General features: G+C 61.2%; 33 protein-coding genes (1 of these 33 running past the window's edge). 9 read left to right on the top strand and 24 right to left on the bottom strand.

Annotated features, from left to right (window positions below; translation table 11 throughout):
- The 4 genes from CKW16_RS23565 to CKW16_RS23550 all read right to left on the bottom strand — a co-directional run.
- Positions 1-11,191, bottom strand: the 5' portion of a protein-coding gene (locus tag CKW16_RS23565; protein ID WP_095131065.1) for a non-ribosomal peptide synthetase. It extends 572 nt beyond the left edge of the window; only the first 11,191 of its 11,763 coding nucleotides appear in the window; its start codon is at positions 11,189-11,191; its stop codon lies beyond the left edge, outside the window.
- On the bottom strand, positions 11,191-22,173 hold the full coding sequence (locus tag CKW16_RS23560) for a non-ribosomal peptide synthetase (protein ID WP_095131063.1): 10,983 nt from the start codon (positions 22,171-22,173) through the stop codon (positions 11,191-11,193). The genes CKW16_RS23565 and CKW16_RS23560 overlap by 1 nt, the downstream gene beginning before the upstream one ends.
- A 243-nt stretch (positions 22,174-22,416) precedes the next feature.
- On the bottom strand, positions 22,417-23,151 hold the full coding sequence (locus tag CKW16_RS23555) for a thioesterase II family protein (protein WP_095131061.1): 735 nt from the start codon (positions 23,149-23,151) through the stop codon (positions 22,417-22,419).
- 169 nt (positions 23,152-23,320) lie between these two features.
- Positions 23,321-24,493: an MFS transporter gene (locus tag CKW16_RS23550; protein WP_095131059.1), complete on the bottom strand. Its 1,173-nt coding sequence runs from the start codon at positions 24,491-24,493 to the stop codon at positions 23,321-23,323.
- Positions 24,494-24,771: 278 nt separating this feature from the next.
- Here CKW16_RS23550 and CKW16_RS23545 point away from each other — a divergent pair, with 278 nt between their 5' ends.
- Together CKW16_RS23545 and CKW16_RS23540 are read left to right on the top strand one after the other, a co-directional pair.
- On the top strand, positions 24,772-26,598 hold the full coding sequence (locus tag CKW16_RS23545; protein WP_095131057.1) for a glycoside hydrolase family 15 protein: 1,827 nt from the start codon (positions 24,772-24,774) through the stop codon (positions 26,596-26,598).
- A gap of 168 nt (positions 26,599-26,766) precedes the next feature.
- The gene (locus tag CKW16_RS23540) at positions 26,767-27,156 is read left to right on the top strand and encodes a hypothetical protein (RefSeq protein ID WP_046048412.1); all 390 of its coding nucleotides are present in this window, start codon (positions 26,767-26,769) and stop codon (positions 27,154-27,156) included.
- 149 nt (positions 27,157-27,305) lie between these two features.
- Here CKW16_RS23540 and CKW16_RS23535 read toward each other — a convergent pair whose 3' ends face one another.
- The gene (locus tag CKW16_RS23535) at positions 27,306-28,289 is read right to left on the bottom strand and encodes a GlxA family transcriptional regulator (protein WP_095131055.1); all 984 of its coding nucleotides are present in this window, start codon (positions 28,287-28,289) and stop codon (positions 27,306-27,308) included.
- 90 nt (positions 28,290-28,379) lie between these two features.
- Here CKW16_RS23535 and inhA point away from each other — a divergent pair, with 90 nt between their 5' ends.
- On the top strand, positions 28,380-29,075 hold the full coding sequence (gene inhA / locus CKW16_RS23530) for an isonitrile hydratase (RefSeq protein ID WP_095131052.1): 696 nt from the start codon (positions 28,380-28,382) through the stop codon (positions 29,073-29,075).
- 659 nt (positions 29,076-29,734) lie between these two features.
- On the opposite strand, the gene CKW16_RS23525 is transcribed toward inhA, so the two are convergent.
- Positions 29,735-30,223 (bottom strand): SRPBCC family protein, encoded by a 489-nt coding sequence (locus tag CKW16_RS23525; RefSeq protein WP_095131049.1) that lies wholly within the window; start codon positions 30,221-30,223, stop codon positions 29,735-29,737.
- Positions 30,224-30,420: 197 nt separating this feature from the next.
- On the opposite strand from CKW16_RS23525, the gene CKW16_RS23520 reads away from it, so the two are divergent.
- Both CKW16_RS23520 and CKW16_RS23515 read left to right on the top strand, forming a co-directional pair.
- On the top strand, positions 30,421-31,350 hold the full coding sequence (locus CKW16_RS23520; RefSeq protein WP_095131047.1) for an ADP-ribosylglycohydrolase family protein: 930 nt from the start codon (positions 30,421-30,423) through the stop codon (positions 31,348-31,350).
- A gap of 86 nt (positions 31,351-31,436) precedes the next feature.
- Positions 31,437-31,838 (top strand): lysozyme inhibitor LprI family protein, encoded by a 402-nt coding sequence (locus CKW16_RS23515; RefSeq protein ID WP_095131045.1) that lies wholly within the window; start codon positions 31,437-31,439, stop codon positions 31,836-31,838.
- A 150-nt stretch (positions 31,839-31,988) separates the two neighbouring features.
- On the opposite strand, the gene peaD is transcribed toward CKW16_RS23515, so the two are convergent.
- The 4 genes from peaD to peaA all read right to left on the bottom strand — a co-directional run bounded on the left by peaD (position 31,989) and on the right by peaA (position 36,563).
- The gene (gene peaD, locus CKW16_RS23510; protein WP_095131043.1) at positions 31,989-33,107 is read right to left on the bottom strand and encodes a quinohemoprotein amine dehydrogenase subunit beta; all 1,119 of its coding nucleotides are present in this window, start codon (positions 33,105-33,107) and stop codon (positions 31,989-31,991) included.
- A gap of 24 nt (positions 33,108-33,131) precedes the next feature.
- Positions 33,132-33,455: a quinohemoprotein amine dehydrogenase subunit gamma gene (qhpC, locus tag CKW16_RS23505; RefSeq protein ID WP_008027961.1), complete on the bottom strand. Its 324-nt coding sequence runs from the start codon at positions 33,453-33,455 to the stop codon at positions 33,132-33,134.
- 1 nt (position 33,456) lies between these two features.
- Positions 33,457-34,887: a quinohemoprotein amine dehydrogenase maturation protein gene (peaB, locus tag CKW16_RS23500; protein ID WP_046048405.1), complete on the bottom strand. Its 1,431-nt coding sequence runs from the start codon at positions 34,885-34,887 to the stop codon at positions 33,457-33,459.
- A 95-nt stretch (positions 34,888-34,982) separates the two neighbouring features.
- A complete protein-coding gene (gene peaA, locus CKW16_RS23495) occupies positions 34,983-36,563 on the bottom strand; it encodes a quinohemoprotein amine dehydrogenase subunit alpha (RefSeq protein WP_095131041.1) in 1,581 nt (526 codons plus the stop codon).
- Positions 36,564-36,906: 343 nt separating this feature from the next.
- On the opposite strand from peaA, the gene CKW16_RS23490 reads away from it, so the two are divergent.
- Entirely contained in the window at positions 36,907-37,263 is a 357-nt protein-coding gene (locus CKW16_RS23490) for a hypothetical protein (RefSeq protein ID WP_095131039.1), read from the top strand.
- Positions 37,264-37,313: 50 nt separating this feature from the next.
- Here CKW16_RS23490 and CKW16_RS23485 read toward each other — a convergent pair whose 3' ends face one another.
- Positions 37,314-37,568: a DUF1652 domain-containing protein gene (locus CKW16_RS23485; protein ID WP_095131037.1), complete on the bottom strand. Its 255-nt coding sequence runs from the start codon at positions 37,566-37,568 to the stop codon at positions 37,314-37,316.
- A gap of 274 nt (positions 37,569-37,842) precedes the next feature.
- Between CKW16_RS23485 and CKW16_RS23480 the strand changes: the two genes are divergently transcribed.
- The gene (locus CKW16_RS23480; RefSeq protein WP_046048401.1) at positions 37,843-39,333 is read left to right on the top strand and encodes an aldehyde dehydrogenase; all 1,491 of its coding nucleotides are present in this window, start codon (positions 37,843-37,845) and stop codon (positions 39,331-39,333) included.
- Between the two features lie 141 nt (positions 39,334-39,474).
- Here CKW16_RS23480 and CKW16_RS23475 read toward each other — a convergent pair whose 3' ends face one another.
- From CKW16_RS23475 to CKW16_RS23420, 12 genes are all read right to left on the bottom strand, one after another.
- Complete coding sequence (locus CKW16_RS23475; protein ID WP_095131035.1) at positions 39,475-40,764, bottom strand: FAD-dependent monooxygenase; 1,290 nt, start codon at positions 40,762-40,764, stop codon at positions 39,475-39,477.
- Complete coding sequence (locus CKW16_RS23470; protein WP_095131033.1) at positions 40,761-41,438, bottom strand: S8 family serine peptidase; 678 nt, start codon at positions 41,436-41,438, stop codon at positions 40,761-40,763. Before CKW16_RS23470 ends, CKW16_RS23475 begins: the two co-directional genes overlap by 4 nt.
- Positions 41,428-43,146, bottom strand: a complete 1,719-nt coding sequence (locus CKW16_RS23465) for an ABC transporter ATP-binding protein (RefSeq protein ID WP_095131031.1) — start codon at positions 43,144-43,146, stop codon at positions 41,428-41,430. The genes CKW16_RS23470 and CKW16_RS23465 overlap by 11 nt, the downstream gene beginning before the upstream one ends.
- Positions 43,146-45,050, bottom strand: coding sequence for a sigma-54-dependent Fis family transcriptional regulator (locus tag CKW16_RS23460; RefSeq protein WP_095131029.1), 1,905 nt, complete (start codon positions 45,048-45,050; stop codon positions 43,146-43,148). Before CKW16_RS23460 ends, CKW16_RS23465 begins: the two co-directional genes overlap by 1 nt.
- 248 nt (positions 45,051-45,298) lie before the next feature.
- Positions 45,299-46,324 (bottom strand): histone deacetylase family protein, encoded by a 1,026-nt coding sequence (locus CKW16_RS23455; RefSeq protein WP_095131027.1) that lies wholly within the window; start codon positions 46,322-46,324, stop codon positions 45,299-45,301.
- Between the two features lie 152 nt (positions 46,325-46,476).
- Complete coding sequence (locus tag CKW16_RS23450; protein WP_095131025.1) at positions 46,477-47,706, bottom strand: Zn-dependent hydrolase; 1,230 nt, start codon at positions 47,704-47,706, stop codon at positions 46,477-46,479.
- Positions 47,707-47,745: 39 nt separating this feature from the next.
- The gene (locus CKW16_RS23445) at positions 47,746-48,357 is read right to left on the bottom strand and encodes an RraA family protein (RefSeq protein ID WP_095131023.1); all 612 of its coding nucleotides are present in this window, start codon (positions 48,355-48,357) and stop codon (positions 47,746-47,748) included.
- On the bottom strand, positions 48,350-48,742 hold the full coding sequence (locus tag CKW16_RS23440) for a RidA family protein (protein WP_095131021.1): 393 nt from the start codon (positions 48,740-48,742) through the stop codon (positions 48,350-48,352). The genes CKW16_RS23445 and CKW16_RS23440 overlap by 8 nt, the downstream gene beginning before the upstream one ends.
- An 18-nt stretch (positions 48,743-48,760) precedes the next feature.
- Positions 48,761-50,140: an MFS transporter gene (locus tag CKW16_RS23435; protein ID WP_095131019.1), complete on the bottom strand. Its 1,380-nt coding sequence runs from the start codon at positions 50,138-50,140 to the stop codon at positions 48,761-48,763.
- Between the two features lie 127 nt (positions 50,141-50,267).
- Positions 50,268-51,209 carry a glyoxylate/hydroxypyruvate reductase A gene (locus CKW16_RS23430; RefSeq protein WP_095131017.1) on the bottom strand — a complete coding sequence of 314 codons (942 nt, stop codon included), beginning with the start codon at positions 51,207-51,209 and terminating at the stop codon, positions 50,268-50,270.
- Complete coding sequence (locus tag CKW16_RS23425; RefSeq protein ID WP_095131015.1) at positions 51,206-51,961, bottom strand: class II aldolase/adducin family protein; 756 nt, start codon at positions 51,959-51,961, stop codon at positions 51,206-51,208. Before CKW16_RS23425 ends, CKW16_RS23430 begins: the two co-directional genes overlap by 4 nt.
- Positions 51,958-53,259, bottom strand: coding sequence for an MFS transporter (locus CKW16_RS23420; RefSeq protein ID WP_095131013.1), 1,302 nt, complete (start codon positions 53,257-53,259; stop codon positions 51,958-51,960). Before CKW16_RS23420 ends, CKW16_RS23425 begins: the two co-directional genes overlap by 4 nt.
- A gap of 157 nt (positions 53,260-53,416) precedes the next feature.
- On the opposite strand from CKW16_RS23420, the gene CKW16_RS23415 reads away from it, so the two are divergent.
- Positions 53,417-54,376 carry a LysR family transcriptional regulator gene (locus CKW16_RS23415; protein WP_095131011.1) on the top strand — a complete coding sequence of 320 codons (960 nt, stop codon included), beginning with the start codon at positions 53,417-53,419 and terminating at the stop codon, positions 54,374-54,376.
- A gap of 12 nt (positions 54,377-54,388) precedes the next feature.
- Here the strand turns inward: CKW16_RS23415 and mrdA are convergent, their stop codons facing one another.
- The gene (mrdA, locus tag CKW16_RS23410) at positions 54,389-56,281 is read right to left on the bottom strand and encodes a penicillin-binding protein 2 (protein WP_095131009.1); all 1,893 of its coding nucleotides are present in this window, start codon (positions 56,279-56,281) and stop codon (positions 54,389-54,391) included.
- Between the two features lie 272 nt (positions 56,282-56,553).
- Here mrdA and CKW16_RS23405 point away from each other — a divergent pair, with 272 nt between their 5' ends.
- The gene (locus tag CKW16_RS23405) at positions 56,554-57,477 is read left to right on the top strand and encodes a TIGR03571 family LLM class oxidoreductase (RefSeq protein WP_095131007.1); all 924 of its coding nucleotides are present in this window, start codon (positions 56,554-56,556) and stop codon (positions 57,475-57,477) included.
- Positions 57,478-57,671: the final 194 nt, after the last annotated feature.

The following is a 57,671-nucleotide window of genomic DNA, read 5'->3' as shown; positions in this document are numbered from 1 at the left end:
TGGCCTGCTGACTGCGAATCCGTTGCGCATAGGCTTGAGCCATCGCCAACAGCGATTCGTCCTGCCAGTGCGGATCAAGCAGCATTCGGCATTGCACGCCGTACACCGTGCGCCGTCCTTCCAGACGCCGCGCCAGCGGTTCGTAGTCGAACACCGTGCCGAAACCGGCGTGCAGGCAGAACAGCGCCGGCACGTTCGGGAACCGCGCATTGAGCGCCAGCAACGGGTCCGGCGCAGACGCCGACTCGGCAGCCTGATAGCCGCTGAGTTCGGCGATGCACGGCTTCTGCATCAAGTCGCGCAGTTTCAATTCGAAGCCCAATTGCGGCTGACTGCGCACCCGCGAGATGACTTTGAGCACCTGCAACGAGTCGCCGCCGAGTTCGAAGAAATTGTCGTCGATGCCCACTTGCGGCACGCCGAGCACCTCTTGCCAGATCGCGGTCAGTGCTGTTTCCAGCGCGTTGCGTGGCGCGCGATAACCGCCGAGCGCCCATTCCGGCGTAGGCAGTGCGCGGCGGTCGAGCTTGCCGTTGGCCGACAGCGGGAAACGCTCCAGCACCATGATGCGCGCCGGCACCATGTAGTCCGGCAGTTGCGCTTGCAGTTCAGCCTTGAGTCGACGATCCAGCCCAACAACACCGGCCGCCACCACATAACCGACCAATTGCTTGCCGGTCGGCGTGTCATGCACCACCACGGCGGCATCCTGCACCCCGGCGCAGTCGCGCAGATGGGCTTCGATTTCGCCCAGTTCGATGCGGAAACCACGGATCTTCACTTGCTGGTCGAGACGCCCCAGGTAATCAATCAATCCGCATTCACGCTGGCGCACCAGATCGCCGGTGCGGTACATGCGGCCACCGGCCTCGAACGGATCGGGGATGAAACGCTCGGCGCTCATGCCGGGACGCTGGTGGTAACCGCGCGCCAGGCATTCGCCACCCAGGTACAACTCGCCGCTGACACCGACCGGCAACGGATTGAGGTCGGCATCCAGCACATACAAACCACGCCCGGCCACACCGCGCCCGATTGGCGCATAGGCCGCGTCGCAGGTTTCGCTGACCTCGGCACGCCACAACAGCGGCGTGACCACGGTTTCGGTCGGGCCGTAACCGTTGACCAGACGCTGCGGACGCAGAGCCCGTTTGACCTGCTCGAAACTGGCCTCCGGCACCGCATCACCGCCAAAGCAATACACCTCGACCGCCGGCGGATTGCCCAGGCGTTCGGCGACTTCGGCCATCTGTTGCAGGTACGCCGGCGGGAAGCAGGCCACGGTGACGCCATGACGATGCAGCACTTCCAGGGTTTGCTCCGGCGTCCACAAACTGTCGTCACGGATCACCAGACTGCCGCCGGCCAACAGCACACTCAACCAACGCTCCTGCGCACCGTCGAAGGCGAACGACATGAAGTGCAACTCGCGGCTGCGCGGTGCCAGTTCGTAGAGCTCGATAATGCCGCGGCAATGCCGGGCAATCGGACCACGCGCCACGGCCACGCCTTTCGGTTGGCCAGTGGAGCCGGAGGTGTAAATCAGGTACGCGAGGTGCCCCGGAAGCGGATTGGCAACCGGGCACTCGGTACTGCCAGCAACGACCAGCTGATCGAGCAACAGACGTGGCGGGCTGTCGGCCAGCGTCAGTCGTTCGCCCAGATCACTGTCGCAGAGCAACAGGTTGGCGGCCGAATCGCTCAACATATAAGCCAGTCGCTCGGCGGGGTACGCCAGGTCCAAAGGCAAATAAGCCGCCCCTGCTTTCAACACCGCAAGGAATGCGACGATAGTGCGTTCGGAACGCGGCAGCGCCACCGCCACCAGACTTTCCGGTCCGATGCCGCGACCAATCAGTTGCTGCGCCAGACCATTGGCCTGAGCCTCAAGCTGTGCATAACTGACTTCCCGATCCTCGCAGATCAAGGCGACTTTCTGCGGTTGCGTGCATACATGCTGATTGAATGCTTGCAGCAAATCGGCGTTGTCGTCGGACACCTGCGGCAGACTCAAACGCGCCTCAGGCAAGCCAATATTGCCGAGCAGGCACGTGGCATCTTCCGGCAACGCACGCAGCAAACCCTCAAGCTGCGCACGAATCCGCTCTACTTCCACGTCACTGAAGCGATCACGCAGGAACAGGTACTCAACTTCCAGACCTTCTTCGTTGGCGCTGATCATCAAGTCCATCGGGAAGTTGGTGACCCCGCCGCTGCCGACTTCGGCAAAGCGCAGCTCGCCTTCTTCGCCCCCTTTCAAGGCGCGGTCCACCGGATGGTTTTCGAACACGATGATGCTGTCGAACAAGCCCTGACCACCCTGCCCGGCCCAGCGTTGAATGTCCGACAACGGCGTGTGCTCGTAGTCGCGGACCATCAGGTTGTAATCCTGCAAGTCGCGCAGCCACTCGCCCAACGGCTGTTGCGGATCGAGGGTCTGGATCACCGGCAAGGTGTTGATGAACAGGCCGAGCATGTCCTGCGCGCCGGCCAACCCGGTCGGACGCCCCGCCACCGTGGCGCCGAACGCGACACTGCGTTGGCCGCTGTGACGCTGCAACAGCAGCAGCCATGCGCCTTGCACCAGCGTGTTCAACGTCACGCGCTGACGCTTGGCGAAGTTGTGCAGTTTGCGCGTCGCCTCGGCATCGAGGTTGCTGTACATCACGCCGTGGCCGGAACCTGCGGCACCCGAAGCCTTGGCCAGAATGGTCGGCGCTTCGAGCAACGCCAGCCGTTCGCGCCAGAAACCTTCGGCCTGCGCACCGTCCTGGCGTTGCAGCCAGGCGATGTAGTCGGCGTAACGACCGGTCAGGGTCGGCAGGCTGTCGTTGTGGTACAGGCGCAACATGTCGCCCAACAGACGCGAGGCGCTCCAGCCGTCCAGCAACAGGTGATGGTAGATCCAGATCATCTGGTAACGGTCATCACCCAGGCGAACCAGGATAAAACGCATCAACGGTGGGCAGCTCAGGTCGAAGCCCTTGGCCTGTTCCGCAGCCGCCAGTTCACTCAACGCCTGCTCTGTGTCGGAACGCTCACGCCAGTCGAGTTCTTCGATAGGCAACTCGACGTCGTCGAACACCGCTTGCAGCGGATCGGCCAGACCATCACGCCAACGGAACGCCGCGCGCAGCACTTCATGACGTTCGACGAGGGTTTGCCAAGCGGCGCGGAAACGCGGCACCTGCAAGCCGTCCACCGCCACGCTCAACTGGTTGACGTAGGGGTTCAGCTCCGGCGAATCGAGGCAATGGAACAGCATGCCTTGCTGCATCGGCGACAGCGGATACAGGTCTTGCAGTCCTTCGCGGGCGGCGATGTCGATGTGCGGCACCAGCGCAAAAGCCGGGACTTTCGGCGCTTCAACCAACGCCGCTTCACGGCTGGTCGCCACCGCAGCGAGTGCACGAATGGTCTGCTGCTCGAACAGTTGCTTCGGACTGAACACCAGCCCGCGCTGCCCGGCACGGCTCACCGCTTGCAGGGAAATGATCGAGTCACCGCCCAGCTCGAAGAAGTTCTCGGTGACGCCCACCGACTCCAGCCCCAGCAGTTCCTGCCAGATCTCCACCAGCAACGCTTCGGCCGGCGACGCAGCGGCGACTTGATCGTGGTTCTGACGCGACGCTTCAGGCGCTGGCAGGCCTTGGCGATCAAGCTTGCCGTTCGGCGTCAGCGGCAACGCGGCCAGGCACATCAAATGCGCTGGCAGCATGTGCGCCGGCAGACGGCTGCGCAGGTGCAACGTCAGCGCTTCACGCAAATCGTGCTCGTCGGCGAGCGGATCGCGCGGCACCACGTAGCCAACCAACTGGCGACTCACCGGGCCTTCGCGATCGATCACGAACGCTTCACGCACGCCTTCGTGTTCCAGCAGGCAGGCTTCGATTTCGCCGAGCTCGATACGGAAACCGCGAATCTTCACTTGCTGGTCGATACGACCGAGGTATTCAACAACACCGTCGGCACGGAACCGCGCGAGGTCGCCACTGCGATACAAACGCGCGCCCGGCACGAACGGATCCGGCACGAAGCGTTCAGCGGTCAGGTCCGGACGTTGATGGTAACCACGTGCGACGCCCTCGCCACCCAGGTACAACTCGCCCGCCACGCCAACCGGCAACGGCTGCAAGCCGCCATCCAGAATATAGGCGCTGCGGTTGCCGACCGGCCGGCCAATCGGCATGAACGCCGAGTCGAATTCGGTATCCGGATACGCCAGCCAGATCAACGGCGTGATCACCGTTTCGGTCGGACCGTAGCCGTTGATCAGGCGCTTCGGTTGCAGCACCTGCTGGACCTCGTCGAACGCATGTTTGGCCATGCCTTCACCGCATGGGGTGTAGGAGCGGATCGGCAAATCGCGCCCCGCTTCGCCCATGAATTCGGCGATCTGCCCCAGATAGGTCGGGGTGAAACAGGCGATGGTGATGCCGTGCTTTTCGATTTCAGCGCAGGTGCGCTCCACGCTCCACAACTCGTCGTCGCGGGGCATTACGGCCGAACCGAACACCAGTGGCGTCAACCAGCGCTCGTGGGCGCCATCGAAGCTGATCGAGGCAAATTGCAACTCGCGATCATCCGGGGTCATGCCGTACAGCTCGCCGATCGATAGGCAATGCATGGCCAGCGGACCGTGGGCCACGCTGACGCCTTTCGGCCGGCCAGTGGAGCCCGAGGTGTAGATCAGGTACGCAAGGTTTTCACCGCAGGTCAGGTTGACCGGGTTGGTGTCAGCCATGAACTCCAGCGGCTCGCGGTCGATTTCCAGGACCGACAGGCCTTCAGGCAACGGCAGTTTTTCCCGCAGCCACGATTGGCTGATCAGCAGCGAAATGCCGCTGTCTTCCATCAGATAGCGCAGGCGTTCGGCCGGGTACGCCGGGTCCAGCGGCACGTAAGCGCCGCCGGCCTTGAGGATCGCCAGCAGGCCAATGATCATTTCCGGCGAACGCTGCATCGCCAGGCCAACCCGCACTTCTGGGCCGATGCCCAGTGCGCGCAGGCGATGGGCCAATTGGTTGGCGCGACGGTTGAGTTGGTCGAAGCTCAATTCCAGATCATTGAAGATCAGCGCGGTGGCGTCCGGGCGAACAACGGCCTGGGCCTCGATCAACTGATGCACGCAGAGCGGGTTTTCCGACGCGGTGAATGCGGGATTCCACTCCACTAACTGTTGCGCGCGTTCCGGCGCGGTCAGCAGGTCCAGTTCACTCAATGCAGCGTGTGGTGCAGCGACCATGGCGGCCAGCAGCGCGGCCAAATGCTCGCTCATGCGGGCAATCGCCTCGGCGCTGAAGTGGCTGCACTGGTAGCTCCAGTTCAGGCTGAGCTGGCTTTCGGCAGTGGCCGCCAGCGTCAGCGGGAAGTTAGTGCGCTCATGGTTCTGCGGGATCGAGAAGCTCAAACCTGCCGGCGCACCCTGTTGCAGGGCTTCGGCGACCGGGAAGTTTTCGAACACCAGCAGGCTGTCGAACAGTGGTTCGCCGGCACGCCCGGCCCAGCGCTGAATGTCACCCAACGCGGTGAATTCATGCTCACGCAATTCCAGGTTCTGCGCCTGCAAGCGGGTCAGCCACTGGCCGACGCTTTCAACCGCGTCCGGGCTGCTGATCACCGGCAAGGTGTTGATGAACAGGCCGAGCTGGCTTTCAGCACCCGGTAAGTCCACCGGACGCCCGGCAACGGTCGCGCCAAACGCGACGCTGCGTTGACCGCTGTAGCGTTGCAGCAGCAGTGCCCAGGCACCTTGGACCAAGGTGTTGAGGGTGACCTTTTGCTGACGGGCAAAGTCGCTGAAGCGTTTGCTGATGGCGACATCGAAGGTCTGGCGATGATCGGCAAATTCCGCCGTCGACAGGTTTTTACTGTCGCCATGGGCCAGGCTCTGGGCCAACAGGGTCGGGTTGTCGAGGGTCGCCAGTTGCTCGCGCCAGAACAGCTCGTCGGCTTGCGCATCCTGACGCTGCAACCAGCCGATGTAGTCGGCAAAACGCCCAATCGACGCCTGCACGTCTTGCCCGGCATAACGCTGCAGGACTTCGCTCAACAGCAGCGAATTACTCCAGCCATCGAGCAACAAGTGATGGTGGGTGTAGATCAGTTGCTGACGCTCATCGTCCAGTCGCACCAGGGTCAAACGCATCAGCGGCGCGCGGGTCGAATCGAGCTGCAAGCGTTCGCTGTCGATCAGTTGAACCAACGCTTCGGCCTGATCGCTGCGGTTACGCCAGTCGAGACAAGTCATCGGCAATTGCAGGTGTCTATGCACCAACTGCACCGGCGCTTCGAAGCCGTCGGGAAAGTGGAAACTGCTGCGCAGGATCGGATGAGTGTCGAGTACCGCTTGCCACGCGCGGCCCAGCCGTTCGGCATCGAGCCCGCGGGCTTCGACGCTGAGTTGGTTCACATAGGCGCCGGACTCCGACTCGTACAAGCTGTGGAACAACAAACCGGCCTGCATCGGCGACAGCGGATACAGGTCCTCGATTTGCGCCGGAGGTACTGGCAGACCATCGAGTTGCGCTTGAGTCAGACGCGCCAACGGGAAGTCCGCCGGGGTCACGCCGCCCGCTCCATCGCTGAGGCAATGGGCGATCAGCGCCAGCAACTCGCTGCGGAAGTCCGCGGCCAGCGCTTCGATTTCGCGCAGGTCGAAGCATTCACGGCTGAAGGTCCAGTCCAGCTTCAGTTCGCCGCCATACACCTGACCATCCACTGACAACCAGTTCGGCAACGGTGCATCGGTGGATTGCGCGGCACCGCTGGATTCGCGAGCCGGGGTGAACAGCGCGTCCTCGGCAAAGCTCTGATCGAACTGGCCGAGGTAGTTGAACGTCACCCGCGCTTGCGGCAACGCGGCCAGCGCCGCTTGGCTCGCGGCATCACCCATGTAGCGCAACAGGCCGTAACCCATGCCTTTGCCGGGGATTTCGCGCAGTTGCTGCTTGATCGCCTTGATCGAACCCGAAAGGTCGGCGGTCGGCGTCAGGCGCACCGGGAACAGGCTCGAGAACCAGCCGACGGTGCGGGTCAAGTCGATGTCGTCGAACAGCTCTTCGCGGCCATGGCCTTCGAGCTGAATCAGCGCCGATGCATCGCCGGTCCAGCGGCTGAGGGTGCGGGCCAGTGCGGTCAGCAGCAGGTCGTTGACTTGAGTGCGGTAGATCGCTGGCGCCTGTTGCAGCAACTGGCGAGTCTGCTCGCGGTCCAGGCCGATGCTGACGCCCTGGCGCAGATGCCCTGCCTGACTGGCTTGAGCGTTGGCGGCTGGCAACGAATCATTGGCGACGCTCAGTTGCGCCTGCCACCAATCCAATTCACCGGCAGCGGCTTCGGAGCGGGCATAGGCGTCGAGTTTCTCGGCCCAGGCCTGGAAGGCGCTGGTCTTCGGTGGCAGCTCTTGCCCTTGATAGGCGGCCTGCAAATCTTCCAGCAACACCCGCCAGGACACACCGTCCACCGCCAAGTGGTGGATCACCAACAGCAACCGCTGGGAACCATCCGCCTGGACGATCAACGCCACGCGCAGCAGCGGACCGTCTTGCAGGCTGAGGCTGCGCTGGGCTTCGTCGCACACCGATTCCAGCGACGCATCGCTGGCCACGCGAGCGGTCCAGAGCATGTCGATCACATCGGCGCTGTCGGCCCCGACATACCGCGCCGACCAATGGCCGTCGACCTGACTGAAGCGCAAACGCAGCGCATCGTGTTGCTTGAGCAGGCGTTGCAGCGCCGCTTGCAGGCGCGGCAATTCGAGGGTTTCACGCGGCGTCAGCAACACGGCTTGGTTCCAGTGCGCGCGTTGCGGAATCGACTCGTCGAAGAACCAGCGCTGGATCGGCGTGAGTTTCTGCACACCGTCCACCGGCCCTTGTTGCGCCAGCGGTGCAGCCTGTTCTTTCACTACCGCGGCCAGCGCTTGCAACGTCTGCTGCTGGAACAGGTCGCGCGGTTGCAGGCTCAGACCCGCACGGCGCGCGCGGCTGACCACTTGAATCGAAATGATCGAGTCGCCGCCCAGTTCAAAGAAGTTGTCCTGACGCCCGACCTGCTCCACGCCCAACACGTCCTGCCAGATCTGCGCCAGCACCTGTTCATGTTCGCTGCGTGGCGCTTCGAACGCGCGTTGACTGATCTGTGCGGTCGGCGCGGGCAGGCGTTTGCGGTCGAGTTTGCCGTTGGGGCTCAGCGGCATTTGCTCGATCAGCACGGTCTGCGCCGGCACCATGTAATCCGGCAGGCTGGCGAGCAAATGGCTTTTCAGGGTTTCGCGCCACGCGCCTTGCTGCTCGGCATCGGCGCTGACCAAGGCTCGATCTTGCGGCACGATGTACGCAACCAGTTGCTTGCCGCTCGGGCCGTCGAGGGCCAGCAACACGGCTTCCTGCACGTCCGCATTTTCTTGCAGACGCGCTTCGATTTCACCCAGTTCGATGCGCAAACCGCGAATCTTCACTTGATGGTCGATACGCCCGCAGTAGTCGATGGCGCCGTCAGCGCGATAGCGCGCCAGGTCACCGGTGCGGTACAGGCGCTCGCCGCTGCCGAACGGATCGACCACGAAACGTTCCGCAGTCAGCGCGCCACGACGGTGATAACCGCGAGCCAGACCGATACCGCCCAGGTACAACTCGCCCACCGCGCCCAGTGGCAACGGTTGCAGTTCGCTGTCGAGGATGCAGGTGCGCAGGTTGGCAATCGGGCGGCCGATCGGCACGCTGTCGCGGCCCTCTTCCACGCAGGTCCAGTGGGTCACGTCGATGGCCGCTTCGGTCGGGCCATAGAGGTTGTAGAGGTTGGCTTGCGGCAGGCTGCGCAGCGTCTGGCGTTGCAGTTCCATCGGCAGCGCTTCACCGCTGCAAATGATCCGTTGCAGCGAGGTGCAGGCCAGCGCTTCGTCGGCACTGATAAACGCCGAGAGCATCGACGGCACAAAGTGCAGCGTGGTGATCGCCTGTTCGACGATCAACGCGGCCAGACGTTGCGGATCGCGATGCTCGCCCGGCGCGGCGATCACCAGGGTGGCGCCCTTCATCAGCGGCCAGAAAAACTCCCACACCGACACGTCGAAACTGAACGGTGTTTTTTGCAGCACGCGGTCGCTCGGCAACAGGTTGTAGGCTTGCTGCATCCACTCCAGACGGTTGTGCAGCGCCACATGGCGGTTGCCCGCGCCCTTGGGTTTGCCGGTGGAGCCGGAGGTGTAAATCACGTAAGCAAGGTTTTCTGCGACAGCGAGGTTTGGTAGATCGGTGCCCGGTAGATCGCTCAACCAATCGGCTTCGCTGTGCAGGCACAAGGTGCGCACGTTGTCCGGGGTCGGCAGTTGCGCCAGCAGGTGCTCTTGAGTCAGCAACAACGAAATGCCGCTGTCCTCAATCATGTAGCTCAGGCGATCAATCGGGTATTCCGGGTCCAGCGGCACATACGCGCCGCCGGCCTTGAGGATCGCCAAAAGGCCGACGACCATTTCAAACGAGCGGTCGCAGGCAATCCCCACCAGCACTTCCGGGCCGACACCCTGGGCGCGCAAGTGATGGGCCAGACGGTTGGCACGCAAATTCAGCTCGGCGTAACTCAGGTGCTGCCCCTGGAACACCAGCGCTGTCGCCTCACCGTTTTCAACCACGCGTTCTTCGAAATGGCGTTGCACGCAGACTTCGCCCGGATAGGCCTGAGCGGTGTCGTTGAGGTCATCCAGAATGCGCAGGCGCTCGTCGGCATCCAGCAGCGGCAACTCGGCAAGCGGGCATTGCGGGTTCGCCAGCACGCCGGTCAACAAATTGCGCCAATGACGCGCTAAATGCTCGATGCGCTCGGCGTCGAACAGATCGGTGGCATACGTCAGGCTGGCGAACAGCTTGTCGCCCTCCTCCTGCGTGTCCAGTTGCAGGTCGAATTGCGTGGTGTGCGCCGTGGCGTTCAGCGCTTCGACGCGCAGGCCCGCGAGCAAGCCGCTGACCGCCGCCGGTTTGGCTTGCTGGTGGTTGAACATCACCTGGAACAATGGGCTGTGGCTCAGGCTGCGTTCACCTTGCAGCGCCTGCACCAGACGCTCGAACGGCAAGTCCTGATAATCCTGGGCATCCAGCGACGCCGCGCGGGTCTGGTCGAGCAATTGGCTGAACGGCAGACGTCCGTCCAGTTCAGCACGCATCACCTGAGTGTTGACGAAGAAGCCGATCAGGCCACGGGTTTCCGCGCGATTACGGTTGGCAATCGGCACGCCAACGCGCAGGTCGGACTGACCGCTGTAGCGATAGAGCAAGGCCTGGAAACTCGCCAGCAACAGCATGAACGGCGTGACGCCGCGCTGTTTGGCCAGGCTCATCAAACCGCTGGCCAACGTTGCATCGAGGGCGAAATCCAGACGCGCACCGCGCTGGCTTGGCTGCGCCGGGCGTGGGCGGTCGGTAGGCAACTCCAGCAGCGGTTGTTCGCTGCCCAGTGTTTCGCGCCACCAGTTGAGTTGACGCTCCAGTTCCCCCGCTTCCATCCAGCGACGTTGCCACAGGGCGTAGTCGGAATATTGAATCGGCAACGCTTCCAGCGCGGCGTTTTGCCCTTGGCTATGGGCGGCGTAGAGCCGGGAAAACTCCTCCACCAACACACCCATCGACCAGCCATCGGTGACGATGTGGTGCAAGGTCAGCAACAGCACATGGTCTTCGGCATCGAGTTGCAACAGGCTGACTCGCAACAGCGGACCGTGCTGCAGATCGAACGGTCGGGCGATGTCCTGCTCGACCGCTTTCATGGCCAGATCGAGACGCTGTTCCTGAGGTTCATCGCGCAGGTCGATCTGTTCAATCGGCAGCGAAGTGAACCCGGCCAGCGTCTGCACCACCTGACCGTCATCCTCGACGAATCGGCTGCGCAAACTCTGATGCCGCTCCAGCAGCACGTCAAAACCCTGCTGCAACGCCGCGACATCCAGCGGCCCGTGCAAACGCAACGCGGCAGGAATGTTGTACGCCGAGCTCTGCGGATCAAGCTGCCAGAGGAACCACTGGCGCTGCTGCGCATACGACAATTCGAAGGTCGCTTGCGGCTCGGCAGCGGGCGGAATCGGCAGTTGGCCAAAACTCACGCCCTGCTCTTGCATGCGTAACAGAAACTCGCGGCGCTTGTCGGCAGGCAGGCCGGCGAAACGGGTGGCGATACGCTGGGCAGTGCTGTGTTCCATCAGTTGATCTCCATCTCGTCGAGAAGCGACTCAAGCGCATCAAGACGTGCATCGTTGTCAGCCGGGGCGTGTTGCCCGGCCATGGCGGCATAAGCCTGAAGGTCGGTGGATTCGAACAGCGCGCGCAGCGGCAGCTCGATGCCCAGTTCCAGTTCCACACGGGCACTGGCCTGGGCGGCGAGCAACGAATGCCCGCCCAGTTCAAAGAAGTTGTCGCGTCGGCCGATCTGCACCACGCCCAGCACGCTGGCCCAGATGTCGGCCAGTTGCCGTTCGAGGTCGCCCTCGGGGGCTTCGAACGGGCGTTGCCATTCCTGAGCGTCAGGCACCGGCAAGGCCTTGCGGTCGAGCTTGCCGTTGCCGGTCAGCGGCAAGGCATCCAGCAACAACCAGTGGCTCGGCACCATGTAGTCCGGCAGATCCACCTTGAGCGCGGCGCGCAAGTTGTCGCGCCAGGCGATCGGGTCGTGCGGGGTTTGCTCGGCCACGACGTAGGCGCACAACTGCGGGCCGCCGTCGCCGGTATGCACGCTCAACACCGCTTGGCGCACGCCCGGTTGGGCCAGCAGCGCGGCTTCGATTTCACCCAGTTCGATGCGAAAACCACGGATCTTCACTTGCTGGTCGATCCGGCCGAGGTAATCGATGCTGCCGTCGGCACGCTGACGCGCGAGGTCGCCGCTGCGATAAAGGCGCTGCGAAGCCTCGAACGGGCTCGGCACGAAGCGTTCAGCCGTCAGGCCGAAACGCCCGTGATAACCGCGCGCCAGGCCGGCGCCGGCGATGTACAACTCGCCCGCCACGCCCACCAGCACCGGTTGCAACTGGCTGTCGAGCAAGTACCAGCGCAGGTCGCGGATCGGCAGGCCAATCGGGCTTTGGGCCTTGCCGTCGAGGTCGGCCAGGCGGATGGCGCGGTAGGTCACGTGCACCGTGGTTTCGGTGATGCCGTACATGTTGACCAGGGTTGGCTGTTGATCGCCGAAGCGTTCGAACCATGGACGCAGGCTCGCGACTTCCAACGCTTCGCCGCCGAAAATCACCTGACGCAACGCCAGGTTGCGCTCGCTGGCGCAGGCAATCGGCAACAACTGGCGGAACGCGGTCGGGGTCTGGTTCAACACCGTCACGCCTTCATCACAGAGCAAGCGATGGAACTCTTGCGGCTCGCGGCTGATGTAATACGGCACGATCACCAGGCGCCCGCCGGTGCACAGCGAACCGAACAGCTCCCACACCGAGAAATCGAAGGCGTAGGAGTGGAACAGCGTCCAGACATCGTTCGGGCCGAAGTTGAACTCGGCAGCGGTGGCCGTGAGCAGACGCCCGACGTTGCCGTGGCTGAGCAATGCGCCCTTCGGCCGACCGGTGGAACCGGAGGTGTAGATCACGTAAGCGAGGTTTTCCGGGGTCGCCAGCGCTGGCAGGTTGTCGGCGCTGAAGGCCTCCAGTTGCAACGACTCCAGGCTCAGCACCTGCACGCCGTCGCGGGCCGGTAAACCGTCGATCAAGTGTTGTTGGGTCAGCAGCAACGTGATGCCGCTGTCTTCGATCATGTAGCTCAGGCGCTCGGCCGGGTATTGCGGATCGAGCGGAACGTAGGCGCCGCCGGCCTTGAGAATCGCCAGCAACCCGACCACCAGCGGCATCGCCCGTTCGGTGGCGATGCCGACGCGCACCTCTGGGCCGACACCCTGTTCACGCAGTTTGCGCGCCAGTCGGTTGGCCTGAGCGTTGAGCGCGGCGTAGGTCAGTTGCTCGCCTTCGTAGACCAACGCGATTGCGTTCGGCCGCTCGGCCGCCTGGGCTTCGAACAAGTGGTGCAGGGTTGGCGACGGCGGTTGCGCCTGGAACGTCGGGTTCCAGTGCTGAATCAACGCATCGCGTTGCGGGGCTTGCAGCAACGGCAGTTCGGCGACGCGTTGCTGTGGATCTTTGACCACCGCACGCAGCAGGTTCAGCCACTGCTCGGCGAGGCGGTTTATCGACGCCTCGTCGTACAGGTCAGTGGCGTAAGTCAGACTGGCATCGAGTTCTTCGCCCTGCTCTTGAGTGTCGAGCACCAGATCGAATTGCGTGGTGTGTTGCTGCCAGTGCAGACGTTCAACGTTCAAGTCTGCAACCGTGCGCTCAACGCTCGCGCCCAGTTGTTGCTGGTGGTTGTAGAGCACCTGGAACAATGGGCTGTGATTGAGGCTGCGGTCCGGCTGCAAGGCGTCGACCAGCTGCTCGAACGGCAAGTCCTGATTGGCCTGAGCGCCCAATGCCACGCGTTTGAGCTGTTGCAGCAAGGTGCTGAAAGTCTGCTGCCCATCGATCTCGGCACGCAACACTTGGGTGTTGATGAAGAAGCCAATCAGGCCTTCGGTTTCCAGGCGCGAACGCCCGGCACTCGGCACGCCGACGCTGATGCTCGACTGCCCGCTCTGGCGATGCAGCAAGGTCTGGAAACTGGCCAGCAACAGCATGAACAACGTCACCTGTTGTTCCTGGGCACGGTGACGCAAACCAGCGAGCAATTCGCGATCAACGTTCAGCACCAGGCTGGCACCGCGCTCGGTGCGACGGGCCGGACGGGTCAGTTCACTCGGTAACTCCAGCGGCGTTTGGCTGCCCGCCAGTTGCTCGCTCCACCATGTCAGTTGACGTGCGCCCTCGCCCGCCTCCAGCCAGTCACGCTGCCAACGGGCGTAGTCGCTGTAGTTCACCGGCAGGCTCGACAGGTTCGCAGCCTTGCCTTCGACGGCCGCCCGATACAGCGCGCTGAATTCATCGACCATGACCTGCATCGACCAGCCATCGGCAGCGATGTGGTGCACGGTGAGCACCAGCACGTGTTCGTCAGTGTTCACTTGCAGCAGCAACACGCGCCACAGCGGACCGTTGCGCAGGTCAAACGGACGGGCGATTTCTTCGGCTACGGCATTGTCGATCGACGACTGATCGAGCGTGCGTTCATCCAGTTGCAGCGCCAGATTGTCGTGCAGCACCGGACGCGCCTGCTGGCCGTCCTGCTCAAAGGTTGTGCGCAGGGTTTGGTGACGGGCCTGCAGTTGAGTGAAGGCTTCGCGCAGGGCTTCGCGATTCAGCGAGCCCTTCAGGCGTAGCGCGGCGGGAATGTTGTAGGCCGAACTCTGTGGGTCCAGCTGCCAGAGAATCCATTGGCGCTGTTGGGCGTAGGACAGAATTTGTGGCTGATCGACCGACGCACGTTGCAGAACCGGTTGGCCGCTGACGTTCGCCAGTGCTGCACGTTCGGAAAATTCCGCCAGATTCGCGGCGGAGAACAGACTGCTCACCGACAGTTCAAGCTGCAACTGCTGACGCACGCGAGAGATCACCTGAAGCACCAGCAGCGAGTGTCCGCCCAGCTCGAAGAAGTTGTCGTCACGGCCCACTTGCTCGAGTTGCAACACCTCTTGCCAGATCAGCGCGAGTTGCGTTTCCAGCCCTTCGGCCGGGGCCACGAAGTCACGTTGTGCATCGGTGGCTTCCGCACGCGGCAAGGCTTTGCGGTCGAGTTTTCCGTTGTTGTTGAGCGGCAGTTTGGCCAGAAGAATCAGGTGGCTTGGCACCATGTATTCAGGCAACGACTGGCGCAGAACGGCTTTGAGTCCTTCCAGATAGTCAGCCTGAGAGGCTACCGCGCCGCTAGCCACGACATACGCCACCAGTTGCGTGCCGTCCTGAGCGATAACCGCCGCTTCGCGCACCTCCTCCCGAGCTTGCAGGCAGGCTTCGATCTCGCCCATCTCGATGCGGAAACCGCGGATCTTCACTTGATGGTCGATACGGCCGACGTATTCCAGATTCCCTTCAGCGTTGTAGCGCGCCAGATCGCCGCTGCGGTACAGCCGCGCGCCCGGCTCACGGGCGAATGGGTCCGGTAGGAAGCGTTCAGCGGTTAGCGCCGGGCGGTCGAAGTAGCTCTGAGCGAGGCTTGCCTGGGCACCGATGCACAGTTCACCGACGCCACCGTTGGGCAACAACTGACCGGCCGTGTCCAGTACATACAGCGCGCGACCGGCGATAGCACGACCAATCGGAATGCCGAACGCATCGCTGGCATCTTCGAGATGGCATTCATGAACACTGGACACCACGGTCGCCTCGGTCGGGCCGTAGGTGTTGAGCAATCGCACATGGCTCAAACCAGCCTGATGCCACAAACGCAGACCTTCGACCGACATCGCTTCGCCGCCGACGTGAACCTGACGCAAATCACCCAGGTTGCGCACCACACCGCTCGCGCATTCGCGGGCCAGCAAGTACCAGTAAGCCGCCGGCAAATCCGCCACGGTCACGCCTTGCTGGACGATTTCGGCGGCGAGGCGGCCGGCGTCCCACACATCATCGCCACGCATGATCAACGCCGCGCCGACACACAGCGCCGGGAAGCACTGCTCGACGAAGCCATCGAAACTGAAGGTCGCGAACTGCAACACGCGGTCCGACGCCGACAGCATCGAATAGTCGGCTGCGGTCTGGCAGAACTCGCGCAGCGCGGCATGGGCGATGGCCACGCCTTTGGGTTGTCCGGTGGAGCCGGAGGTGTAGATGACGTAGGCCAGGTCTTCGGCGACGGGTCTATCGCTATCGCGAGCAAGCTTTGCTCCTACAGGGGCTGCGTTGTCGTCGAGGGTGAGACGGAGCACGCCTGGCATGTCCTCCAATAGGCCGGACTCGCACAGCAGCACGTCGAGGCGGCTGTCGTCGATCATGTACGCCTGGCGTTCGGCCGGGTATTTCGGGTCCAGCGGCACATAGGCCGCGCCGGATTTGAGCACCGCCAGCAGGCTGACGATCAATTGCGGACCACGGTTCAGGGCCAGGCCGACACGCTTGCCCGGACCGGCACCGTTTTCGATCAAGCGATGGGCCAGGCGGTTGGCCTGCGCGTTCAATTGGCCATAGTTCAAAGTCTGACCATCGACCTGCAATGCCATCGCTTCTGGGGTGGCGGCGGCCTGAGCGGCGATTTGTTCGTGTACCAAAAGCGTTGTGGATAACTGAACCGCGGCCGGTTGGCTGACCGCAAGCACAGCGGCTTTGCCATCGACATCGAGCAGTTCCAGCGTGCCCAGTGCCGCGTCCGGCTGCGCCACCAGTTGCGTCAGCAGATGCTGCAGATTGGCCGACAACTCAGCGACCTGCGCCGCACTGAACCGTGCCGCGTCGTAGCTGAAGTCCAGGCTCAGGCCTTCGCCCAGTTCGATGCCCAGGGTCAGCGGATAGTGCGTGCGTTCGTGGTTGTGCAGGTTGCCGAACGACAGCCCGGCCGGCGCGCCCTGTTTCAGCGCCTCGGCCACCGGGAAGTTTTCGAACACCAGCAGGCTGTCGAACAGCGCCGAACCCTGCTGCCCCGCCCAGCCCTGAATATCGTAAAGCGGCACATGCTCAAACTCGCGCATGGCCAGGTTCAACCCTTGCAACTCGCCCAGCCATTGGCTGACGGTTTGATCCGGCTTCATCGCGCACACCAGCGGCAGCGTGTTGATGAACAGGCCGAGCTGCTCTTCGATCCCCGGCAGCGGAGCAGAACGCCCAGCGACCGTGGCGCCGAAAACGACGCAATCCTGACCGGTGTAGCGTTGCAGCAACAGGCTCCACGCCGCTTGCAGCAAGGTGTTGAGGGTGACTTTCTGCTGACGGGAGAACTCGGCCAGACGCAGGGTCGCGCGGCTGTCGAGGACGACGCGGTATTCCTCACTACCCTCGGCACCCACCGGCGGCCGCAAGGCTTCGGCCAGTAACGTCGGCGCTTCCAGCGGTGCCAATGCCGCTTTCCAGAACTGCTCGCCAGCGACGGCCGATTGCTGCTGCAACCAGCCCAGATAATCGCGGTATTGCCCGGTCGGTGCCGGCAGCGATTGCCCGGCGGCGTAGTGCTGGATCACTTCGGCCAGCAACTGTGCGTTGCTCCAGCCGTCCATCAAAATGTGGTGACTGGTGTAGATCAGGTGCCAGTCATGGACGCCCGTGCTGACAAGCTTCAAGCGGAAGAGCGGCGCGCTGCCCAGTGCAAAACCCTGGGCGCGTTCGGCGTCGGCCAGCGCATCGGTGTCGGTCGCTTCAAGCACTTCAAGCGGCAACGCGACGTTGCGGACAATCGCCTGGTGCGCGGTGTCGAGGCCTTGCCAGTGGAAGCTGCTGCGCAGAATGTCATGACGCTCCAGCGCGGTTTGCCAGGCCTGAGCGAATCGCTGCGGATCGAGTCCTTGAATGTCCAGACGCAGCTGACTGATGTAGGCACCGACTTCGGGTTCGTACAACGTGTGGAACAGCATGCCCTGCTGCATCGGCGACAGTGGATAAAGGTCTTCAAGCGTCGCGACCGCCACTGGCAATCCATCGAGCTGCGCCTGACTGATGCGCGCCAAAGGGAAGTCCGACGGTGTGGCTTGCGGCGCTTCAACGGCACAGCAGTGATCGATCAACGCGTTGAGTTCCAACGCGTAATCGTCCGCCAGACGCTGGATGGTCGCGGCGTCGAACATCTCGCGGCTGAAGCCCCAGCTCAGCGACAACTCACCGCCGTAGACCTGGCCTTCGACCGTCAGCCAGTTGCCCAGCGGTGCCGATGGATCTTGCGCGATACCGTTGCCTTCGGTGGACGGCACAAACATCGCCGCATCATCGAACTGACGGTCGAACTGCCCCAGATAGTTGAAGGTGATACGCGGTTGCGGCAACGCGGCAAGTTCGGCGCGAATCGCCGATGTGCCAAGGTAGCGCAGCGCGCCGTAGCCCAGGCCTTTGTCCGGCACGGCACGCAGTTGTTCTTTGATGGATTTGATCGACGCGCCGAGATCGCTGGACGGCATCAGATTGACCGGGAACAGGCTGGTGAACCAACCGACGGTGCGGGTCAGGTCGATGTCATCGAACAGGTCTTCGCGGCCATGGCCTTCAAGCTGGATCAGCGTGCTGCCCTGCCCGCTCCAGCGGCAAACCGCGCGAGCCAGGGCGGTCAGCAGCAGGTCGTTGACCTGGGTGCGATAGGCCGCCGGGGCCTGTTGCAGCAATTTTCGGGTTTGCTCGGCGTCGAGTTTGAGTTCGAGTTTGTGTTCGAAGCGGTTTTCCAGCGCGCCGGTTGGGCGATCGCACGGCAGATCGCTCGGCGCGTTTTTCAGTTGGGTCTGCCAGTGTCCGAGGCTGTTTTCAAAGACTGGCAGATGATCCTGCAAGCGAGCGACCCAGCGCTGAAAGGTGCTGGTTTTCGCCAGCGACACATTACCGCCGCTATAGAACTGCTGAAGGTCTTCGAGCAACACGCGCCAGGAAACACCGTCCACCGCCAGGTGATGAACGACCAGCAGCAAACGCTCGGTACCGTCGGCCATCGCAACCAGCAGCGCGCGCATCAGCGGGCCATTTTGCAAATCGAGACTGCGTTGGGCTTCGTCGCACAAGGCGTTGAGTTCCGCGACCGATTGCGCCTGACGCTGCCACAACACTGATTCAGTGGTCGGCGCGGCGTAAGCCTGCTGCCAACCTTCGGCGGTTTGTTCGTAACGCAGGCGCAAGCTGTCGTGATGGGTCAGCAATTGCTCAAGCGCGCGATCCAGCACCTCGACGTTCAACGCCTCGCGCGGCACCAGCAGCAGCGACTGGTTCCAGTGCTGACGCTCAGGAATGGCTTGCTCGAAAAACCACTGTTGCACCGGTGCCAGCGCCACCGCGCCCACCGCAGGACCTTGTTCGACCAGCGGCTGCTCGCCGCTGCGGGCGGCCTGGGCCAGGCTGCGGATGGTCTGATGCTGGAACAGGTCTTTGGGGCTCAACACGATCCCGGCCTGACGCGCACGGCTGACCACTTGCATGGAAACGATGGAGTCGCCGCCCAGTTCGAAGAAGTTGTCTTCAAGACCCACATTTTCGATGGCCAACACGTCCTGCCAAATCGCGGCCAGGGATTTTTCCATCGCAGTGCGCGGCGCGACGTGTTCGCGTTGTTGCTGCGAGCCGTCAATCGCTGGCAAGGCCTTGCGGTCGAGTTTGCCGTTGGGGGTCAGTGGCAGCTGTTCGAGGAACAGCAGGAACGCCGGGACCATGTAGTCCGGCAGGTGTTGGCGCAGCGCGGTTTTCAAGGTTTCACGCTGGGTCGTTTGAGCGTCGATGTCGTCCAGTAACGCTGGATCGGCCGGCACGATGTACGCGACCAGTTGCTGACCGTTGACGCCGTCCTGCGCCAGCACCGCCAATTCACGCACGGCGTCCTGCTGCAACAGTCGCGCTTCGATTTCACCGAGTTCGATGCGGAAACCGCGGACCTTGACCTGATGGTCGATGCGACCGACGTATTGCAACGTGCCGTCGGCCTGATAACGGGTCAGATCGCCAGTGCGGTACAGGCGTTCGCCGGTGTTGGAGAACGGGTTCGGCACATATTTTTCGGCGGTCATGCCCGGACGTGCCAGGTAACCACGGGTGATGCCGGCGCCAGCCAGGTACAGCTCGGCGGACACGCCTTGCGGCACCGGTTGCAGGTCAGCGTCCAGCAAATAGCTGGCGGTGTGTTTCAGCGGTCGGCCGATGTTTGCGCGGCCAGCGGCCTCGCGGCGGGTCCAGGTCGAATAGGTGGTGTCTTCGGACGGACCGTACAAATCGTAGACATGCTCGACGGTCGACTGCTGATAAAGCGCCTCCACCAGGCTCTGCTTCAACGGCTCGCCGGCGAGGTTGATGATGCGCACGCTCGGCGGAATCTGCCCGTCGCGCTGCAACGCATTGATCGCCGACGGCACGGTGTTGATCAGGCGCACCTGATCACGGGCCGGCAGCTGTGGTAATTCCAGGGCATTGCGGGCGATGATCACCGAGCCGCCGTTGGCCAGGGTGACAAACAGCTCCCACACCGACAGGTCGAAGCAGACCGACGTCGAAGCCAATACGCCTTGGATGTCTTCACGGCTGTAAACCGATTTCGACCAGTCGATCAGCGCCAGCACGTTGCGGTGGGCGATGGCCACGCCTTTGGGTTTGCCGGTGGAGCCGGAGGTGTAGATCACGTAGGCGAGGTTGTCTGGTGTGACGCGAATCATCGGCGCACTACTTGGATAAGCGGCCCACTCCGTATCGTCCATCAGCAACACTTGCGTATCAGCCGGCACGTTCAATGTTGCGGCGACAGCTTGCTCAGTCAGCAGCACCAAAGCGCGGCTGTCTTCGAGCATGTAGGCAACGCGTTCGGCCGGGTAATCCGGGTCCAACGGCACATAAGCGCCGCCCGCCTTGAGCACCGCCAGCAGCGCCACCAACAGGTTGTCGGAACGTTGCATCGCCACGCCGACCCGGACTTCCGGCCCTACGCCCAGCTCGATCAGCTTGTTAGCCAGGCGATTGGCCCGATTATCGAGCTCGGAGTAAGTCAGCTGCTTCGTGGCAAAGGTCACCGCCAATGCATTCGGGTTCGCGACGACTTGCTGGCTGATCAGCTCATGAATGCACAGGTCTTGCGGGAAGCTTTCGTCAGCGCGGTTCCAGTCATGCACGATGCGCTGAAATTCGGCGCTCTCCAGCAATGGCAAATCACTGATGCGCTGCTGCGAATCACTGACCATGCCCTGCAACAAATGCGTCCAGTGCTGCGCCATGCGCGCGATGGTCGGCGCGTCGAACAGGTCGTTGGCGTAGGTCAGCGCGGCGTGCAGCTTGCCGCCCTTTTCGTAGGTATCCAGGGTCAGATCGAACTGGGTGGTGCGCCCTTCCCACTCGATCACGCCCAGCGCCAGACCGGACGCGGTGCTGACCGTGGAAATGTCCGCGACCTGCGGCTGGTGGTTGTACATCACCTGGAACAGCGGCGTGTGGCTGAGGCTGCGTTCCAGTTTCAGCGCCTCGACCAGGCGCTCGAACGGCAAGTCCTGATGGGCCTGGGCACCGAGGGCGGTTTCCTTGATGGCACGCAGCAAGTCGTCGACGCGGGTCTGGCCGTCGAGCTGGGTCCGCAGCACCTGGGTGTTGACGAAGAAGCCGATCAGGCCTTCGATCTCGGCGCGGTTGCGGTTGGCGATCGGCACGCCGACGCGGATGTCGGTTTGCCCGGTGTAACGGTGCAGCAGCGCGTTGAAGGCGCCGAGCAACAGCATGAACAGGGTGATGTTGTGTTTCTGCGCCGTGGCCCGCAGTTGCTCGGCCAACTGAGCGTCGACGGCGAACTCGTAACGGGTGCCGCGATAGCTCGGCATCGCCGGGCGCGGGTGATCGGTGGGCAGTTCCAGCACTGGGTGCTCGTCGCCCAGTTGCGCCTGCCAGTAGTCGAGTTGACGCGCTTGCTCGCCCGCCTCCAGCCAGCGACGCTGCCACAATGCATAGTCGCTGTACTGGATCGGCAAGGGCGCGAGTTGCGGTTGTGCGCCCGCCTCGAAGGCGTCGTAGCAGCGGATGAATTCGTCGATCAGCACGTTCATCGACCAGCCATCGGAAACGATGTGGTGCAGGGTCAATAGGAGGACGTGCTCCTGCTCGGCGAGTTTGAGCAAGGTGACGCGCAGCAATGGGCCGGTTGCCAGATCAAACGGCAGCACGGATTGCTGCTCGGCCGCGCTGGCGACTGCTTGCTCGCGTTCAATGGCCGGTAACGCGCTGAAATCCACCTGATCGATCACCAGCGGCGCACGCGCCGGCACTTGCAGCAAGGCGTCGTCGGCTTGGCGCTGGAACACCGTGCGCAGGGTTTCGTGACATTCAACGAGGCTGGCGAAGGCCTGTTCCAGCGCGGACAGGTTCAAGTGCCCGGTCAGACGCACCGCGCCCGGCAGGTTGTACGCGCCGCTTTGCGGGTCCAGCTGCCAGAGAAACCACATGCGTTGCTGGGCGTACGACAACGCCTGGCGATCTTCGGCTTCGACGCCGGCAGGAATGGGGAAACGGGCGAAATCAACGCCTTCCTTTTGCAAGGCCGCAAGGAACATCTGGCGCTTTTCCAGGGGCAACCCGATAAACCGGCGAGCAAGTTTCAAGGAGTCTTCAGCATTCATTTCTAAGCATCCGGATCAGTGGCGGGAAGCACAAAGGCACGTCGTCCCTATAAAACGAATGCAGACAGGAAAAATTAGCGAATGAGAACAAGTATCAGAAAGGAGGTGAGACAAGGGGTATGGCTGGATATGAGGCACCCCCTGTAGGAGCCGAGCTTGCTCGCGATAGCGGTGTATCTGTCGACATCGATGTTGAATGTCAGTCCGTCATCGCGAGCAAGCTCGGCTCCTACAGGTATTGCGTCAGGCGCTGACGGCCATGGCGTGCCGCCGATGGTGAACTTCCAGCTGATCCTTGATCACCCGCAACACCTTGGCTTCGTGCTCATGGATAAAGAAGTGTCCGCCAGCAAGCATGTCCACCGAAAAGCTACCGTGAGTTTCCTTGCTCCAGCCGATCAGTTGCTCAGTGGTGGCGCGATCAGCCTTGCCGCCGAGCACGTGAACCGGGCACCTGAGCAACGGACGCCGTTGCGGCTCAAAGCGCCCGCAAAGGAGAAAGTCCGCGCGCAGCACTGGCAGCGTCAGGCTCATCAGCTCGTCGTTGGCCAGCACCTCTTCACTGGTGCCGTTGAGGGTGCGCAATTGCTCGATCAATTCGGCATCGGTTTTGGGCTCGGCGAAACCCCGGTCGTAGTCGGCACGCAGGGTCGGTGCGGCGGTGCCCGAAGCGAACAGCGCCACCGGTTCCGGGCAGCCCAGCGAGCGAAATGCATGAGCCATCTCACAGGCGAGCAACGCGCCAAGGCTATGGCCAAACAGCGCATACGGCGCCTTGAGCGTGGCTTTTTGTTCCTGTGCGAGTTGCAGCGCCAGGCGTCGCATGTCGGTGTGCAAGGGTTCGCCAAACCGAGCGCCACGCCCTGGGAGTTCCACGGGTTGCAGCTTGAGCCACTCCGGTAGCTTGCGCCGCCAGCGGCTGTAGACCATGGCACTCGCGCCCGAATAAGGCAGGCAGAGCAATGTCAGCTGGGTCACCGGGTTTACCTCAAAAAGTTGTCTGTTAAGAGAACGGATGAGGCGCGACTTGAATTAGTCGGAGATCTAAATGTGGGAGCGGGCTTGCTCGCGAATGCGGTGTATCAGTCAGCGTTGATGTTGTTTGACCCACCGCATTCGCGAGCAAGCCCGCTCCCACATTTAGTCATCATTTCAAGTGGCGGAAGCTTTGCACTGCGGAACCGAGGACCACGGCGCCAGCGGCGACGGCGACCCAGAATCCGCTCCGGGCTCCAAATGTATCGATAAGCCAACCCGAACTGGCCGCACCGATCGCCACGCCAATGCTCAACCCGGTCACTAGCCAGGTCAGGCCTTCAGTGAGTTTGGCCGGCGGCACGATGCGCTCCACCAACGCCATCGCCACAATCAGGGTCGGCGCAAAAAACAGCCCGGCGACGAACACCGCCAGCGACAGCCCGAGAATGTTCGTCGCCAGCAGCAACGGCAGCGTGGTCACCGCCGTCGCCACTCCGCCGTACAGGAACAGTTGCGGCAACGGCAGTTTCGAGCGCAACGCCCCGAACGCCAGCCCGGCCATGCACGAGCCGATGGCATACACCGACAACACAATGCTCGCCGCCGCCGGCTGGCCCTGCTGCTGGGCGAACGCCACGCTGACCACATCCACCACGCCGACGATGGTGCCCATGGCGACCATCAACAGCATCAGCAACTGAATCTCGCTGGAACGAATGATCGAGGCCTGATGATGGTCTTCATGAGGATGAATCGCCGGCTCGGTGTCACGTTGCAGCACAAACGCCGTCACCCCGATCGCCAGCATCAGCAACGCCGCCAATGGTCCGGCTTCGGGGAACGCCACCACGCACAACCCCACCGACAGTGGCGGCCCGACAATAAAACAGACCTCGTCCAGCACCGACTCCAGCGCATAGGCGGTTTGCAGTTCAGGTTGGCCGCGATACACCTCGGTCCAGCGCGCCCGCACCATCGCCGACATGCTCGGCATGCACCCGGCCAGCGCGGCGAATACAAACAACGTCCACTGCGGCGCCTGCAAACGAGTGCAAAGCAACACCAACAGCAACGCCCCGCCACCGATCAGTGCCGAGACTGGCAAGATCCGGCGCTGCCCGAAACGGTCCACCAGCCGCGAGACTTGCGGCGCGCAAAACGCCGTGGCCAGGGCAAACGTGGCCGCCACTGCGCCAGCCAATCCGTAGCCACCCTGCAACTGCGAGAGCATGGTGATCAGGCCGATGCCGGTCATGGAAATCGGCATGCGCGCGATCATCCCGGCCAGCACAAAAGCGCTGCTGCCTGGGGCTTTGAACAGCTCGCGGTAAGGGTTTGCCATAGGTGCAGGTCTCAACAAGGGCCTGCAAGTTGCCATAAACGCGGGTTGAGGGGAAAGCAGCCAATTGTTGGTTGAATGTTAAGGCCCCACAAGTTGATCGTTCCCACGCTCCGCGTGGGAATGCAGCCAGGGACGCTCTGCGTCCCAAATGGACGCGAAGCGTGGGAACGATCAGGCGGTCAGGTGACGAATCTTTCACGGTTCGTCGTGAACTCTCATCACCGCCCGCCAGTCAGCTAGTTAAGCCCTCGACACAAGGCTCCCGGAGTTTCGCGGCAATGGCTGATCATCATCCCGAACGACAAAGCGCCATCGACGCCCACGGCATCATCGGCGACATGCGCAGCGCGGCACTGGTCAACGATAAAGGCAGCGTCGACTTTTTCTGCTGGCCGGAATTCGACAGCCCGTCGATCTTCTGCTCGCTGCTGGACACCCCCGAGGCCGGCATCTTTCAACTGTCGCCGGACCTGCCCGATGCCCGCCGCGAACAGATTTACCTGCCCGACACCAATGTGCTGCAAACCCGTTGGCTCAGCGACCGCGCAGTCGTCGAAGTCACTGACCTGCTGCCCATCGGCGACAGCGAAGATGCCACGCCGATGCTGATGCGCCGGGTGCGTGTGGTCAGCGGCCAGGCAACGTTTCATATGCGCTGTGCCGTGCGTCATGACTACGCTCGCGCCAAGACCCGCGCACGCATGGATGAAGAGGACGTGACCTTCGAGGCCGCCAATCAGCCGTCCCTGCGCCTGTCTTCGGATCAGGCTTTACGCATAGACGGCCATGCGGCAGTCGCCGAATTCACCCTCGAACAGGACCAGAGCGCCGAATTCCTGCTCGGCGGTATCGACGACCCGCGGTTCAAGGAAGGCGCCGCCGCGATCTGCCTGGAACGTACCCTGAAGTTCTGGCGCGACTGGATTGGCCAATCCAACTACCGCGGCCGCTGGCGGGAAATGGTCAATCGCTCGGCCCTGGCGTTGAAGCTGCTGACCTCGCGCAAACATGGCGCAATCCTCGCCGCCGCTACCTTCGGCCTGCCGGAAACACCTGGCGGCGAGCGCAACTGGGATTACCGCTACACGTGGATCCGCGACGCCTCGTTCACCGTCTATGCGTTCATGCGCCTGGGCTTCGTTCAGGAAGCCAACGACTACATGCGCTGGCTGCGCGGGCGGGTCAGCGATTGCCACGGCAAACCGATGAAACTCAACATCCTCTATGCCATCGATGGCCGCCAGGAACTGCCGGAAACCGAACTCTCGCACCTGTCCGGTCATGGCGGTGCAACACCGGTACGGATCGGCAATCAGGCTTACGACCAGGTCCAGCTCGACATCTTCGGCGAGCTGATGGACGCGGTTTACCTGGTCAACAAATATGGCGACGCCATCTCCCATGAAGGCTGGAAACACACGGTGGAAGTGGTCGATCAGGTCTGCGAAACCTGGGAGCAAAAGGACGTCGGCATCTGGGAGATGCGCGGCGAACAGCATCACTTCCTGCACTCGCGGCTGATGTGCTGGGTCGCTCTGGACCGAGCCATTCGCCTCGCCTCAAAACGCTCACTGCCCGCCCCGTTCGCCCGCTGGGACCAGACCCGACAAGCGATCTACGCCGACATCTGGGAAAACTTCTGGAACGAAGAACGCGGGCATTTCGTTCAGTACAAGGGTGGTACCGCCCTCGACGGCTCGATGCTGCTGATGCCGCTGGTGCGCTTCGTCAGCGCCAAGGACCCGCGCTGGCTTGCGACCCTCGACGCCATCGAAAAGAATCTGGTGCGCGAAGGCATGGCTTACCGCTATCGCAATGACGACACCCGGATCGACGGCCTCGATGGCACCGAAGGCGCCTTCGCCGCGTGCTCGTTCTGGTACGTCGAATGCCTGGCCCGCGCCGGCCAGGTGGAAAAGGCACATCTGGAGTTTGAACAGTTGCTGAGGTATGCGAACCCGTTGGGGTTGTACGCCGAAGAGTTCGACAGCCATGCGCGGCATCTGGGCAATACGCCGCAAGCGCTGACGCATTTGGCACTGATCAGTGCGGCGTGTTTTCTGGATCGGAAATTGAGCGGGGAGAAGAGTTTCTGGCAGCCGTGAGAGCACCTCGCCACAAGTTTGTGTAGTCCGAAGTCCTGCATTGCTTAAACAAAACCCGCATCCGCTACCGGAAAATCCTTTGTTGCCAGCCGTTACATCCACCCCTACCATCGACCGTCAACGGGTACAGCGGAGCTGTCCAACAAAACCCGAATTCAAGGAACCAGAATGACCCAGCGCATCCACCGCAGCATCGACGCCCCACTCCGGTCAGGCCTGAACCGGGATGAATTGTGGGAAGGCCAGGACAAGGGCCTGATCAAATGCTGGGAAATCGGCCGCCAACGCGCCGCCCGTTTCCCCGAACTCGCCCAACGCTGCCTTGCCGGCGAACTCCCGGTGCTGGGCTGGAAAGGTGGCGTCAGCCGCAGCCTGAAAAAACTCGAAAAATACGGATCCCTCAAGTACCTCGCCCAGTGGCAAGGGTTGCGCGGGGAAGATCTGGATGTTGATTTGGGTGAAGAACGGGCATTGACCTGTTCGCGGACCAACATGGTGGTGACGTTTACGCCGGATCGGTCGAAGTACTTCAATCAAGTTTCGGAAGTCGAGGCTTAGGCACCCTCACACCTGAAAATTCAGCCTGCTCCAAGCGCGGACAAATCACGATCACCTGCAAACTTTGGCGGTAGAACGACCCTGTCCGCTTGTTGACTGTTCTATCGCCGTAAAACTTTCGCTTCAAACAATGAGCATGGAGGCAACGCTCAGAGCGTTACTGGATCTGCTGGAGGGCTGACGCTGAAACGCTCGCGATAGGCCTGCGGGGTCACGCCCATGGCCCGCAGAAAACTGCGTCGAAGCGTCTCTTCGCTGCCGAAACCGCATTGCACCGCCACCCGTTTGATCGGCACGCCGGTATCGCTGAGCAAACGTCGGGCGGTCTCGACCCGAATCAGTTCGATGGCTCTCGCCGGAGTCTGGCCGGTGTCGGCGCGGTAGTGGCGGACGAAGCTGCGTTCGCTCATACCCGCCTGCAAGGCCAGGGTCGGAACGCCGAGATCCTTGGTAAGGTTTTCGCTGATCCAGGCGTGAAGTTCGTCGAAACGGTTGCCTTCCTTTTGCAAAGAGAGGGTCACGCTGAACTGCGACTGGCCGCCGGGACGTTTCAGGAACACCACCAGTTGCCGGGCAACTTCCAGGGCCATCGTGCGGCCGAGATCTTCTTCGACCATGGCCAGCGCCAGATCGATACCGGCGGTGACCCCGGCCGAGGTCCAGACCGGACCGTCATTGATGAAAATCGGATTGGGCTCAACCTGCAGCCGCGGATGCTGCTGCGCCAACTGCTCGCAACGGGTCCAGTGAGTGACCACCCGCCGGCCATCGAGCCAGCCGCTGGCCGCCAGCAAAAATGCCCCGGTGCACACCGACGATACCCGTCGACACCCCGTCGCATGTTCACGTACCCAGGCCACCAGCGGTTCATCTCGCGCCGCGTCGTAAACGCCCCAGCCACCGGCAATGATCAACGTGTCACTGCCCTCTTCGGGCAACGGCTCGGCCAACAGCGCCAACCCCGCCGACGACATTACCGCCCCGCCGCCGCTGGCAATCACCGTCGGCGCGTAAGGCGCCGGCAAGCCTTGCTGGCGGGAAATATCGTTGGCCGAGGCGAACACCTGCAACGGCCCGGTGACGTCGAGCAATTGCACATTGGCAAAGGCGAGCATATGAATGGTTTTCGGCATGATTGGCGTAATTCGTGGGGTTATTGGCGTATGCGCCAAATCCTACGAGCCTAAATTGAAGTCGTCCACCCACTTCATGAGAAAAATGCCATGACGTTGCAGATCGGTTTTCTGTTGTTTCCACAGGTTCAGCAACTGGACCTCACCGGCCCTTACGACGTACTGGCCTCGCTGCCGGACGTGAAGGTGCATTTGATCTGGAAGGACCTGATGCCGGTCACCGCGAGCACGGGCCTGGTGCTGAAACCGACCACCACATTCGACGATTGCCCGAAGCTGGATGTGATCTGCATTCCCGGCGGCGGTGGCGTCGGGCCGTTGATGGAAGATGAAGAGACGCTGGCCTTCACCAAGGCGCAGGCCGCCACCGCGCGTTACATCACGTCGGTGTGTACCGGCGCGCTGGTCCTCGGTGCGGCGGGTCTGCTGAAGGGCAAACGCGCCACCACTCACTGGGCTTATCACGAATTGCTGGCGCCTTTGGGGGCGATCCCGGTAAAGGATCGGGTGGTGCGCGACGGCAATCTGTTGACTGGTGGCGGAATCACGGCGGGCATCGATTTTGCGCTGACCCTGGCCGCGGAGCTTTTCGATAAGGACACGGCAGAGCTGGTGCAGTTGCAGCTCGAATACGCCCCGGCACCGCCGTTTGCGTCGGGCAGCCCTGAAACGGCTCCGGTCAGCGTGCTGGAGGAAGCCCGCAACCGTGCCGCTGCATCGTTGAAACTGCGCTCGCAAATCACTGAGCGTGCAGCGGCGAAACTTGATCAGTTGTCAGCACGCTGATCCATCCCGACCGGCAGCCAGTGCCTGGCTGCCGCTCCCCCGGCCAAAATGATGCGCCGAGGATTTTCCATCGCCCATAAAAAAACCCGCCTAAGCGGGTTTCTCAAGACCATTTCGACATCCTGTCGGCAGCCATCCTGGCCAATGGTCGATCATCCGTGATCCTGAGCGCTTCCTGCGACTCAGTTGATGGATCCAGATTAAACACATCGGTGAAGCGTAAACAGAGGACATACCAGCGCTCTGGCGTAAGCCATTGACCATTCAGCCATGAAGCCCTCTCCTGCTACACGAAACTCATCTGCCAAGGCCTTTTCGACAGGCGAAAAAAAACCCGCCGAAGCGGGTTTTTCCCAAGACCATTACGACTCCCTGTCGGCAGCGATTCCTTGCTTATGGTCGATCATCCGTGATCCCGAGCACTTCCTGTGCTTCGGTTGATGAGGCTAGATTACGCTTAGGATCCAATGTGCAATAGACGACATAGCTACCATCGCGTGTAGGACATTCGCTATAGCTGCCCTTCCGAAAACCCTTAGACGGCTCAGGTTTCAAGCATTGAAGCCGCGAGTTTAGCGGCCTGCAGCTGACCTTCGGCCGTCAGGGTGTCGTCCTCGAGAAAAGCCCAGTGTTTCAGCCAAGGTTCGAACATGCAGCCATCACTCTTCCTGACGCTCACGCGCCTTGGCACTGACTTTGAGAAACTCTTCGATGTTGTTCATCTGTTCATCCCAGCCGCGGCTGTCCATGCGGAACGCCTTGAGCCGGCGCGTCTGAGGGATGTGATCGAAACCGGACTCGGTGACCTTGAGTAACGTGCCTTCATCAATGTCTTCGAGCTCGAACTTCACCAGCGTGGTGGGTTCCTGGGAGTAATCGAGCTCAGGTTCCACGGCATACGGATGCCAGCGAAACGAAAACACCCGTTCCGGCTCGACCCGCTCTACCAGTACGTTCCACAGCAAGTGTTCATAACCCGGGTACGTAATCTGCCCCTGGGTCCATTCACCGGCGACAAAACGCTTGCCCTCCAGCGCCACGCCAAACCACTGCCCGAAGGCTTCGGCATTGGCCAGCACGCGCCAGACCTGCGAGCGCGGCGTTTTGAGCAGGATCTTCCTTTCAATGCGATCTGATGCTGGATTCATAAGTCACCTCCTGTACTGAACAGTAGGCCTGTAAGACCACAAGACCAACTCTAAAGTTGTATCAATCGGGTATCGCAATCAACCCTGTACGAAATATTCAGCTGCATTTCCAAGTGTAACTGCTGGTTTGAAAGCAAAACGAGTAGACCGAAACTGCTAACGTTAAAACGCGAAATTGACTCAGACAAGGACGATTCATGCAGCTTTCACTTACGGAACGTTATCGCGGAGCCCTGCTGGGCCTGGCCTGCGGTGATGCCGTTGGCACCAGCGTCGAGTTCCAGCCACGCGGCTCGTTCAAGCCCCTGACCGACATGGTGGGTGGTGGCCCTTTCAATCTGAAAGCCGGGCAATGGACCGATGACACCTCGATGGCGCTGTGCCTGGCCGAAAGCCTGCTGAGCAAAAACGGCTTCGAGGCGGACGATCAGATGGGTCGTTACTTGAATTGGTGGCAATGGGGTTATCTGAGTTCAACGGGTGAATGCTTTGACATTGGCATGACCGTACGCGACGCCCTGTCGCGTTTTCAGAAAACCGGGGAACCGTTCGCCGGCTCCACCGATCGCCGCACGGCAGGCAACGGCTCGCTGATGCGCCTGGTGCCGGTTGTGCTGTATTACTTTCCCGATCGCGACCGGATCCTGGCGTTTTCCGCCAACAGCTCACGAACCACCCACGCCGCACCGGAAGCGATCGAATGCTGTCAGTTGTTCGCCGAGCTGATCCACCGAGCGTTGCAAGGCGCGTCCAAGGCAGAAGTGCTCGGTTTGTCAGAAACGACATGCCTGGAACCCAAAGTTGCCGCCATCGCACGAGGCGATTATCGGGGTAAACCTGAACGCGAAATCCATGGCAGCGGTTACTGCGTTGCTTCACTGGAAGCGGCCCTGTGGTGCTTTCATCAGACTGACAGCTTTGAAGCCGCCATCCTGAAAGCCGCCAACCTGGGCGACGACGCCGATACCACTGCCGCCATCGTTGGCCAGTTGGCCGGGGCTCATTACGGTGTGCAGGGCATTCCCGGCAGTTGGCTGGAGAAGCTACATTGGCGTGAAGACATCGAAGCCACGGCTGACGCTTTGCTGCGGGCAGCCACCCACACGCAATCAAAAAGCACGCGATGAATAGCCTGCATGGCAGTTGGCAAACATAAAGGGTCGAATACGGCACTAAACTGCATCCCGACTTTCCTGCCACAACGAGAATCCCCATGCACCCACGCTTTCTTCTGGCACTGACGCCTCTGCTGTTCACCACCGCTGCTTATGCGGTGGACTGCGACAACGCCACTGATCAGGCGACGATGAATCAGTGCGCGGCGCAGCAGCACAAGGCGGCGGACAAGGCGTTGAATGCGCTTTACCAGCAGATCAACGAGCGTTTGAAGAGCAATCCCGAAAGCAAAAAGCTTCTTATCGGGGCCCAGCGTTCGTGGATTGCGTTTCGGGATGCCGAATGCAAGTTCTCGAGCGCCGGGGTGGAAGGCGGGAGTGTGTATCCGCTGATCTACAGCAACTGTGTTACTGAGTTGACAAAGGCGCGGGTTGAGACTTTCAAGAATTATTTGAAGTGTCAGGAGGGGGATTTAAGTTGCCCTGTGCCTGGGGCTTGATGATTCTGTGATCTTGAGGGCCTCATCGCGGGCAAGCCATGCTCCTACAGGTTTGAGTCGTTCACAAGAGTGGCGAACGACTCAGATCTGTAGGAGCAAGCGGTGCGGCGATCCGACTTGCCCGCGATGGCGTCAGTTCAGACGCCGCAATTACCGGACAAACACCTGAGCGGTCGTGATCGCCATATCCCCACCCGGCAACTTGATGCTGCCAATCTGCTTCATGCTCTCGGGATCAAAGATCGCCACGTCGTTAAACGTCCCCGCCAGATAAATCTTGCTGCCGTCCTTGTTGAACGAAATGCAGTAGTAGGAGTGGTCCAGCGTCGCCGCCTGGAGCATTTTCTTTTCCTTGATGTCGTACTTCGCCAAACGGTTGAGCACACCGAACATCAGGTTCGGATCCTTCGGCGAGCGCATGCCGCTGAAGTAGATTTCGGTCAGCGGGCCGAAGTCGGTGGTTTCGGTCTTGCCGGTTTTCAGGTCGATGCTGAACAGCCCGTAGAGGTACTCGGCAGTCGCTGGATCCTGCTTCTTGTCCTTGAATTTCGCGGCGGTGTAGAGCAGCGAGAAGTCATGGCGATAAGTCTGTTGATTCCACACGTAGAGCACATCCGGCGCGCTGTAGTTCGGGCGTTTCCAGTGGCGGCTGGGGATCAGCACGTCGAACTTGCCAGTCTTCACATCGACCTTGTAGACATCCGCCCCGGCCACGTACAGCGTGCCGTCGTCACCACTTTGCATAATGGTCAATTGCCGTGGCGCCGGAAAACTGCGCACGGGTTTGGCGTTCATGCCGGCGTCGGTGGCGTACACATCGAGCCGCGGTTGCTGCACTTCGTAGCGGTCGTTGAGCATCAACGTCGGGTTGGCAATGGTGAACAGTTCCTTGCCGTCGTGGCTGAGGGTGAAGGCGAACATCGACTTGGCTTTCTCCCCCGGTTTCTGGGTGATGCTGGCGTGGAACACCTGCTTGCAGCTGTCGAGTTCGACGCCATAGACATCCGCGTAGTGGTTGTTCAACAGGTAGGCGGTTTTACGATCCGGCGATAACTGCACGGTGCCGGGACCGAAGGCATCCGGCATTTTGCAGGTCTTGAACAGGGTGTCGGTGGCCAGGTCGATGACGTGCAGGTTGTTCGGGTAATTGGTGGTCACCATGTACTCGTGACCGGTTTCGAGAGCGGTGTTTTCATCGGCCAGAACGTTGAGCGAACAGGCGCTCAGGACGGCGAAAGCGGCCAGGCCGCAGGCTTTGATGCTAGGCATGCTGGAATCCTTATATCTGACCGATTACTTGTCTTTTGGAAAGACAGTGCCAAGGTTGCGCCAGTTGTCGTTGGACGCCTGGGCATCCTTGTTCCAGTCCGGGTAGGTGCTCATCATGTCGGGCACCTGGGCCGGCCACCAGCAAGGGTCGGAGCAGCCGTAAAGGTCGGCTTCCATCGGCTGGCACAGCGACGACACACCGCCAAAGGCGTCGATTTCCCAACCCGGATCGGTGGTCGAGGCGCAGCCGGCGACGGAGCTCATCGCCACCACTTCTTCGATGCGGTTTTCGGCCGCGGCCTCATCCAGTTTCAGCGCTTTATTATTGATTGCCTTGAGATGTTTCATATCAGTGAGCCTTGCGCGGAGTGATGTAGCTGCTGATAAACGCAGGGTTGTGGGCCATGATCCGGGTGTAGACCTCGATGCCGAAGTCGACCCAGTCACGCATCAGTTCGCAGTAGTGATAGGTCGGGTGGGTCGGATCGCCGTAACGGGCGTAGCTCTCGTGGTAGCAACCGCCGGAGCACAGATTGCGGATCTGGCAGTCTTCGCAACCGGTGTTGGTACGGTCGAGGCGCTGGGACAGGAAGTCGTTCAACTCGACCTGCTTCACCCCGCTGTGAACGTTGCCGAAAGTTGGCAACGATGAGCCGGTAAAGCGGTGGCACAGGTTCAGCTCACCCTTGTGATCCACTGCCAACATCTTCAGGCCCGCGCCGCATGGCAGGGCTTTTTTGTGGCCTTCGTGGATGTCGGTGATCAGCTGGTGCAGGTTGGAGAAACCGATATTGCGGTGCTCCAGCGCCGCTTCCAGATAACGACGGCCGAGCTTCTTCATGTTGGCGAAGACTTCGATCAGCTCGTCGCTGGACAGGTTGAAGGTGCTGATGTCGCCGGAGGTCACCGGGGCAAAACCGACCTCGGCAAAACCCAGTTCGTTGAACAGATGGTCCCAGATGGTTTCGACGTCGGTCACGCCGGTGGTCAGGGTCACGCGGGCACCGACCGGACGGCTGTTGTAGCGCGACAGCAGCATTTCAGCCTTGCGTCGCACCACGTCGTAAGTGCCCTGCCCGCCCACGGTGATGCGGTTGCGGTCGTGCACGGTTTTCGGTCCGTCGATACTGACTGACAGGCCGAAACGGTGGGCGTTGAGGTAGTCCACGGTCTCTTCGGTGAGCAGCGTCGCGTTGGTGGTCATGACGAACTCGACGAACTTGCCGGCCTCACGGAAACGCTTCTCGCAATAGTCGACCATGTACTCGATCAGCTTGCGATTGCTCAGCGGCTCACCACCAAAGAACACCACGGTGAAACGCTCTTCGTCCGGCGATTCACGCAGCAGCATCTCCACCGACGCGACCGCGGTTTCAACGTCCATTTTCTTGCCGGCCGATGGCTTGTCCAGGTCTTCCTTATAGCAGTAGGTGCAGCTCAGATTGCAGCCAGTGTTGACGTTGAGCACCACGGTGTTGATCGCCGTACGCTCGACCCGTTTGGTGCCGATGTCCGGGGTCAGCGGCGAGCCGTCGCTGACCAACTCCAGGGACATCAACTCACGCAAGGTCTCGGTGATTTCTTCGCCGTTGAAGCGTGAAGACAAGCGCTGGATCAGGTCGTCTGACGAACAGCCGGGACCGCGCAAGGTGTCGATGATGGTGCCCGTCAGTTCATCACTGGCGAACAGCGAACTGCTGGGGATGTGAAACAGCATGCGGTCGGCATCGACGTGCACTTCGTGCAGATTCCGCTCAACCAGATTCAAAATAGCGCCCATTGCAACCTCCTGTGCAAACCCCGTTCTACGGGGCTCACGGTCATTCCAAAAAAATGTCTGAAGCCGTTGAAGTCAGCCAGCTCACGTTTTCAAAATCATGGAATGGGTGGATTGTTCCAGCGTTGCACGGTGACGATCATGTGGCCTTCGCCGGTCAGGGATTTCCCTGCGTCGTCGACGGCGGCGATCACCTTGAGGTTGCCGGCATTGTTGGTAGACATTTTGCGCTGCGGGTTCGGCCCGGCATCGCCCGGTGTGAACACGCCGCTGTCAGCCTGCATGGTGCCGGCGAACTTGACGTCCTCGTCTTCCTTGGCGCGGTCGTCGAAGGCTTCGACCGACCACTGCGCCGGGAACACGCCGATGCGATACGGCTTGCCGTCGGTGCCCTTGCCCCAGGCTTCGGCATCAAAACGGCCCTGGACTTTCGGTGTCGAACCACCGCCGTCGCCGATCCGCGCCACCGAGAACTCGGGCACGACTTTGACTTCGGCGATTTTGCTGTAGACCGACAGGGTCGGGCCTTTCAGCGTGCCGACGGTGACGTTGCGCAGACCCGGTTGGGCATTGGCGGCGGCCTTGAGTTTGACGCGCAGGCGCTCTGGCGTCTGCTCCAGCACCTCGACCACTTCCACGCCTTTGCCAAAGTTCGGTTTGCCGGTGAGACCGCTGCCGACAAGGGTCACTTCAGTTTCGGTGCCAGCCTTCAGATAACCCGGCTGCACCGCCAGCAAACGACTGCTGCCCTGCTTGGCGGCGACGAAGTCCAGACCCCGCTCATCGTGCTCGGCCTCGAACATCCGGCCTTGCATGGCATTGCCTTGGGCGGCGAACACCTGACGCATGGTCACGCCGTCGATGGTCACATTGCCGCGCCATTCGTAGCCGGTGTAGAGAATCGCGCTGCCATCGCCATTGAACGGGCTGCCGTCGGCGTATTGGCCTTTGACGCTGACCTTGAACGTGTCGCTGCCATCGGCCGTGACGCTCATCACGCCGGCCAATTCACCCTTGCCCGGCAAGTGACCGCTGAAGCTCCAGTCACCGACCAGCGCTTCAGCTTTCGGCGCGGTGCTCAGCCATTTTTTCCAGGCCGGGTTATCCAGCGGATAACGCTTGGCCAGCAGCGGCACCATCTCTTTACGGGCCAGATCGAACCAGTCGCGGTCGCGAGACAGCGCCTGGTACTCCAGGGACGGCCATTGGCCGAGGTGGAAGTTCACCAGACGCTCCCATTCCTGGGCCGGACGCCGTTGCAGGGCGACCCGCGCACCGGAGTGGCAGCGACCGCACATCTGGCTGGTCTGGTCGTCGAATTTCTCGACAGTATTGAGTCGACGCTCCAGCGCATAACGCACGCCATCGGTCTCGCTTGGGGCCAGGCCCTGAGTGTCGGCCAGGTATTTGACCAGGGTTCGGCGGTCGTCATCGCTGATCTGCAAACCGTGCATGGTTTGCATGCGGGCGATGCTCATCAGCCAGCCTTCAGGGGTTTTGCGCTGGTGGCTGATGCGGCTCAGGGCGTTATCGGCTTCCGGGGTATGACAGCCCTGACAGGTTTCCTTGAGGATGGTCTGAGCGTCGCGGGCTGCCAGGCTGTAAGGCGAATGCAGCGCCACACAAGCGGCCACGGCCAGCAGGCTGGCACTCAGGCCTGATCGGAGTTTTCTCTTCATCAACGTCGAACCTCGCACGGTGCTTTCTTATTTTTGTGGCTTATCGTTTTTATGGTTTCTGCCGTCGGCGGCGCACCGCTGACGGAGGCAAGAGAAACGTCTGCGATGAGCAATACACGGAGCGTGCCAGCTTGACGATTACCTTTTTAATCAATTAGTTGCGCAAAGATGACTGCTTTGCGCCATCGCTGAACGAGATCGTCTGCGTCTAATATCGCGACAGTTGTTGCAGTCTGAGACAGCATAGATGGCCTGACCGGAACAGCTCATCGGCCGGCGATTGACGCCGCCCCCCTGCAAGCGCGAAATGGTTGTTCACCGATTGCCACCAGGGGATAAAAAAATGGCAAGCATCACTGTCCTGGCGGGGGACTTTCTGCAGGGTGATGGAGAGTACAGAGACGGCGTTTTCACCCTCAGAACGTCGCTTCATCCTTGGCCTGGCATTACCCTCCCGCTCTCATCGTTCAAGTGCATGGAAGTGGCCAACGAGGATTCGATCAACAACATCAAGGATGCCATCGGCTTTGGCGTGGCCGGGGCCATGCTGTTGGGGCCCATCGGCGCAATCGCCGGGTTCATGCTGGCCGGCAAGGAAACCGAAGTGACCTTTCTGGCGACGCTCAAGGACGACAGAAAGCTGTTGGTTGCCGTGGATGGCGACACGTTCGAAGAGATTTCTCTGAAGTTTGCAGCCTGAAAAATCGGCGCGGGCCGCACCGTTTTCCCACGGTGCGGCGTGACGCCGGTTCAGATGTCATAGGTGGGGGGAACGCTTTTTTGTACGTCGATTTCGTGCTGCATGTCCGCCACCAGCGACGCGATCGCATGGGGACTGTCCAGTGTCCACAGGGGAACGTGGGTGGCCACAATATCCACTTTGCCGGTCATGCAGTCGCAGACCCGAATCGTCAGGGACTGGTCCGCCGCCATGGTGCAGGTGCACACGGACGGCAGAAAACTGTGTTCAATGATGTTTTGAATTTCCAGGGTTGAAAGGAACATCGTTACCTCCCTCACGCCAGATGTATTGCCGGATGAACGGTCCGTCATTTCACCCACCGATCCTGAAAATTCTAGTCCTCAATAATGGGTACCTCAAGGTCGCAACCCGGTTGCTCGTCGTCTCACAGCTGTCGCAATTTGCAACAACCTCACAGCACCCGCGACTCCCTTGAGTGCCCCAAAACCCCGCCGGCCAAGGGCTGTCTTGCCTTTCAGGGTACTTGGCACAGCCATTGCGAAACCTCTGTTCTCACGAACAACAAGAGGTCTCGCCATGCCCCTCCCTTATTTGCTTCCCGCCACCTCGGCGTTTATCCAGCGCGCCCCACGCATGCTCATCGGCGGCGATTGGGTCGAGGCCGCCGACGGCCAGACCATGCCCCTGCACAACCCGGCCACTGGCGAAGTGCTGTGCGTCGTGCCGCGGGCCACGCCTGAGGATGTCGATCGCGCCGTGCTCGCTGCGCGTCAGGCCTTCGATGATTCGGCCTGGACCCGCACCCGACCTCGGGAGCGGCAGAACCTGCTGTGGAAACTCGCTGACCTGATGGAGCGCGACGCCGAGCTGCTGGCGCAACTGGAATGCCTGAACAACGGCAAAAGTGCGGCGGTGGCCCAGGTGATGGACGTGCAACTGTCCATCGACTTCCTGCGCTACATGGCCGGTTGGGCGACCAAGATCGAAGGCTCCAGCGTTGAAGTGTCGTTGCCGTTGATGCCCAACGATCAATTCCACAGCTTCATCCGCCGCGAAGCGGTGGGCGTGGTCGGCGCCATCGTTGCCTGGAACTTCCCGCTGCTGCTGGCCTGCTGGAAACTCGGCCCGGCCCTGGCCACCGGTTGCACGGTGGTACTCAAACCCGCCGACGAAACCCCGCTGACCGCGCTGAAACTGGCCGAACTGGTGCTGGAAGCCGGGTATCCCGAGGGCGTGTTCAACGTGGTCACCGGCACCGGCATCACTGCTGGTTCCGCCCTGACCCACAACCCGTTGGTGGACAAGCTGACCTTCACCGGTTCCACCGCCGTGGGCAAGCAGATCGGCAAGATCGCCATGGAGTCCATGACCCGGGTCACCCTCGAACTGGGCGGCAAATCACCGACCATCGTCATGGCCGACGCCGACCTGAAGTCCGCCGCAGCCGGCGCCGCCAGCGCGATTTTCTTCAATCAGGGGCAGGTGTGCTGCGCAGGTTCGCGGCTGTATGTGCAGCGTAAGCATTTCGACAATGTGGTGGCGGACATCGCCGACATCGCCAACGCCATGAAGCTCGGTAACGGACTGGACCCTAGCGTCGAGATGGGGCCACTGATCTCGGCGCGTCAGCAGGAGCGGGTTTACGGGTATATAGAAAAGGGTCGGGAAAGCGGCGCGACCATCGCTTGCGGTGGCGAGCAGTTCGGGCCGGGGTTCTTCGTTAAACCGACGGTGATTGTGGATGTCGATCAGAAGCACTCGCTGGTGCAGGAGGAGATCTTCGGGCCGGTGCTGGTGGCGATTCCGTTTGATGATGAAGCCGATGCGTTGCGTATGGCCAACGACAGTCCCTATGGGCTGGGGGCGAGTATCTGGTCGAACGATCTGGCGGCGGTGCACCGGATGATTCCGCGGATCAAGTCGGGTTCGGTGTGGGTCAACTGCCACAGTGCGCTGGACCCGGCGTTGCCGTTTGGTGGGTACAAGATGTCCGGGGTTGGGCGCGAGATGGGGTATGCGGCGATTGAGCATTACACCGAGTTGAAGTCGGTGTTGATTAAGCTCTGACACACAGATCGTTCCCACGTTGATCGTTCCCACGCTCCGCGTGGGAATGCATCCCGTGACGCTCCGCGTCACATCCCAAAGCGGAACGCGGAGCGTCCCTGGCGGCATTCCCACGCGGAGCGTGGGAACGATCAGTCTGTGTCAGGGTTTAAATCCTTGCGACAGTAACCAACTGCGAACCACCCGTCCCTGCTCCACCGTCAACCCAGCCAAAACCTGATCCCCTGGCTCACTGCCCAACCGCCGCACCAACGGCGCCAGCTCAACCCCTTGCACATGCCAGATCCCCAGCGGCTGATCCGCCGTGATCACCACCTCAGCCTCATCCACAAACCCCTCGTTCAACACCGGCGCGCGCTCAATCCTCAACGAGGAAAAATCCGCCTCGGCATGCGCCACCTCAGCATCCGGCCACTGCCGGCGCGCAAGCCAGAATGGCTGCTGCAACCAACGCTGCTCATCGGCATAAAAATCCCGCCCGATCCGCGCAAAACGCAAAAACAACTGCTCCACCCGTTGCTGATGAAAGCGCTGAGCCAGCGCCGCTCGCTCGGGTTTACGCAACAACGTATTGATCACCGTCGGCGCCTGTAACGCTGACGACAAGGACTGAAAGATCCCATTACCCGACAGCGGATCCACCGCCATCGCCGCATCCCCTACCCGAATCCAGTTTTCGCCACACACCTGCGGGCACAAAATCGCTGTGCTGCTGCGCGCATGCAGCTGTAGATCGATCTCAGGCTCGACACCGAAAAACGCCCGCGCCAACGCCGAACCCTCACGTCGCTCACGACAGTAGTCGAGCAACATCGCCTTGCCCGGCAACTCAGCACTGGCCACGTCCACGGTCCATTGCCAATAACACTGACCGTCGGCTCGCCGGGCCATCCAGGCCCAGCCGTCCTCAAGGCTTTCCACCGCACTGGCGGTGCTGCCCGGCGCGCCTTGCCAGCGATTGAGCAGGCTGACCGTCTCCGGTCCGCGCAGGCCTTTGCCGAGTGCAGGTGCCTGACGCCCACGCGCCTCAACCAGAAAATCCGCCAGCAGCGCCTCGCGCCCTTCGATCTCGATCCGATGCCCCGAAACCGATGACTGCACCGTCAGCACGCGGCCTTCGATCAGCTCAACGCCAGCCAGACGCAGATCCTCGCGCAAGCCTCGATCAAAGCTTGGGCGATCCAGTAAAAATTCGATGTTTTGCGCATGCTGCTGGCCGTTCCATGACACCTGTCTTTGGGACGGCAGCGCCGCATCCACCAAGGCTTGATGAAGCCCCGCGCCACGCAAGGCCTCCAGTACCCGAATGGAAACGCCTTCCAGCGCCGCAAACCGCCGCCATTCACTGACCAGCGTCACGGGATAACCGAGCCGACGCAAACCCAAGGCAACCGCCGCTCCCGCGGGCCCTGCGCCAAGAATCAAAATCATGGCCCGAAGCGCCGTTCAGGGCCGCGATAACGGGCATTCTCCCGCAGCCACTCAATGACCTGTTCGTTGCTCGCCTCGGGATGTGCCACCAGGAAACCTGCGATGTGCCCGCTCAACGCCGCACAGCCGAGGCTGGCGCCAGACTGCCCCGGATAGGTGCCATGCACACACGCGGCAAAATCTGCCTGAACACTGTTGAGCCACGACCATTCCTGTTCGGCACAACGCGCATCGCCGGTGACTCGCAGCACCTGTGGATAATTCGCCGGAAACACGCCTTCGCCCTGAGCCGGGCTGGATGCACAGAGCAAAACACCTCGCGCTACCGCCGCCGCACAGGCTTCACGCAACAGGCTGCGATCCTGACGCAGACCGAGGCTCAAATTGATCAGCCGAACGTCCTGCGCCACCAGCCAGTCAATTGCCGTAGCAATCTGCAACGCGCTGGTAACCCCACGCTGGTCGAACACCTGAGCCACACAAAATACTGCCGAAGGCGCCCGCCGACCGATGGCCTCGACCACCGCACTGCCGTGGCCCAGCGGATCGTCGCGCAAGTCGCTTTCGGCCAGGCCATCCGCCAGCAACGAGAAGCGCCGCCCGGCGACCACTTGCACCCGCTGCGCTGCCGAGTGACCGCTGTCCACTACGCCAATCCGCAGCTCAGGCTTCATGCAGCACCGTTTTTGAAGTGAGTACGCCGTCGAGCAATTCAAAGCGCAAATCGGCATCCGCCAAGGTTGAAGGACGGTGGCTGATGAGAATCCGCGTACGCCCGGCAAACAGTCGATCGATGGCTTCGATGACTTCGCGTTCGGTGGCTTCATCCACCGCCGAAGTCGCTTCGTCCAGCACCAGAATCAACGGATCCTGCAACAGCGCCCGGGCGATGGCGATGCGTTGTTTCTGCCCGCCGGACAACTGCTGACCGCGTTCGCCCAATGGACTGTCGAGGCCTTCGGGTAACGACTCGATCAGACTGTCGAGTTGCGCCAGCCGAGCCACTTCGGCAATTGCTTCACGGCTGGCGTCCGGCACCGCGTAGGCGAGGTTGTCGGCGAGGCTGCCGCGAAACAGCACGATGTCCTGACTGACCACGGCAATCCGCCGACGCAGCTGGAACAGGTCCAGTTCGCGCAGATCGACCTCTCCCAGCAACACCCGGCCGGACTGCGGATCGTGGTGCCGTTGCAGCAGGTCGATCAGGGTCGATTTGCCGACCCCGGAGCCGCCGCTCAGGGCGACTTTCAAACCGTAGGGAATTCTCGCTTCGATGCCGCGCAGGGTTGTCGGGCGACCTGGATGGCTGAAGTGCACGTCGTCGAAACGCAGCTCGCCAGAAGTCGGCATCGGCTGCGGCATGACCGGCGTGAGAACGGTCGGTTCTTCGCCGCGCAACTCCATCACACGCCCGAGGCTGACGGTCATTCGTTGGACCGCGACATAGAGGCCCAGCAGGCTCTGCACCGGTCCGACGGCCATGCCCAGATAGGTGGAAAACGCGATCAGCGCGCCCAGTTGCCAGGTACCCTGCACCACCCAATATCCGCCGATCAGGAACGCGCAGGCACGGGACAGAGACGTCAGTGTGCCCGGCACTGCCTGAGTGAAAAACTCGGTGACCTGCAGGCGCAGCAACTGGCTCATGTAGCCTTGACCCAATGTCTCCAGGCGCCGCGATTCACGCTGTTGCTGGCCAGCAGACTGGATGAACTTCATCACCGGCAAGGTCTCGACCATGAACGAGGACATGTCCGCCGAGCGCTCGCGCAATTGCCGCACATCCCGTTCGACCTTGCGTCGCATCCAGCGCAGCCAGAGTACATCGAGGGGAATCAGCACCAACGCCAGCAACGAGAGTTTCCACGACAGGGTCAGCAGCATCGCCACGGCGCAGACCAGACCGATCACGCTCGACACCGCCGAGAACAACGAGTCCACGGCAAAGCGCTGGATCTCCGCGACGTCACCATCGAGGCGTGACATCAGGTCACCGATGCGGCGCTGTCCGTAGAAACTCGGCGAAAGCGTTTGCAGATGTCGATAAAGGTCATCGCGCAGAGCAAACAGAATCCGCCCGGACAGCCGCGTGTGCAGGTAACGGTTGATCCCCGACAACCCCGTTCCGAGCAGCCCGGCCACGATCATCAGCCCGGCGATCAGCACCAGCATCGGAAAGTTGCGCGCCAGCAAACCATCGTCGATCAGCAGTTTGGTCAGCCACGGCTGGACCAACACCAGCAACGAGGCGCAGACCGATAATCCGAGCAGCCCGGCAATCGCCAGACGATGAGGTCGCACGAAGCTGTAGAGCCAGCGCAATGCCGCTTGCAGGGCTTCGGGGTTCTGGCTGTCGATCAGCCGAACGATCAAGCGCTGCATCACGAACGCAACTGTTTGAGCTTGCGATACAAGGTCGCGCGGCTGATGCCCAAGGCGTCGGCAGCGGCCGAGACGTTGCCCTGATGAGTGTCCAGGGATTGGCGAATCAGCTCCAGTTCATTTTCGCGAATGCTGCCGGCCTGAGGGCGTTCGGTAGCGGTCAACTCGTCGAGCATGCTGTCGGGCAAGTGGTCGAGGGTGAGTACGGTGTCCCCCGGTTCGCGCATGGCCAGCGCCGTTCGTAACACCATTTCCAGTTGGCGGATGTTGCCCGGCCAGTGATAGCCGCCGAGCAAACGGTTCAAGTCGTCATGCAGGACCATCGTCGGCGCATCCAGCTTGGCCAGCAGGCGAGTGACCAGACCGCTGAAATCCTCACGCTCGCGCAGAGCAGGGAGCATCACGCTGATGCCGTTGACCCGATAAAACAGGTCCTCGCGGAAATGTTTTTCTTCGACCAGACGCTTGAGGTCACGGTGCGTGGCGCAGATCAATGCGACGTCGATGTCTTGCTCTTCACCGGCGCCCAACGGTGCCACTTTACGGTCCTGCAACACCCGCAGCAGACGGGCCTGCAAGGCCAGCGGCATGTCGCCGATTTCGTCGAGAAACAAGGTGCCGCCATGGGCCTGTTGCAGACGACCGATCATGCCGCCGCGACGCGAGCCGGTGAACGCACCTTCGCGGTAGCCGAACAGTTCCGACTCGATCAGGCCTTCGGGGATCGCCGCGCAGTTCACCGCGACAAAGGGTTTGTCGCAGCGGGTGCCGGCCATGTGCAGGGCGCGGGCGATGACTTCCTTACCGGTGCCGGTTTCGCCCAGCAGCAACACCGGCAGCTCATTGGCCAGGCCTTGACGGGCCATGCGCAAGGCTCGGGCATACCGGACATTGCTGCCGGCCAGGGATTCGAGATCCGGTTGTGCTTTGGCGGTTTTCGCTGTGCTGCGCGGCGGCGTGCTGACATTGATCGAACGCTGCGGCGCACGCAGGGTTTTGTAGAAGAACTCGCCTTTGGCCGTTTGCAAACTGCCGACACCGCCCTGATGAAGACGCGACAGAAGTTGCAGGCCATCGACGCCCAGAAACTCTTCACAGCGTCGACCGACCAACGCCGAGCGCTCGGCGTGGAGCAACTGACAGGCTTGGGCGCTGACCGCGAGAATCTGCCCGCCAAGGCTCACCGCCAACAGGCCTTGCCAAGGGGATTCGAGGTACTGCCGACGGCTGTGGAAAGCCAGGACGATTTCGTCCGGATAACTGGCGTTGAACACCCGGCTTTCGATCTGGCTGACGGCCATGGCCAGCAACGCGGTGCTGTCGTGGACACGACCGAGCGGGCCTTCGCGCGTCAGGTCGAGTACGCCGAGGATGTCGCCCTGAGGGCAATGGATCGGCACCGAGGTGCAGGAGAAATCGGTCAGGCGATCGAGGTAATGTTCGCCGCAATCGATCATCGTTGGCCGGGCTTCCACCAGTGCGGTGCCCAGCGCATTGGTGCCGCGAGCGGCTTCGCTCCAGCAGGCGCCGAGGGTGATGTCTTGCAGGCCGCTGCCCTTGAGGCGATCGGCGCGTCCTTCGACAGCGAGGATGGTGGCGTCGGAATTGGCAAGGATGATCAGCCCTTCCTTGCCCTGGCGCTCGGCCAGGTAATCGATGGCCGGCAATGCCGCGTCGATCAGCAGCCGATTGCTCGCCAACAGCACGTCGAGGCTCGCGCTCGATTCCAGCGCCAGCTCGTGCTTGGCATTGAAATGCACGCCATGGCTCAGGCTACGCCGCCACGACGCATCGATTTCCGCCCGCAATACGCCATCCGGGACTTCGCCCTCGAGATGGAGCTTTTCCCGGGCCAGCCGGGCTTCGCGGTGCAGTTTGGGAGGAGTTGTTTTTATTAGCGTCATCAAGCGCTCCGGATCGGTCCGCCCTGCGCTTTTTTAAGATCAGCGCCCTGCCGCAATCTTTACGTTAACGTCAGGGCGATGGCAAGTGCCTTACGGCGCTTGTGTTCCGTCAGGTCGACCGCGTTATCGTTCATCGCGGGCACGCCTTGCTCCTACAGGGATCGAGCCGAGCCTGGATTGGCATTCAACCTCGGCCCTTGTAGGAGCATGGCTTGCCCGCGATAGCGATCTACCAGACACCAAAGATCTCAGAGCTGCCACACCTCGGGGCTCACAAAAAACGCCCGGGCATTATCCTCAAGACTCTCCAAGTGATACCCGCCCTCCTGCACGATCAGACACGGCAACCCAAGGCTGCGAATCCGCTCGCCCAGTAGCGCAAACCCTTCACGGGTCACCGCCACTTTGCTCTGCGGATCCAGCTCGAAAATATCGAACCCCAGGGACAACACCAACACCTCGGCGCCGAAGTCTTTCACCGCCGCCAACGCCACGTCCAATTGACCCAGGAAGTCCGCCTCACTGGCGCCATGCGCCATCGGCAAGTTGAGGTTGAAGCCCTCGCCCTTCCCTGCACCCCGCTCATCAGCGAACCCGGCAACCCCCGGATAGAAGTTGGTCGGATCGCCATGCACCGAAACGTAGAGCACGTCATCGCGGTCGTAGAAAATCTCCTGAATTCCCTGCCCGTGGTGCATGTCAGTGTCGAGCACCGCGACGCGCGCAAACCCGGCACGCAGAACCTGAGCAGCCACCGCGGCATTGTTCACATAGCAGAAACCGCCCGCCGCTTCGGCCCGGGCGTGATGCCCCGGAGGACGGCACAAGGCGTAAGCCGCCGGCTCGCCATCGAGCAAGGCTTGGGCGCCAGCGATAGCGCTTTGCGCCGACCAATAGGCCGAACGCCAGGTCTGCTCGCCCACCGGGCAACTGCCATCCGCCAGATAGCGGGCGGCCTGGGCGAGAATCCCGCGCAGGGCGTTGGGCTCGCGGACGAAGATGTTCGACATCACCTCGTCGCCCCAATCCTCCGGGATCTCTTTCCAGCGCTGATGCGCTTCCTGCAAAAACGTCAGGTACAGCGCGCCATGGACCGCCAGCAGCGGATCGAGCCCGGCATCGACCGGTTGCTCGACATTAAAGCCCAGCGAATGCGATGCCTGGACCAACCGCTGAGCCCGCTCCGGCACTTCCTGTGGTATGCGCATCTGCCCACGGGAGTAGTAGCTGCGTGGATGGTGAAGCAATTGTTCGGGGTGGAAAAAACTGCGCATGGGATGAATACCTGTCAGTTAACCTAGATCTTGAAACCAAGTGCGTTCAACTGTGGGAGCGAGCTTGCTCGCGATGAGGTCAGCACATTCAACATTGATGGCGGCTGATCCACCGCTATCGCGAGCAAGCTCGCTCCCACAGGGATTGCGTTTTACTCGACTTTTCCGGCACGGCTCACGACAGCGTTGAGTAGCACATCAGTGCCCTGACGCACATCTTCAGGCAGCACATCTTCGGCTTCGTTATGGCTCAAGCCGCCGACGCATGGGATGAACACCATCGCCGTCGGGCAGTACCGCGCCAGATGAATCGCATCATGCCCGGCGCCGCTGACAATCGATTGCTGAGCGTAGCCCAGCGCGTCCACCGCCTGCTGCACCGCCGCCACGCAATCGGCATCGAAGGGTGTTGCCGGGCTGATCCAGTGAGGCGTAATCGTCAGGTTCAAGCCTCGGCTATCGGCAATCGCCTGAAGCCGCTCGCGGACTTGCTGCTCCATGGCCTCAATCGCTTCGTCGCGGTGATGACGCAGGTCGACGGTGAAATTCACCAGGCCCGGAATGGTATTGCGCGAGGACTTGTTGATGCTCAACTCGCCGACAGTGGTCAGCCCTTCGGGGGTGAAATCACTGGCCAGGCCTTCGATTGCCTGGATCATTTGTGCGACGCCGTACAAGGCGTCCTTGCGCAACGGCATCGGCGTTGTACCGGCGTGGGCAGCCATGCCTTCGACCCGCACGTCGAGCCAGCGAATCGCCTGCCCGCCGCTGACCACGCCGATGCTTTTGGCGTTGTCTTCGAGGATCGGACCTTGTTCGATGTGCGCTTCAAAGTACGCATCCACCGCGCCGCCAAACGGGCGCTCGCCGGCGTAACCGGTGCGTTTCAACGCCTCGGCAACGCTGATGCCGTCGATGTCACGCACCGCCAGCGCCGTGTCCAATTCCATGATTCCGGTGAACACCGCCGAGCCGAACATCGCCGGGGTGAAGCGTGCGCCTTCTTCGTTGGTCCACACCGCCACTTCCAGCGGCTTGCGGGTCTGGATGCCGAGGTCATTCAGGCAACGCACCACTTCCAGGCCGGCAAGTACGCCGTAGACGCCATCGAAACGCCCGCCTTCAGGCTGGGTGTCGAGGTGACTGCCCATCATCACGGGCGCCGCATCGGGGTCGGTGCCGGCGCGACGGGCGAACAGGTTGCCGATGGCGTCCACGCTCAGGGTCATGCCGGCTTCGCGGCACCAGTGGGAAAACAGTTCGCGACCGGCCTTGTCTTCATCGCTCAGGGCCAGGCGGCAGCTGCCGCCACGAGCGGTGGCGCCGATTTCGGCCATGTCCATCAGACTCGCCCAGAGGCGTTCACCATTAATTTTCAACATGAGTTACTCCTGGGAAATATCGATCAAGCACCTGACGGCCTAAACACTCAAAACCTGCGACACCGGTTCACCGGCGCGCAGCCGCTCCAACAAGCACGGCTCGGCGCGATCGGAAGCCAGCGCGCATTCGATGACGTTTTGCGCAATGACCGGATCGAGAAACAGCACGCCGTTGTCGTCCGCCAGCACGAAATCCCCGGGATGCACCGTGACGCCGGCACAGTGGATCGGCTGATTGATCTGACTGTCGCCACGGCCATGCAACTTGGTGGTCAGCAGGCTGGTGCCGCGAGCGAAGACCGGCAACCCGGCCTCGCGCAGTTCCAGCAAGTCGGTCACCGCGCCGTCCACCACGATTCCCACCGCACCGGCGCAGCGCGCCGCGCAACTGGTGACGGCGCCTACCGGGGCGTGTTGCCAGTCGCCATCGGTGTCGATCACCAGCACATCGCCGGGCTGGATGAGCGCCAGGGCCTGGTTGACCGCGATGGCATCGGCGCCCACCAGTTTCAGGGTCAGCGCACGGCCGACCAATTTCACATTGGGCACCATGGCCCGCAGTTGCGAGTCGGCAAAGCCCTCCTCGAGAAAATGCCCAAGGGTCGGAAAGCTCACCGCGTTGAGCTGCTCGATCAGCTGCGATTCATCCATGTTGCGCCTCCTTGGCAATCAACTCGGCAACACAGTCGATTTCCAGCGACACACCCCACAACGCCACGCACACCGTGGTGCGTGCCGGCGGCGCATGACCGAGGAACTCGCGATACACCGCGTTGAACGGCTCCAGTTGTGCGGGATCGGTGAGGTACGCGTTGACCTTGATCACGTGGCTGAAGTCGGACCCGGCTTCAATCAGGATCGCCTGCAGATTGCGCAAGGTTTGTCGCACTTGATCGGGGAAACTGGCCGGCTGGTCATCAAGATTGTTCTGGGCCGGGATCTGCCCGGCGGTGAACACCAGGTGACCGCTGACCACCGCTTGGGAGTAAGGGCCGACCGGACCGATGAAGCCCGGGGCTGACTGAATTCTGCGCATGTTGTTGAACTCCATGGATCAGGCCGCAGCCGATTTGACAGGCTTGCCAAAGGCTTGGTCGTCGGCCGGAACTGCCGTCGGGATTTCGCTGATGTCTCGCTTGAAGGTCTCGGTCAGCAACAACAACGCCACCAACGAAATCAACGCCGCGCCAATCATGTACCAGGCCACCGAAGAGCCTTTGCCGGTCGCTGCCAGCAATGCGGTGGTGACGATGGGCGTCGCGGCACTGCCGAGCAGACCGGACAACATGTAGCTGATCGACAACCCGGAATAGCGCACCCGGGTGCCGAACAGTTCGGCGAGGAAGGTCGCGATCGGCCCGTAGTTGGCCGCGAAGGCCGTCATCAACAGCAAGTAGCCGAAGATCACACAGGGCAACTCTTTGGTGTCCATCAACCAGAACATCGGGAACGCCACCAACGCTTCGGCCACGATGCCGGCAACGATGATCGGCTTGCGTCCATAACGGTCCGACAGCGCACCGAACACCGGCAACATGACGATGCACCAGGCGCAGGACAGCAACACCACGCCGAGCATCACACTGCGGCTGAACCCGAGATTCTGCGTGCCGTACGTCAGGCCGAAGGCAACGATGATGTTGAACGACGCCCCGGTCGACATGGTGGCGATCCCGCCCAGCACGACTTGTTTCCAGTACTTGCGAAACACTTCCGCCAGCGGCATTTTCACCTGCACCTCAGCTTCCTTGACCTTGTTGAAGGCCGGGGTTTCAGAGATGTTCAAGCGGATGTACAAGCCCACGGCGATCAACAGCACGCTGGCCAGGAACGGAATACGCCAGCCCCAGGCCAACAGGTCTTCAGGGGACAGCCACGCAGCAATCACGAGGAAGGCCAGGTTGGCAATCATGGTCCCGGCCGGGACGCCGATCTGTACCCACGAGCCGTACAAACCGCGTTTGTTGGCGGGTGCATGTTCCACCGCCATCAACACCGCACCGCCCCACTCGCCGCCCAACGCCAGGCCTTGAATCACCCTCAGCAGCAACAACAGAATCGGCGCCCAGATACCAATGGCCGCGTAGTTAGGTAATAACCCGATGGCGAAAGTAGCGGCGCCCATGGTCAACAGTGAAACCAACAACATCGACTTGCGTCCCAAACGGTCACCGAAATGCCCGAACAGTGCCGCGCCGACAATCCGGGCCAGGTAGGCCGAAGCAAACGTACCGAAAGCCAGTAATGTACCGATTAACGGGTCGAAGTCCGGAAAGAACACTTTGTTGAACACCAGCGCCGACGCCGTGGCGAACACAAACAGGTCGTACCATTCCACCGTGGTGCCAATCACACTGGCCACGGCGACTTTCTTCATGTTGACTGCAACTTCCGGAGGTGCGCCGGACTTTTCTACAGGCGATAGATCGCTCATTACTGTCTCCAGGAGTTCATCAAGAACTCATATTTAATTGTTTTAACTGGCAGTAAAACTTTCGAGGTGAGGGAATGTTGTTATAGATCGCCCAACTCAATGGGCGAGTTTGCAAGGCGCTTTCTTATTAATAACCGAGTGTTCGGTCCGCACAATTCAATAACGGTTCGCCGCTATTTAAACGGCGAAAGTTCTCTGCTACTTGTTCGGCGATACAGTCGTGAGAGGCCGCCGATGCCATGTGCGGGGTGATGGTGACGCCGGGCATTGTCCAGAGGCGGTGATCGACCGGCAGCGGTTCTTGTTCAAAAACATCCAGCAACGCACCGCGCAGTTTTCCTCGGGCCAAGGCTTGTTCGAGGTCGTCGATATTCAGATGACCACCCCGACCACAATTGACCAGCGCGGCGCCATTGGCGAGTCGCTCGAACGTTGCACTGCCGAGGATGCCGCGGGTTTCGTGGGTCAGCGGCAACAGGTTAATCAGCAACTCCAATCCATCGAGAAACGGGTTCAGCTTTTCCGCACCGGCGAACGTCTGTACGCCCGGCAAGTCCTTGCTGCGGCGCGCCCAACCACGAACGTCGTAACCGGCGGCGGCCAGGTCCTGGGCAATGGCGCTGCCCAACGATCCAAGCCCCATCACCCCGACCTTGAACTGCCCCGCCGCCCGTTGCAGCGGCCGCTCCCAACGCTGCTCCTGTTGCTGCAACAGAACCTGATCGAAGCCGCGGTGATAGTGAATCGCCGCCCAGCGCACGTACTCGGTCATGCCTTGGCGGTGGCCGGGATCGACCACTCGGCAGATCGGCAGATCCGGGCACGACGGGTCGTGATCGAGGTGATCGATGCCGGCGGCTACCGAGTGAATGACTTGCAGGTTCGGCAATGCGGCGAGGCTGCCCGGCAAGGGAAACCAGCACGCGGCAATCTGCGCATTCCTGGCCAACGGATCATCGGCCAGGACTGCCTTGAGTTGCGGCGCACTGCGGGCAAACGCTACCTGCAATTGCTTGAGTAGAAGACTGTCGCGGGACAGTAAAACCACGGTGTTGGTGACGGTTTTCACGATAAGTAGGACTCGCGCTGGGATTCGATCAGGGTCAAAGCGGCCTCCCAGGCCAGGTCGATGATGTTGTCCTGCTCATCGCGGTCAAACTGTTCGGCAGTATGTGCGCACACTTCCGGGGACGGGTAATGCAGCGCCGAACCACCGGACAACGCCGCAACCTGCGCCTGACAGGCACGCTCCAGAAAGTGAATCTCCTGGAACGCCTGGGCCACGCCGGAACCACCGACCAACAGTCCATGATTACGCAGGATCATCGCCCGGTGCGGCCCCAGATCGGCAATCAAACGCTCGCGCTCATCCAGCGACAGCGCGATGCCTTCATAGGTGTGATACGCCAACTTGCCGTAGAACTTCAGCGCGTGCTGACTGATCGGCAGCAATCCTTGTTTCTGGGCTGCGACCGCCATGCCGGCGGCCGTGTGGGTGTGAATCACACAATTGAGATCCGGGCGGGCCATGTGGATCGCCGAGTGAATGACGAAGCCGGCGGCGTTGACCCGATGACCTTCATACTCCGGATCGACGACTCGCCCGTCCTGATTGATACGCACCAGGTCCGAAGCGCGCATGCGGTCGAAAATCACCCCATAGCGGTTGATCAGGAAGTGATGCTCCGGCCCTGGAATACGCAGGGTGATGTGGGTGTCGATCAGGTCGGTCATGCGAAAGTGCGCGACCAGGCGATACAGCGCAGCCAGTTCGCAACGGGCTTGCCATTCAACCGGGCCGATGTGTTCAGGTTTACTCACGAATACACCTCTTTAGCAGCGTGGGTGACGACCGGGTTGGCGCGCAGGCGGGCCAGGCCGCAAACACCGATCAAGGACAGGGCCGATAGCAGGGTGAAGAACACCGCCAACGGCAACCATTGTCCGGAAAACTTGCTCGCCAGCAGCGTGCCGATCAGCGGCGTAGTACCGCCGGCCAGGGCGCAGCTCAACTGGTAGGCGATAGAAATGCCCGAGTAGCGCAGGTGCACCGGGAACGCCTGGGTCATGTAGCCGGCGATCACCGCGTAAAGCGCCGAGAGAATCACCACCGCCAGAGCAATGCCGACAGTCATCAGCACAATGTTCTGTGTGCCCACCAACATGAACATCGGGTACGGCGTGACCATGCACAGCAGCGCGACGAGTTTGAGGAAGCGTCCTTCGCCGATGCGCTCGGCCAGCAACGCGGAGAGCGGTTGCGAGAGCAGCTGAATGACGGTCACCAGGAACAGGCAATCGAGAATCGTCGAACGCGCGATACCCTGATACTGGGTGACGTAGGTGATCATGAAAGTATTGGTAAAGAAGAACCCGGCCGAACCGATGGTCACGGCGGCGGCAGCAAACAGGATCTGCCGCCAGCAGGTGCGGATCACGTCCTTCACCGGGTACTTGGAAGTCTCATTGTTGTCCCGGGCCTTGGCGAACTCCGGTGACTCGTGAACACCGGAACGGATCATCAGGCCGACCATCATCAACACACCGCTGGCGAGAAACGGCAGACGCCAGCCCCAGGCGAGGAAGTCCTCTGGCTCAAGGGATGTCACCAAGCGAAAGGCGATCAACGCCAGCAGCAAACCGGCCGGGCTGCCGAGTTGGGCGAACGAGGCGTAGAAGGTTTTGCGCTTGGCCGGGGCGTGTTCGCTGGCCATCAGCACCGCCCCGCCCCACTCGCCGCCGACTGAAATGCCCTGGATCAACCGCAACACGATCAGGCCGATCGGCGCCCAGATACCGGCGCTGGCGTAGCTCGGCAACATCCCGATACCAGCGGTGGCCAGCCCCATCAACGCAATGGTCACCAGCAGCATTTTCTTGCGACCGAGGCGATCACCCAGATGACCGAACACCATGCCGGCCATTGGGCGAGCGATGAAGCCGACGGCGAAACTGCCGAACGCTGCCAGGGTGCTCATCACCGGGTCGTGGCTGGGAAAGAACACTTGCCCGAGCACCAGCGCTGCCGCCGTGGCATAGATGTAGAAGTCGTAGAACTCGATGGTCGTGCCAATGAAGGCTGCCGCCGCCGCTCGACGCGGTTGAGGGGTAGTGTGCATGCAAGGACCCTGTGTATTTATAGTTTTGGGCAGGTACTGAAGGCTGTTTACGGATTGCACTCTGTGGCGCTTGTTAGCTTTATCGCTTCCGTGCCAGGATTAGTCAATTTTCAAATTCTTATCTTTACTATTAGCCTTGCTACTACATGGAGTTTATATGCCCTCCACTTCTAACCCTTGGGTCGGTCGCCGCTTTCTGAATGACCGCCTCGACTGGAACCTGCTGCGCACCTATCTGGTGATCGGCCAGGAAGGCAGCATGAGCCGGGCCGCCGCGCGATTGCACATCACGCAGTCAGCCGTCAGCCAGGCGCTTAAACGGCTGGAGGAACAATTGGAATGTGTGTTGATTGCCCGCAGCGGGCGGCGGTTTGATCTGACCGAAACCGGGGAGGAAGTCCTGCGCATTGCGGCGGACATTTACGGCGATATTTCACGACTGGGCACGGTGGTGGAGAGTCGTAACGACGACGTGGTCGGCAAGATCCGCATCCTTACCGTCAGCGGCGTGCAAGCACGACATTACGACGAGTTCCTCGCCGATTTCCACGAAACTCATCCAAAAATCGAGTTTGAAGTCGAGGTGATGGGCAGCTCAAACATCATCAGTTCACTGCTGCAAAAGACGGCGACTATTGGCGTCGGCCTGTGCCGTTTACCGCAGCCACGGCTGGAGCAGCGAGTACTGTTTCGTGAGACTTATGCGTACTTTTGTGGGCAACGTCATCGGTTGTTTGGGCAGGAGAATCTGACCCTGGAACAGCTCGCGGCGGAGAACTTTGTCAGCTTCACCAGTGACCAACTCGGGGGCAATCTTTCGCCTCTGACATTGTTCCGCGACCAACAAGGCTTTACCGGCAAGATCGTCGCTTCATCGACGAGTTTCGAAGAGATTTATCGCTTGATCTGTTCAGGGTTCGGTATTGGCTGTCTGCCGACGCACCTGGTACGAAGGGATGTCGAGCAAGGTTTGCTTTGGCGTTTACCGCCGGAAGATGGGGTGGTGGATTTCGATATCCAGCTGTTGTGGAATCGTGAGCAGAAGATGAGTCAGGCCGAAACCGTGTTCCTCGAAAGCTTCCAGCACATGCTCAGTATTCGTGAGCCTGTGCTGTGAAGCCTTGATCGCTTAGACGTGAGGATCACCCGGTGCTTTGCTCGGTGTAGCGTATTGTGGCTTCAAGTGACCGTCCTGATCGAGTAGCCAGGCGTCCATGATCTGCCGCACCACGGGACCTGCGACGCGACCGCCGGCCTCGCCGTTTTCGATCATCACCGAGATGACAATCTTCGGATGTTCGGCCGGGGCGAAACCGACGAACAAGGCGTTGTCGCGGTTACGCTCCAGGGTTTTCGCCCGGTTGTAACGCTCACCCTGCTTGATCGCCACCACTTGCGCGGTACCACTCTTGCCGGCGATACGGTACTGAGCGCCCTGCGCTGCCGCTCGGGCAATCCCGCGAGCGTCGTGCATCACCATCTGCATGCCATGGTTGACCTGCTCCCAGTCACGCGGGTCTTTCAACAGGATGTTTGGCATTGGATGCTCATCCACTGGCGCAACACCGTCCACGGTCTTGGCCAGGTGCGGCCGGTTCCAGACACCTTTGTTGGCGATCAATGCCGTGGCCTGTGCGAGCTGCAGCGGCGTGACCTGCATGTAGCCCTGGCCGATGCCGAGGATCACGGTCTCACCCGGGAACCATGCCTGACGGCGCGTGGCACGTTTCCAGGCTTGCGATGGCATCAAACCGGCAGACTCTTCGAACATGTCCAGCGAGACTTTCTCGCCGAGGCCGAACATCGCCATGTAGTCATGCAGTCGATCGATACCCAGCTTGTGGGCCAGGTCGTAGAAGTAGGTGTCGTTGGAGCGCATGATCGCCGCGTCCATGTCCACCCAGCCATCGCCACTGTGGTTCCAGTTGCGGTACTTGTGATCGAAGTCCGGGAGTTGGTAATAACCGGGGTCGAAGACGCGGGTCTGCGGGGTAACGACGCCGGCGTCCAGGCCGGCAATGGCCACTTCCGGCTTGATGGTCGAACCCGGTGCATAGAGGCCGCGCAGTACGCGGTTGAACAGCGGCCGGTCGATGGAGTCGTGGAGCGCTGCGTATTCCTTGAAGCTGATACCGGTGACGAACAGGTTCGGGTCGAAACTCGGCTTGCTGACCATCGCGAGTACTTCGCCGGTCGACGGATCGAGAGCGACCACCGAACCGCGACGATCACCCAAGGCTTCCTCGGCGGCTTCCTGAAGTTTGACGTCGAGGCTCAGTACAATGTTTTTGCCCGGGATCGGATCGGTGTGCTTGAGCACTCGCAGGACCCGGCCCTGAGCGTTGGTTTCAACTTCTTCGTAACCAACCTGGCCGTGTAACTGCGACTCGTAGAATTTTTCGATGCCGGTCTTACCAATGGATTGAGTGCCACGGTATTCCACCGTGTCCAGGGCTTTGGACTCTTTCTCGTTGATACGGCCGACGTAGCCAATGGAGTGGGCAAAATGCGCGCCCATCGGGTAGTGGCGAACGAATTGTGGCTCTACGTCGATCCCCGGCAGACGGAACTCGTTGACCGCCAACACGGCGATTTGTTCTTCGCTGAGTTCGTAGAACAAGGTGACCGGCACGAATGGATGGCGCGCCTGCTTCATCGCCTTGTCAAACAGCGAGCGGTCTTCAGTCGGCAAGTGCAGGAGGGTGACTACTTCATCCAGTTCCTCTTTGACATCGGAGGCGCGTTCGCGGGTGATGGTCAGGTTGAAGCTGGGACGGTTGTCCGCCAGAACTACGCCGTTGCGGTCGTAGATCAATCCGCGCGTGGGGGTGATCGGCAGGACGTGGACGCGGTTGTTTTCAGAGATCGTCGAGTGATAGTCAAATTCGACCACCTGCAGGACATACATGCGCACTACCAGTGCACAGGTAATGGCGACAACGAACAGGGCGCAAGCCATCAGTCTTTTGTTGACCAGGCGCGTCTCTTTTTCGTGGTCCTTGATCGGTATCGGTTGGGGCATTTCTGCAGCAGCTCTTTGACTGTGAAGGGGCGCCAATCCGTAGGCTCGAAATCAGTCCGTTAAAAAACGAGCTGCACCATACCAAAAACCGTGCGGTCACTTTAGTGCGATTTCCTCTAATGGTTGTCCTTGAAGGCCAAAACGACGGTCGGTTTTTTAATGACTCGTGCGTTTTGCTCAAGATTGATATTCCCATTCATGCATTTTTCTTGAAGAAGGGCCTGTAGATACTGGGTGCATGTCATTCCGTTATGTTTTTTTGGAGTCTTTTCATGCATCCACGATTTCAACGATTACTGGGCTCCAATGGATTTTCCATTGGGCTGGAACTACCCCTGGATAACGATTGGTCCAGCGATGGGCAGCGGCTGCGGATTGCCGAGGAGCGGCCGTTTGGAGTTCCGGACCTGAAGCAGCACGCCGCTATGGCGCGCCTTGCAGACAAGGCTGGTTTCCGCGCTCTGTGGGTCCGCGATGTGCCGGTTTATGATCCCGATTTTGGTGATGCGGCACAGGTGTTCGAAACCTTTTCCTACCTTGGCTACCTGGCCGGGATCACTGACAACATCATGCTGGGTACAGCGGCGGTTGTATTACCGTTACGTCAACCTTGGTTAACGCTCAAGGCTGCCAACAGTGTTGATGAGCTGAGCGATGGACGTCTGCTACTGGGTGTGGCCAGTGGCGACCGACCTATGGAGTATCCGTTGTTTGGTGTGGACTACGATCAGCGGGGACAGATCTTTCGCGATACGGTCGAGTTGTTGCACAGCCAAGGTGAAGGACGCTTGCCGGAAGGTGCTCGCCTGTTACCGGAGCGAGATCAGCCGGTGCCATTGCTGGTTGCAGGCCTTGGTCAGCAATCCCCGGCGTGGATCGGCCAACACATGGACGGCTGGCTCGCCTACCCCGGTACTCCGGATGAACATCGACGCCGAGTGGGACTGTGGCGAGAGGTCGGTGGCGATAAACCTTACATCAGCTTCGTTCACCTGGACCTGGCGGCCAATCCTCATACACCGATGCGACGTGTGCGTTTTGGCGGCAGCTGCGGGAGGCTGGCATTGATTGATGAGCTTCAGGCATTGCGTGAAGCCGGCGTGCAGCACGTTGGCTTGCATCTGCGTCGTAGCGAGCGGCCGGTTGCCGAGGTTATTGAAGAGATTGCTGAATACGTTCTGCCGAAGTTTCACTAACGATGCTGCTGGAACCAGGGATAACCGATGGGCTGTCCCTTTTTCGCCGCGGCACTTTTCTGCGGACAAAACAAAACCCCTACCTGCATACGCAGATAGGGGTTTCGGAATTTAATCTTGACGATGACCTACTCTCACATGGGGAAACCCCACACTACCATCGGCGATGCATCGTTTCACTGCTGAGTTCGGGA

The organism is Pseudomonas sp. Irchel s3h14, from assembly GCF_900187425.1.
Taxonomy (GTDB): domain Bacteria; phylum Pseudomonadota; class Gammaproteobacteria; order Pseudomonadales; family Pseudomonadaceae; genus Aquipseudomonas.
The sequence above is the reverse complement of the archived record's forward strand: the minus strand, read 5'-3'. Positions and strand labels throughout refer to the sequence as shown.

Coding starts and splice junctions, on each gene's coding strand:
- CKW16_RS23485 (WP_095131037.1), bottom strand. CDS start 37,568: ATGTTCCTTTCAACCCTGGAAATTCAAAACATCATTGAACACAGTTTT.
- CKW16_RS23450 (WP_095131025.1), bottom strand. CDS start 47,706: ATGTTGAAAATTAATGGTGAACGCCTCTGGGCGAGTCTGATGGACATG.
- CKW16_RS23460 (WP_095131029.1), bottom strand. CDS start 45,050: ATGACGCTAATAAAAACAACTCCTCCCAAACTGCACCGCGAAGCCCGG.
- CKW16_RS23560 (WP_095131063.1), bottom strand. CDS start 22,173: ATGAATGCTGAAGACTCCTTGAAACTTGCTCGCCGGTTTATCGGGTTG.
- CKW16_RS23540 (WP_046048412.1), top strand. CDS start 26,767: ATGACCCAGCGCATCCACCGCAGCATCGACGCCCCACTCCGGTCAGGC.
- CKW16_RS23405 (WP_095131007.1), top strand. CDS start 56,554: ATGCATCCACGATTTCAACGATTACTGGGCTCCAATGGATTTTCCATT.
- CKW16_RS23420 (WP_095131013.1), bottom strand. CDS start 53,259: ATGCACACTACCCCTCAACCGCGTCGAGCGGCGGCGGCAGCCTTCATT.
- peaB (WP_046048405.1), bottom strand. CDS start 34,887: ATGGGCGCTATTTTGAATCTGGTTGAGCGGAATCTGCACGAAGTGCAC.
- CKW16_RS23515 (WP_095131045.1), top strand. CDS start 31,437: ATGCACCCACGCTTTCTTCTGGCACTGACGCCTCTGCTGTTCACCACC.
- peaA (WP_095131041.1), bottom strand. CDS start 36,563: ATGAAGAGAAAACTCCGATCAGGCCTGAGTGCCAGCCTGCTGGCCGTG.
- CKW16_RS23440 (WP_095131021.1), bottom strand. CDS start 48,742: ATGCGCAGAATTCAGTCAGCCCCGGGCTTCATCGGTCCGGTCGGCCCT.
- inhA (WP_095131052.1), top strand. CDS start 28,380: ATGACGTTGCAGATCGGTTTTCTGTTGTTTCCACAGGTTCAGCAACTG.
- CKW16_RS23475 (WP_095131035.1), bottom strand. CDS start 40,764: ATGATTTTGATTCTTGGCGCAGGGCCCGCGGGAGCGGCGGTTGCCTTG.
- CKW16_RS23470 (WP_095131033.1), bottom strand. CDS start 41,438: ATGAAGCCTGAGCTGCGGATTGGCGTAGTGGACAGCGGTCACTCGGCA.
- qhpC (WP_008027961.1), bottom strand. CDS start 33,455: ATGAAACATCTCAAGGCAATCAATAATAAAGCGCTGAAACTGGATGAG.
- CKW16_RS23445 (WP_095131023.1), bottom strand. CDS start 48,357: ATGGATGAATCGCAGCTGATCGAGCAGCTCAACGCGGTGAGCTTTCCG.
- peaD (WP_095131043.1), bottom strand. CDS start 33,107: ATGCCTAGCATCAAAGCCTGCGGCCTGGCCGCTTTCGCCGTCCTGAGC.
- CKW16_RS23480 (WP_046048401.1), top strand. CDS start 37,843: ATGCCCCTCCCTTATTTGCTTCCCGCCACCTCGGCGTTTATCCAGCGC.
- CKW16_RS23465 (WP_095131031.1), bottom strand. CDS start 43,146: ATGCAGCGCTTGATCGTTCGGCTGATCGACAGCCAGAACCCCGAAGCC.
- CKW16_RS23490 (WP_095131039.1), top strand. CDS start 36,907: ATGGCAAGCATCACTGTCCTGGCGGGGGACTTTCTGCAGGGTGATGGA.
- mrdA (WP_095131009.1), bottom strand. CDS start 56,281: ATGCCCCAACCGATACCGATCAAGGACCACGAAAAAGAGACGCGCCTG.
- CKW16_RS23455 (WP_095131027.1), bottom strand. CDS start 46,324: ATGCGCAGTTTTTTCCACCCCGAACAATTGCTTCACCATCCACGCAGC.
- CKW16_RS23545 (WP_095131057.1), top strand. CDS start 24,772: ATGGCTGATCATCATCCCGAACGACAAAGCGCCATCGACGCCCACGGC.
- CKW16_RS23435 (WP_095131019.1), bottom strand. CDS start 50,140: ATGAGCGATCTATCGCCTGTAGAAAAGTCCGGCGCACCTCCGGAAGTT.
- CKW16_RS23525 (WP_095131049.1), bottom strand. CDS start 30,223: ATGAATCCAGCATCAGATCGCATTGAAAGGAAGATCCTGCTCAAAACG.
- CKW16_RS23535 (WP_095131055.1), bottom strand. CDS start 28,289: ATGCCGAAAACCATTCATATGCTCGCCTTTGCCAATGTGCAATTGCTC.
- CKW16_RS23550 (WP_095131059.1), bottom strand. CDS start 24,493: ATGGCAAACCCTTACCGCGAGCTGTTCAAAGCCCCAGGCAGCAGCGCT.
- CKW16_RS23415 (WP_095131011.1), top strand. CDS start 53,417: ATGCCCTCCACTTCTAACCCTTGGGTCGGTCGCCGCTTTCTGAATGAC.
- CKW16_RS23520 (WP_095131047.1), top strand. CDS start 30,421: ATGCAGCTTTCACTTACGGAACGTTATCGCGGAGCCCTGCTGGGCCTG.